The 55,630-nt window shown below is 68.0% G+C and carries 59 protein-coding genes, 5 tRNA genes and 1 pseudogene (1 of these 65 cut by a window edge); 38 read left to right on the top strand and 27 right to left on the bottom strand.

Features of this window, described 5'->3' with window-relative positions:
* Window positions 1-496: 496 nt before the first annotated feature.
* On the bottom strand, window positions 497-1,411 hold the full coding sequence (locus tag ORI60_RS20445) for a hypothetical protein (protein ID WP_266039267.1): 915 nt from the start codon (window positions 1,409-1,411) through the stop codon (window positions 497-499).
* A 39-nt stretch (window positions 1,412-1,450) separates the two neighbouring features.
* Complete coding sequence (locus ORI60_RS20450; RefSeq protein ID WP_266039269.1) at window positions 1,451-1,588, bottom strand: LPXTG cell wall anchor domain-containing protein; 138 nt, start codon at window positions 1,586-1,588, stop codon at window positions 1,451-1,453.
* A 4-nt stretch (window positions 1,589-1,592) separates the two neighbouring features.
* On the opposite strand from ORI60_RS20450, the gene ORI60_RS20455 reads away from it, so the two are divergent.
* Window positions 1,593-2,111: a hypothetical protein gene (locus ORI60_RS20455; protein WP_266039271.1), complete on the top strand. Its 519-nt coding sequence runs from the start codon at window positions 1,593-1,595 to the stop codon at window positions 2,109-2,111.
* A 97-nt stretch (window positions 2,112-2,208) separates the two neighbouring features.
* On the opposite strand, the gene ORI60_RS20460 is transcribed toward ORI60_RS20455, so the two are convergent.
* The gene (locus ORI60_RS20460; protein WP_266039272.1) at window positions 2,209-2,559 is read right to left on the bottom strand and encodes a hypothetical protein; all 351 of its coding nucleotides are present in this window, start codon (window positions 2,557-2,559) and stop codon (window positions 2,209-2,211) included.
* Between the two features lie 9 nt (window positions 2,560-2,568).
* Window positions 2,569-2,796, bottom strand: coding sequence for an SCO4848 family membrane protein (locus ORI60_RS20465; RefSeq protein WP_266039273.1), 228 nt, complete (start codon window positions 2,794-2,796; stop codon window positions 2,569-2,571).
* Window positions 2,797-2,857: 61 nt separating this feature from the next.
* On the opposite strand from ORI60_RS20465, the gene ORI60_RS20470 reads away from it, so the two are divergent.
* Window positions 2,858-4,123 carry a D-alanyl-D-alanine carboxypeptidase family protein gene (locus tag ORI60_RS20470; RefSeq protein ID WP_266039274.1) on the top strand — a complete coding sequence of 422 codons (1,266 nt, stop codon included), beginning with the start codon at window positions 2,858-2,860 and terminating at the stop codon, window positions 4,121-4,123.
* 57 nt (window positions 4,124-4,180) lie between these two features.
* Here ORI60_RS20470 and yhjD read toward each other — a convergent pair whose 3' ends face one another.
* The 10 genes from yhjD to ORI60_RS20520 form a co-directional block, all read right to left on the bottom strand.
* On the bottom strand, window positions 4,181-5,167 hold the full coding sequence (gene yhjD / locus ORI60_RS20475; RefSeq protein WP_266039275.1) for an inner membrane protein YhjD: 987 nt from the start codon (window positions 5,165-5,167) through the stop codon (window positions 4,181-4,183).
* Window positions 5,168-5,191: 24 nt separating this feature from the next.
* Complete coding sequence (gene trpS, locus ORI60_RS20480; RefSeq protein WP_266039276.1) at window positions 5,192-6,217, bottom strand: tryptophan--tRNA ligase; 1,026 nt, start codon at window positions 6,215-6,217, stop codon at window positions 5,192-5,194.
* 27 nt (window positions 6,218-6,244) lie between these two features.
* Window positions 6,245-6,436 (bottom strand): hypothetical protein, encoded by a 192-nt coding sequence (locus tag ORI60_RS20485; protein WP_266039277.1) that lies wholly within the window; start codon window positions 6,434-6,436, stop codon window positions 6,245-6,247.
* Between the two features lie 123 nt (window positions 6,437-6,559).
* Window positions 6,560-9,082 carry a bifunctional FO biosynthesis protein CofGH gene (locus tag ORI60_RS20490; protein ID WP_266039279.1) on the bottom strand — a complete coding sequence of 841 codons (2,523 nt, stop codon included), beginning with the start codon at window positions 9,080-9,082 and terminating at the stop codon, window positions 6,560-6,562.
* A gap of 63 nt (window positions 9,083-9,145) precedes the next feature.
* Entirely contained in the window at window positions 9,146-10,804 is a 1,659-nt protein-coding gene (locus ORI60_RS20495) for a TIGR03767 family metallophosphoesterase (RefSeq protein ID WP_266039280.1), read from the bottom strand.
* Between the two features lie 323 nt (window positions 10,805-11,127).
* Entirely contained in the window at window positions 11,128-11,922 is a 795-nt protein-coding gene (locus ORI60_RS20500; protein ID WP_266039282.1) for an exodeoxyribonuclease III, read from the bottom strand.
* An 11-nt stretch (window positions 11,923-11,933) separates the two neighbouring features.
* A complete protein-coding gene (locus ORI60_RS20505; protein WP_030478452.1) occupies window positions 11,934-12,152 on the bottom strand; it encodes a hypothetical protein in 219 nt (72 codons plus the stop codon).
* 30 nt (window positions 12,153-12,182) lie between these two features.
* Window positions 12,183-12,470: an SH3 domain-containing protein gene (locus ORI60_RS20510; protein ID WP_266039284.1), complete on the bottom strand. Its 288-nt coding sequence runs from the start codon at window positions 12,468-12,470 to the stop codon at window positions 12,183-12,185.
* 199 nt (window positions 12,471-12,669) lie between these two features.
* On the bottom strand, window positions 12,670-13,893 hold the full coding sequence (locus ORI60_RS20515; RefSeq protein WP_266039285.1) for an NADP-dependent isocitrate dehydrogenase: 1,224 nt from the start codon (window positions 13,891-13,893) through the stop codon (window positions 12,670-12,672).
* Between the two features lie 79 nt (window positions 13,894-13,972).
* Complete coding sequence (locus tag ORI60_RS20520) at window positions 13,973-14,815, bottom strand: SDR family NAD(P)-dependent oxidoreductase (protein WP_266039286.1); 843 nt, start codon at window positions 14,813-14,815, stop codon at window positions 13,973-13,975.
* A 113-nt stretch (window positions 14,816-14,928) separates the two neighbouring features.
* On the opposite strand from ORI60_RS20520, the gene ORI60_RS20525 reads away from it, so the two are divergent.
* The 4 genes from ORI60_RS20525 to ORI60_RS20540 all read left to right on the top strand — a co-directional run bounded on the left by ORI60_RS20525 (window position 14,929) and on the right by ORI60_RS20540 (window position 18,770).
* A complete protein-coding gene (locus tag ORI60_RS20525) occupies window positions 14,929-15,735 on the top strand; it encodes a metal-dependent hydrolase (RefSeq protein WP_266039289.1) in 807 nt (268 codons plus the stop codon).
* Window positions 15,736-15,824: 89 nt separating this feature from the next.
* The gene (locus ORI60_RS20530; RefSeq protein ID WP_266039290.1) at window positions 15,825-17,336 is read left to right on the top strand and encodes a PHP domain-containing protein; all 1,512 of its coding nucleotides are present in this window, start codon (window positions 15,825-15,827) and stop codon (window positions 17,334-17,336) included.
* Complete coding sequence (locus ORI60_RS20535; RefSeq protein WP_266039291.1) at window positions 17,333-17,815, top strand: hypothetical protein; 483 nt, start codon at window positions 17,333-17,335, stop codon at window positions 17,813-17,815. Before ORI60_RS20530 ends, ORI60_RS20535 begins: the two co-directional genes overlap by 4 nt.
* A 10-nt stretch (window positions 17,816-17,825) precedes the next feature.
* Entirely contained in the window at window positions 17,826-18,770 is a 945-nt protein-coding gene (locus ORI60_RS20540; RefSeq protein ID WP_266039292.1) for a ribose-phosphate diphosphokinase, read from the top strand.
* Between the two features lies 1 nt (window position 18,771).
* Here ORI60_RS20540 and ORI60_RS20545 read toward each other — a convergent pair whose 3' ends face one another.
* Window positions 18,772-19,398: a TetR/AcrR family transcriptional regulator gene (locus ORI60_RS20545; RefSeq protein WP_266039294.1), complete on the bottom strand. Its 627-nt coding sequence runs from the start codon at window positions 19,396-19,398 to the stop codon at window positions 18,772-18,774.
* A 105-nt stretch (window positions 19,399-19,503) separates the two neighbouring features.
* On the opposite strand from ORI60_RS20545, the gene ORI60_RS20550 reads away from it, so the two are divergent.
* From ORI60_RS20550 to ORI60_RS20560, 3 genes are read left to right on the top strand one after another with little or no spacing between them, the layout of a single operon-like run.
* On the top strand, window positions 19,504-20,553 hold the full coding sequence (locus ORI60_RS20550) for a medium chain dehydrogenase/reductase family protein (protein WP_266039295.1): 1,050 nt from the start codon (window positions 19,504-19,506) through the stop codon (window positions 20,551-20,553).
* On the top strand, window positions 20,550-21,008 hold the full coding sequence (locus tag ORI60_RS20555; protein ID WP_266039296.1) for a TetR/AcrR family transcriptional regulator: 459 nt from the start codon (window positions 20,550-20,552) through the stop codon (window positions 21,006-21,008). Before ORI60_RS20550 ends, ORI60_RS20555 begins: the two co-directional genes overlap by 4 nt.
* A gap of 19 nt (window positions 21,009-21,027) precedes the next feature.
* On the top strand, window positions 21,028-21,603 hold the full coding sequence (locus ORI60_RS20560; RefSeq protein ID WP_266039297.1) for an ABC transporter permease: 576 nt from the start codon (window positions 21,028-21,030) through the stop codon (window positions 21,601-21,603).
* Between the two features lie 5 nt (window positions 21,604-21,608).
* Here ORI60_RS20560 and ORI60_RS20565 read toward each other — a convergent pair whose 3' ends face one another.
* The gene (locus tag ORI60_RS20565; protein ID WP_266039298.1) at window positions 21,609-21,944 is read right to left on the bottom strand and encodes a nitroreductase/quinone reductase family protein; all 336 of its coding nucleotides are present in this window, start codon (window positions 21,942-21,944) and stop codon (window positions 21,609-21,611) included.
* A gap of 81 nt (window positions 21,945-22,025) precedes the next feature.
* On the opposite strand from ORI60_RS20565, the gene ORI60_RS20570 reads away from it, so the two are divergent.
* Window positions 22,026-22,619 carry a TetR/AcrR family transcriptional regulator gene (locus tag ORI60_RS20570; RefSeq protein WP_266039299.1) on the top strand — a complete coding sequence of 198 codons (594 nt, stop codon included), beginning with the start codon at window positions 22,026-22,028 and terminating at the stop codon, window positions 22,617-22,619.
* Here ORI60_RS20570 and ORI60_RS20575 read toward each other — a convergent pair.
* The 3 genes and pseudogenes from ORI60_RS20575 to ORI60_RS20585 all read right to left on the bottom strand — a co-directional run bounded on the left by ORI60_RS20575 (window position 22,616) and on the right by ORI60_RS20585 (window position 23,551).
* Window positions 22,616-22,876 carry a Prokaryotic metallothionein gene (locus tag ORI60_RS20575; protein WP_266039301.1) on the bottom strand — a complete coding sequence of 87 codons (261 nt, stop codon included), beginning with the start codon at window positions 22,874-22,876 and terminating at the stop codon, window positions 22,616-22,618. The genes ORI60_RS20570 and ORI60_RS20575 overlap by 4 nt on opposite strands.
* 20 nt (window positions 22,877-22,896) lie before the next feature.
* The gene (locus ORI60_RS20580; RefSeq protein ID WP_266039303.1) at window positions 22,897-23,268 is read right to left on the bottom strand and encodes an MmcQ/YjbR family DNA-binding protein; all 372 of its coding nucleotides are present in this window, start codon (window positions 23,266-23,268) and stop codon (window positions 22,897-22,899) included.
* Window positions 23,269-23,474: 206 nt separating this feature from the next.
* A pseudogene (locus tag ORI60_RS20585) lies at window positions 23,475-23,551 on the bottom strand.
* Window positions 23,552-23,657: 106 nt separating this feature from the next.
* Here ORI60_RS20585 and ORI60_RS20590 point away from each other — a divergent pair.
* The 5 genes from ORI60_RS20590 to ORI60_RS20610 all read left to right on the top strand — a co-directional run bounded on the left by ORI60_RS20590 (window position 23,658) and on the right by ORI60_RS20610 (window position 28,933).
* A complete protein-coding gene (locus ORI60_RS20590) occupies window positions 23,658-24,773 on the top strand; it encodes a J domain-containing protein (RefSeq protein ID WP_266039304.1) in 1,116 nt (371 codons plus the stop codon).
* Between the two features lie 162 nt (window positions 24,774-24,935).
* Window positions 24,936-25,580: an RICIN domain-containing protein gene (locus ORI60_RS20595; protein ID WP_266039305.1), complete on the top strand. Its 645-nt coding sequence runs from the start codon at window positions 24,936-24,938 to the stop codon at window positions 25,578-25,580.
* 245 nt (window positions 25,581-25,825) lie between these two features.
* Complete coding sequence (locus ORI60_RS20600; protein WP_266039306.1) at window positions 25,826-27,433, top strand: recombinase family protein; 1,608 nt, start codon at window positions 25,826-25,828, stop codon at window positions 27,431-27,433.
* Window positions 27,434-27,581: 148 nt separating this feature from the next.
* Window positions 27,582-28,328, top strand: a complete 747-nt coding sequence (locus ORI60_RS20605; RefSeq protein WP_266039307.1) for a toll/interleukin-1 receptor domain-containing protein — start codon at window positions 27,582-27,584, stop codon at window positions 28,326-28,328.
* Between the two features lie 107 nt (window positions 28,329-28,435).
* Window positions 28,436-28,933: an NUDIX hydrolase gene (locus ORI60_RS20610; RefSeq protein WP_266039309.1), complete on the top strand. Its 498-nt coding sequence runs from the start codon at window positions 28,436-28,438 to the stop codon at window positions 28,931-28,933.
* Here ORI60_RS20610 and ORI60_RS20615 read toward each other — a convergent pair.
* Complete coding sequence (locus ORI60_RS20615; protein ID WP_266039310.1) at window positions 28,907-30,109, bottom strand: XRE family transcriptional regulator; 1,203 nt, start codon at window positions 30,107-30,109, stop codon at window positions 28,907-28,909. The two genes, ORI60_RS20610 and ORI60_RS20615, sit on opposite strands and share 27 nt — an antisense overlap.
* 394 nt (window positions 30,110-30,503) lie before the next feature.
* On the opposite strand from ORI60_RS20615, the gene ORI60_RS20620 reads away from it, so the two are divergent.
* The 5 genes from ORI60_RS20620 to ORI60_RS20640 all read left to right on the top strand — a co-directional run bounded on the left by ORI60_RS20620 (window position 30,504) and on the right by ORI60_RS20640 (window position 33,814).
* The gene (locus ORI60_RS20620; RefSeq protein WP_266039311.1) at window positions 30,504-30,764 is read left to right on the top strand and encodes a hypothetical protein; all 261 of its coding nucleotides are present in this window, start codon (window positions 30,504-30,506) and stop codon (window positions 30,762-30,764) included.
* 11 nt (window positions 30,765-30,775) lie between these two features.
* Window positions 30,776-31,084, top strand: a complete 309-nt coding sequence (locus ORI60_RS20625) for a hypothetical protein (protein WP_266039312.1) — start codon at window positions 30,776-30,778, stop codon at window positions 31,082-31,084.
* Between the two features lie 289 nt (window positions 31,085-31,373).
* Window positions 31,374-31,529, top strand: coding sequence for a hypothetical protein (locus ORI60_RS20630; protein ID WP_167972756.1), 156 nt, complete (start codon window positions 31,374-31,376; stop codon window positions 31,527-31,529).
* Window positions 31,529-32,914 carry a replication initiator gene (locus tag ORI60_RS20635; protein ID WP_266039316.1) on the top strand — a complete coding sequence of 462 codons (1,386 nt, stop codon included), beginning with the start codon at window positions 31,529-31,531 and terminating at the stop codon, window positions 32,912-32,914. Before ORI60_RS20630 ends, ORI60_RS20635 begins: the two co-directional genes overlap by 1 nt.
* Window positions 32,915-33,226: 312 nt before the next feature.
* A complete protein-coding gene (locus ORI60_RS20640; RefSeq protein ID WP_266039318.1) occupies window positions 33,227-33,814 on the top strand; it encodes an HhH-GPD-type base excision DNA repair protein in 588 nt (195 codons plus the stop codon).
* Here the strand turns inward: ORI60_RS20640 and ORI60_RS20645 are convergent.
* Window positions 33,805-35,286: an ATP-dependent nuclease gene (locus ORI60_RS20645; RefSeq protein ID WP_266039320.1), complete on the bottom strand. Its 1,482-nt coding sequence runs from the start codon at window positions 35,284-35,286 to the stop codon at window positions 33,805-33,807. The genes ORI60_RS20640 and ORI60_RS20645 overlap by 10 nt on opposite strands.
* 70 nt (window positions 35,287-35,356) lie before the next feature.
* Here ORI60_RS20645 and ORI60_RS20650 point away from each other — a divergent pair, with 70 nt between their 5' ends.
* The 8 genes from ORI60_RS20650 to ORI60_RS20685 all read left to right on the top strand — a co-directional run bounded on the left by ORI60_RS20650 (window position 35,357) and on the right by ORI60_RS20685 (window position 41,550).
* A complete protein-coding gene (locus ORI60_RS20650) occupies window positions 35,357-35,863 on the top strand; it encodes an HhH-GPD-type base excision DNA repair protein (protein WP_416234482.1) in 507 nt (168 codons plus the stop codon).
* Window positions 35,864-35,882: 19 nt separating this feature from the next.
* On the top strand, window positions 35,883-36,875 hold the full coding sequence (locus tag ORI60_RS20655; RefSeq protein WP_266039322.1) for an esterase-like activity of phytase family protein: 993 nt from the start codon (window positions 35,883-35,885) through the stop codon (window positions 36,873-36,875).
* A gap of 38 nt (window positions 36,876-36,913) precedes the next feature.
* Window positions 36,914-38,287 (top strand): serine/threonine-protein kinase, encoded by a 1,374-nt coding sequence (locus ORI60_RS20660; protein WP_266039324.1) that lies wholly within the window; start codon window positions 36,914-36,916, stop codon window positions 38,285-38,287.
* A gap of 112 nt (window positions 38,288-38,399) precedes the next feature.
* Window positions 38,400-39,110 carry an ABC transporter permease gene (locus tag ORI60_RS20665; protein WP_266039326.1) on the top strand — a complete coding sequence of 237 codons (711 nt, stop codon included), beginning with the start codon at window positions 38,400-38,402 and terminating at the stop codon, window positions 39,108-39,110.
* Window positions 39,103-39,900, top strand: a complete 798-nt coding sequence (locus ORI60_RS20670) for an ABC transporter permease (protein ID WP_266039328.1) — start codon at window positions 39,103-39,105, stop codon at window positions 39,898-39,900. The genes ORI60_RS20665 and ORI60_RS20670 overlap by 8 nt, the downstream gene beginning before the upstream one ends.
* Complete coding sequence (locus tag ORI60_RS20675) at window positions 39,897-40,868, top strand: ABC transporter ATP-binding protein (protein ID WP_266039330.1); 972 nt, start codon at window positions 39,897-39,899, stop codon at window positions 40,866-40,868. The genes ORI60_RS20670 and ORI60_RS20675 overlap by 4 nt, the downstream gene beginning before the upstream one ends.
* A 45-nt stretch (window positions 40,869-40,913) precedes the next feature.
* Window positions 40,914-41,261 carry a hypothetical protein gene (locus ORI60_RS20680; RefSeq protein WP_266039332.1) on the top strand — a complete coding sequence of 116 codons (348 nt, stop codon included), beginning with the start codon at window positions 40,914-40,916 and terminating at the stop codon, window positions 41,259-41,261.
* Between the two features lie 97 nt (window positions 41,262-41,358).
* Window positions 41,359-41,550, top strand: coding sequence for a DUF1918 domain-containing protein (locus ORI60_RS20685; protein WP_266039334.1), 192 nt, complete (start codon window positions 41,359-41,361; stop codon window positions 41,548-41,550).
* Here the strand turns inward: ORI60_RS20685 and ORI60_RS20690 are convergent.
* Both ORI60_RS20690 and ORI60_RS20695 read right to left on the bottom strand, forming a co-directional pair.
* On the bottom strand, window positions 41,547-42,362 hold the full coding sequence (locus tag ORI60_RS20690) for an inositol monophosphatase family protein (RefSeq protein WP_266039336.1): 816 nt from the start codon (window positions 42,360-42,362) through the stop codon (window positions 41,547-41,549). The genes ORI60_RS20685 and ORI60_RS20690 overlap by 4 nt on opposite strands.
* A gap of 24 nt (window positions 42,363-42,386) precedes the next feature.
* Entirely contained in the window at window positions 42,387-43,367 is a 981-nt protein-coding gene (locus ORI60_RS20695; RefSeq protein ID WP_045313228.1) for a malate dehydrogenase, read from the bottom strand.
* 95 nt (window positions 43,368-43,462) lie between these two features.
* Here ORI60_RS20695 and ORI60_RS20700 point away from each other — a divergent pair, with 95 nt between their 5' ends.
* A complete protein-coding gene (locus ORI60_RS20700; protein WP_416234480.1) occupies window positions 43,463-44,062 on the top strand; it encodes a pentapeptide repeat-containing protein in 600 nt (199 codons plus the stop codon).
* Here ORI60_RS20700 and ORI60_RS20705 read toward each other — a convergent pair.
* Window positions 44,048-46,792 (bottom strand): glycohydrolase toxin TNT-related protein, encoded by a 2,745-nt coding sequence (locus ORI60_RS20705; protein WP_266039338.1) that lies wholly within the window; start codon window positions 46,790-46,792, stop codon window positions 44,048-44,050. The two genes, ORI60_RS20700 and ORI60_RS20705, sit on opposite strands and share 15 nt — an antisense overlap.
* A gap of 138 nt (window positions 46,793-46,930) precedes the next feature.
* Here ORI60_RS20705 and ORI60_RS20710 point away from each other — a divergent pair, with 138 nt between their 5' ends.
* The 3 genes from ORI60_RS20710 to ORI60_RS20720 are packed head-to-tail and all read left to right on the top strand — an operon-like array spanning window position 46,931 to window position 49,003.
* Window positions 46,931-47,851, top strand: coding sequence for a DMT family transporter (locus tag ORI60_RS20710; RefSeq protein WP_266039340.1), 921 nt, complete (start codon window positions 46,931-46,933; stop codon window positions 47,849-47,851).
* Window positions 47,848-48,696, top strand: a complete 849-nt coding sequence (locus ORI60_RS20715; RefSeq protein WP_266039342.1) for a bifunctional methylenetetrahydrofolate dehydrogenase/methenyltetrahydrofolate cyclohydrolase — start codon at window positions 47,848-47,850, stop codon at window positions 48,694-48,696. Before ORI60_RS20710 ends, ORI60_RS20715 begins: the two co-directional genes overlap by 4 nt.
* 13 nt (window positions 48,697-48,709) lie before the next feature.
* Complete coding sequence (locus tag ORI60_RS20720; RefSeq protein ID WP_266039385.1) at window positions 48,710-49,003, top strand: DUF3017 domain-containing protein; 294 nt, start codon at window positions 48,710-48,712, stop codon at window positions 49,001-49,003.
* On the opposite strand, the gene ORI60_RS20725 is transcribed toward ORI60_RS20720, so the two are convergent.
* Window positions 48,993-49,562, bottom strand: a complete 570-nt coding sequence (locus ORI60_RS20725) for a TetR/AcrR family transcriptional regulator (protein WP_266039344.1) — start codon at window positions 49,560-49,562, stop codon at window positions 48,993-48,995. The two genes, ORI60_RS20720 and ORI60_RS20725, sit on opposite strands and share 11 nt — an antisense overlap.
* A 65-nt stretch (window positions 49,563-49,627) precedes the next feature.
* Between ORI60_RS20725 and ORI60_RS20730 the strand changes: the two genes are divergently transcribed.
* The 6 genes from ORI60_RS20730 to ORI60_RS20755 all read left to right on the top strand — a co-directional run bounded on the left by ORI60_RS20730 (window position 49,628) and on the right by ORI60_RS20755 (window position 50,998).
* Window positions 49,628-50,200: a dihydrofolate reductase family protein gene (locus ORI60_RS20730; RefSeq protein WP_323055926.1), complete on the top strand. Its 573-nt coding sequence runs from the start codon at window positions 49,628-49,630 to the stop codon at window positions 50,198-50,200.
* Window positions 50,201-50,467: 267 nt separating this feature from the next.
* Window positions 50,468-50,539 (top strand) — tRNA-Arg (locus ORI60_RS20735).
* A 104-nt stretch (window positions 50,540-50,643) separates the two neighbouring features.
* Window positions 50,644-50,715, top strand: a tRNA-Phe gene (locus tag ORI60_RS20740).
* 11 nt (window positions 50,716-50,726) lie between these two features.
* A tRNA-Ser gene (locus ORI60_RS20745) sits at window positions 50,727-50,811 on the top strand.
* A 10-nt stretch (window positions 50,812-50,821) separates the two neighbouring features.
* Window positions 50,822-50,910 (top strand) — tRNA-Ser (locus tag ORI60_RS20750).
* Window positions 50,911-50,926: 16 nt separating this feature from the next.
* Window positions 50,927-50,998, top strand: a tRNA-Asn gene (locus ORI60_RS20755).
* 1 nt (window position 50,999) lies between these two features.
* On the opposite strand, the gene ORI60_RS20760 is transcribed toward ORI60_RS20755, so the two are convergent.
* Together ORI60_RS20760 and ORI60_RS20765 are read right to left on the bottom strand one after the other, a co-directional pair.
* Complete coding sequence (locus ORI60_RS20760) at window positions 51,000-54,287, bottom strand: error-prone DNA polymerase (protein WP_266039346.1); 3,288 nt, start codon at window positions 54,285-54,287, stop codon at window positions 51,000-51,002.
* Window positions 54,288-54,347: 60 nt separating this feature from the next.
* Window positions 54,348-55,630, bottom strand: the 3' portion of a protein-coding gene (locus tag ORI60_RS20765) for a DNA polymerase Y family protein (protein ID WP_266039347.1). The gene runs 220 nt beyond the window's last position; only the last 1,283 of its 1,503 coding nucleotides appear in the window; its start codon lies beyond the right edge, outside the window — the gene reads right to left on this strand; the stop codon is at window positions 54,348-54,350.

Genomic DNA, 55,630 nt, shown 5'->3' on the forward strand with positions numbered 1-55,630 from the left:
GAAAAGCGCCCGGCCGTGCCCATGAGGGGAGCATCCCGCCCCCTCAAGGTAAAGCCCCAATCGCCTTGAAGGGCCCGAACCGCTGCCCGGCGGCACCAGGTTCGGACGGCTCGCTTCGCATCGCCACGCCAGGACTCGTACGCGGTCGCCTTCGCGTTGGCAGGTGCCTGGTGGCACCGCGCGGGTCCGGTCGTGGCGGCTGGTACCTGTTCCAGCCGAGGGGCCGCCCTGCGTGCGAGTCGTCGCCTTACGACGACGGGCGCCGGTCGGCACCACGCGGGCCGCCCTGCGGCGGCTGGTACCTGCTCCAGCGGAGAGGCCGCCCTGCGCGCGAGTCGTTGCCTTACGACGACGGGCGCCGGTCGGCACCGCGCGGGCCGCCCTGCGGCGGCTGGTACCTGCTCCAGCGGAGAGGCCGCCCTGCGCGCGAGTCGTTGCCTTGCGAGGGTGGTCCCTCAGGCAGTGACGAAGTGCGGGTCGCACCGCTGCCAGACCCTCAGGTCACCTCGACGACGTGCACTGGCGGGCGTGGCCTGGCGGCGGCCGCTCGATGTGCCGCCTTCAGCTCCCGCGCCACCGCGTCCGGGGCGTCGCGCAGGCGGGTCGGCAGCGTCTGCACCACGAGGATCCCCGCCGCCGTGTAGCGGCTGTTGCGGGCGAGGGTGCGTTCGTAGTCGCGCGGGCCGTAGTGGAACGCGCGGGAGTCGATCTCCCAGGCCAGGCCCACGTCGTCGTACCAGGCGTCGGGCCTGGCGATGATGACGCCGTCCGGGCCCGCGATCGTGGCGTTCCAGTGGGGTGTGGTGAGGCGGATCTTGCGGGAGAGGCGGCGGGCGTCTCGTTCCGCCACCGACTCCGCACGGCCCAGGTCTTCGAGGACCGCTCGGACGAGCTTCGTGCCGTAGCGGTTGGTGCGGGCCTCTGCCCGGATGTCCGCGGGTGTGCAGCGGCCTCGCTGGATGGCCGCGGCGATCAGGGCGGTGGCCTCGTCCGCGGAGCGCATGAAGCGGCAGGCGTCCACTACGGCTCTGGCCGCGGACACCACCGGGAAGCCGCCCACGTCGGAGCTGGCGGGTACGGGCGAGGCGCGTTCCAGGACGAGTTCGCCGGTGCCGCGTGCCCTGCCCGGCACCAGCAGGTGGATCTCCTGGGCGCGGGCGGGCAGGCCGTGCCGGCGGCAGGCCTCCGCCCCGGTGACCACGGCTCCCGGGCCCGCGCGCAGGAGGGCCGCGGTCAGCTGTTGGTCCCGAGTGGGCGGGCCGTTGTGCAGCAGCACCACACCGGGGTACATGCGCTGCCACGGCCCGCCTGAGGCGCACCTCCGCCACGGGTTCGCGACACCCAGTGACTTCAGGGTGCCGGCACTGATGACGCCGAGATCGCTGCGCTGGCGCAGGTGTTCGATTCGCACGTCATCAGTGTGACGAGGAGCACCGACAGTTTTCGGGGGTCAGCGCCGGGTGAGTCGCCTGGCGCGGTCGAGCAGCATCAGAGCGGTGCCGCCGACCAGGAGCAGGACGCCGAGCAGCAGCATCCACGTGGTCGAGGCGCCGGTGTTGGCCAGGCGGTTGTCCTGGTGGTGGACCACCGGCGTGACCGAGGTGGTGGTCGCCGGGGGCGTCGTCACGGGCGGAGTGGTGATCTTCGACGTGGTGGTCGTCGTCACCGGCGGCGTCGTGGTGGTACCGGACGTCGTCGTGGAGGTCGGCGGCGTGGTGGTGCCGGACGTCGTCGTGGAAGTCGACGGCGTGGTCGTGGAAGACGTCGTCGTGTCCGTGGTCGTCGTGTCCGTGGTCGAGGTGGTGGTCGAGGTCGAGGTCGACGGGGTCGTTGTTGTGGTGGACGACGTCGTCGTGGTGGTGGTCGTCACCGGCGGCGTCGTCGTGGTGGTCGAGGTCGTCGTGCACGGGGTGGTGGTGGTCGTCGGGGTGGTCGTGGACGACGTCGGAGGCTCTTCACCTCTCGGCGACGGCGCACGCCATCCAGGACGTTCCTTCGGGCACCACGCAGCGGCGCACACCTGGCCATCCCCGGAGGCCGAGGCCTCCGGGGCGGCACCGTGCAGTGAGACGAACGTCAACACTGCCCCGGCGGTGAGCACACCGATATAGGCGATACGTGACATGCCAGGGATGGTTGCGCGCAGGTACAACACCTGGTGCGAAAAGCACCCCTACGTCACCCGGCAGTGCGGACGACATCCCCCGATCAGGTCCAGAAGACCGCGACACCCACGTTCAGCACGACCAGCGAAGCGGCCGTCGGCAGCAGCCAGGACGGGGCCTTGGGCTTGTTGACGTTGATCGCCACGACGGCGGCGATGGCCACGACGACCAGCAGCTTGACCCCGATCTTGACGTGGTCGTACTTCACCGCGTCGACCAGCGGGTCGATGCCGACCAGCGCGATACCGGTGAGCAGCTGCAGGGCCGCGCCGTGCAACCAGCCCTTGTTGACCGGCGCGTCCTTGCCGGCCTTGGCCTGCAACAGGATCATCGCGACCAGCATGCCCATGCCGAGCAGGTGCAGGAACACCAGCAGCAGGCGTACGAACTCCACAGCTTTTCCCTATCGACGTCGAGTGGCCAGGAAACCCCGCACGCCCAGCACGCCGATGACGGTGCCGAACGCGAGCGAGGCGATCACGAGCACCAGGTGCACCGTGAAGAAGGCGGTAGGTCCGTCGCTAAACGAACGCGGGTCCTTCCAGATGTTCTTCAGGAACGTGGGCCAGATCACCCACGACCACACTCCGAACGCCACCAGGAAGAGTGACATCGGGCGCGAGAGCTTCACGTTCACCAGTATCAGACGTGGTGCGTGCAGGCGACTGAACGGGGGTGGATAGCCTGAACGTGTGCCCTTCCCAAAACGGCTCATCGTCGCCCTGGTCCTAGCAACGGCCACAGCCGCGTTCGCCGCACCGACCGGCACCGCACAACAGGCCGCCGGCTCGGCGCAGTGTGCGAACCGCGAGACCCCGCCGCCACCGGTGGACACGTCCGAGCAGCCGGCGCCGGGCCAGAAGGCCCCGACGCCGCTCGAGGTGCCGGAGAAGCCCGTCGGCGGTGACCGGCTCGGCGAGTGCGGCCTGATCCTGCCGCCGAACTCGGCGCAGCCGCCCAGCGGCACCACCGCGGCCTCGTGGCTGCTCGCGGACATGGACAGCGGTGCCGTCCTCGCCGCGTACGACCCGCACGGCCGTCAGCGCCCCGCCAGCGTCATCAAGGTGCTGCTCGCGATGGTCGTCGCCAAGGAACTGCGCGGCGACCTCGTCGTCACCGCGAGCGCCGAGGACACCCAGCAGGAGTGCACCTGCGTCGGCCTGAAGGACGGCGGCCAGTACACCGTCCGCCAGCTGCTGCACGGCCTGCTGCTCACCTCGGGCAACGACGTGGCGCACACGCTGGCCCGCCAGCTCGGCGGCGTGCCGAACGCCCTGCGCAAGATGAACGCGATGGCCAAGGAGCTCGGCGCCCTCGACACCCGCGCCGTGACCCCGTCCGGCCTCGACGCCCCCGGCACCAGCACCTCGGCCTACGACGTCGCCCTGATCTTCCGCGGCGCGATGAAGTACGACGAGTTCGCGCAGGCCATCAAGCTGCAGCAGTCGCAGTTCCCCGGCCGCAACGGCGGCACGATCATGCTGCAGAACGACAACCGCCTGCTCCAGAACTACCAGGGCGCGCTCGGCGGCAAGACCGGCTTCACCGACGACTCGCAGCACACCTACGTGGGCGCCGCGGAACGCAACGGCCGCCGCCTCGTCGTCGTGCTGCTGCGCGGCCAGCAGACGCCCACGCGCATCGACGCCCAGGCCGCGAAGCTGCTCGACTACGGCTTCGCCATGGGCCCCGGTGGTGTGGGCAAGCTGGTGGACGGCGCTCCGCAGCCGAAGCAGAACGTGGTTCCCACGCAGAGCACCGACACCGCGGACGAGGCAGCCGCCGTCGACTCGCGCACGGGCCGCCCCACGCCCACCGCGTTCGGCACCGTCGGCCTGCCGATCACGGCCGCGGCGGGCATCGGCCTGCTGGCCGGTCTCGTGCTCTTCATCCGCAGCAAGCGCGCCAAGGCGGCCAGGGCCCGCCGTCAGGCCGCGCAGGCGGCACAGGGCATCTGAGGCACCGAAGACGACGGCCCCAGCGCACACGCGCTGGGGCCGTTCTCGTTCTGAACGCTACTTGCGGCGCCACCGGAGACCGAGCACCGCGCCGAACACCGCTCCCGCGCCGAGCATCAACGACGGCGAGGGCCCGGACCGCATCTGCACCACCGGCGAGATCACCGCGGGCGGCGGCGCCTTCACCACCTCCGGCTCGAGGTTCTCCCTGGCGGTGGCCGTCCAGGCCGTGATGAACAGGATGAACTGCGCCACGAGGTTCGCGAACAGCAGCACACCGATCACCGACCCGAAGGCGGCCGAGGTCGGCGACTTCGTCGTGAACGACAGGAAGATCGTGGCGGCCTGCTTCAGCACCTCGAACCCGATCGCGGCCGCGAACGCCCCGCGGAGCGCCGAGCGCAGGCCCACGGGCTTGCGCGGCAGCCGCGCGAGCACCCAGAGGAACACCATCCAGTTCGCGACCAGCGACAGGACGATCGTGCCGATGCGCAGCAGGACGTGCGCCCAGCCGGCCTTCTCCAGCCCCAGCCACTCCAGGACCTGCTCCGCGAAGCCGGTGCCGAGCGCCGTGATGCCGAACGACAGCACGATCGCGAGGCCCAGGCCGATCAGCGCCAGCAGGTCGCGCCACAGCGTGCCGAAGAACGGCAGGTTCTCCTTGGCGTGGCCCCACTGCGCGGTCAGGGCGTCGCGGAGGTTGCCCATCCAGCCGAGGCCGGAGTACGCGGCGCCGAGCAGACCGATGATGCCGACCGTGCCCTTGGACTCCAGGGCGGTGTTCACGGCCTCGTTGATCTGCTCGCTCAGCTGCTGGTCCGGCACGGCCTCGGCGATGGCCGCACGCAGTTCGGCCAGCAGGTCCGGCTGCGACTGCAGCACGAAACCGGCCACCGCGAACCCGATCATCAAGATCGGCACGAGCGACAGCACGCTGAAGTACGTCACCGCGGCGGCGTAGTGCGTGCCGTAGCTCTCGGTGAAGCGCTCATACGCTCGCATGATGTGGTCGAACCACGCGTACTTCCGCCGCCACTTGTCCACGCGTGGAACGCTAGTGCAAGTGCACTACTCAGGCAGAACAAAGCCGATCTTGTCGTACGTGCGGCGCAACGTGACGGAGGCGACGTCACGCGCGCGCTCGGCACCACGGGCCAGGATCTTGTCCAGCGAAGCCACGTCGTCGAGGTACATGCGGACGCGTTCCTGCACCGGCGCGACCCACTCGGTGAAGACCTCGCCGAGGTCCTTCTTCAGGTCGCCGTAGCCCTTGCCCTCGTAGTCGAGCACGAGCGACTCGACCGTGCGGCCGGTCAGGGCCGAGTAGATCGTCAGCAGGTTCGAGACGCCCGGCTTGTTCTCGACGTCGAAGATGATCTCGCGGCCCGTGTCGGTCACCGCGGAACGGATCTTCTTGGCCGAGCGCTTCGGGTCCTCCAGCAGCTCGACGACGCCACCGGGCACCGACTTGCTCATCTTGGCCGTCGGTTCCTGCAGGTCGAAGATCTTGGCCGTGTCCTTGACGATGTACGCCTCGGGCAGCCGGAACGTCTTGCCGTAGCGCGAGTTGAAGCGCGTCGCGAGGTCGCGCGTCAGCTCCAGGTGCTGGCGCTGGTCCTCGCCGACCGGCACGTAGTGCGCCTGGTACAGCAGGATGTCCGCGGCCTGCAGGATCGGGTAGGTGAACAGGCCCACGCCGACGGACTGCTCCTGGCGTGCGGACTTGTCCTTGAACTGCGTCATCCGCGACGCCTCTCCGAAGCCGGTCATGCACTGCATGACCCAGCCGAGCTGGGCGTGCTCCGGGACGTGCGACTGCACGAACAGCGTCGCCCGGTCCGGGTCGATGCCCAGCGCGAGCAGCTGCGCGGCCGAGACGCGCGTGTTCTGACGCAGTTCCTTGGGGTTCTGCTCCACGGTGATCGCGTGCAGGTCGACGACGCAGTAGAACGCGTCGTGCGCTTCCTGCAGCGCCACCCACTGCCGCACCGCGCCCAGGTAGTTCCCGAGGTGGAACGACCCGGCCGTCGGCTGGATGCCGGACAGGACGCGGGGACGCTTTACGGGCTCTGCAGGCGCGTTCTCCGTGGACACGGACGAAATCTTCTCAGACCAGGTGGATCAGTTGTGCGCGGTGTCCTGCTGGACCAGGTCGATGCGCTGGTTGGCCGCCACGACGGGGGCCGGCTTGCGGCGCCTCACCAGGCCGTAGACCAGACCGCCCACGCCCGCGGTGACCGCGATCAGACCCACGGGACCAGCAGCGGTACCGGTCATGCTGCTCTCGACCGCCGCGCTCAGAACCAGACTCATGCCGTGCACTTGCCGAGCCTCCCCAAGGCACAGGCCCACCCCGGAACGGGTGAACCTCGCTGACTGATTGGCCGCCAAGCTACCGATGACCGGTAGCGTCTATGCGCCGAATCAGACTATCGGTCATGGATGATCGGATCGCACTCGCCCATATGTCGTAGTCCGCTGACGGGCGTTACGCCCTGCTAGTGAAGCCAGCGTCTGAAGCTCACTCACAGTGCGCGCCGACCCGTGTTCGGATCCCGCCATGCGGCTGATGGTCTCCTCCATCAACGTGCCGCCGATGTCGTTCGCGCCGCCGTTGAGGATCTCCGCGGTGCCCTCGTCACCGAGCTTCACCCAGGAGCACTGGATGTTGTCGACGCGGCCGTGCAACGCCAGCCGTGCGAACGCGTGCACGGCCCGGTTGTCGCGGCGGGACGGGCCGGGACGGGCGACTCCGGCCAGGTAGATCGGGGCGTTGCGGTGCACGAACGGCAGCGCGACGAACTCGGTGAGCCCGCCTGTGCGGTCCTGCAGGTCCGCGAGCACCCGGAAGTGCGTGAGCCAGTGGCCGGGGTGGTCGACGTGGCCGTACATCATCGTCGAGGACGAACGGATGCCCAGCTCGTGGGCGGTGCCGACGACCTCGAGCCAGGTCGCGGTCGGCAGCTTGCCCTTGGTCAGCACCCACCGCACGTCGTCGTCGAGGATCTCGGCCGCGGTGCCCGGAATCGTGTCGAGGCCGGCTTCCTTCAGCTCCGTGAGCCACTCGCGGATGCTCACGCCCGCCTTGGCCGCGGCGGAGACGATCTCCATCGGGCTGAACGCGTGGACGTGCATCCCGGGCAGGCGCTTCTTGATCGCGCGCACGACGTCGGCGTAGTACGTCACCGGCAGCTTGGGGTCGATGCCGCCCTGCATGCAGACCTCGGTGGCGCCGTCGTCCCACGCCTCCTGCGCGCGGTCGGCGACCTCCTCGGCCGAGAGCCGGAACGCGTCCGCGTCGCGCTCGCGCTGGGCGAAGGCGCAGAAGCGGCACCCGACGTAGCAGACGTTGGAGAAGTTGATGTTCCGGTTGACCACGTACGTGACGTCGTCGCCGACCACCTCGCGGCGCAGGTCGTCGGCGAGCCGGGTCATCTCCTCCAGCGCGTCGCCGTCCGCGGTCAGCAGCGCCATCGCGGCGTCGGTGTCGCCGAGCAACGCTCCCGGGTCGTTCGCGGCGATCTTCAGTCCACGTTGGACGTCTTCGGAGAGCCGTTGCGGCGCAACGGGAATCTTCAGCTCGTCCCAGTCGCCGTAGACCTCGTCGAAGTCTCCGCGGCGGTCGCTCGTGCGGCCTTCGGTGTCGATGGCGGTGTGGAGGTCCGCGCGGCCGAACGTGTCGAGCCCGCCGTCCGGCTCCTGCCACTCGCGGCCGATCACCGGGGCGTCGGGGTTCGCGAGACCGTTTTCCAGTGCCAGCGCGGAAACGTGCGCCGTGAGGCGGGTGTCGATCCACTGCCCCGCCGCCGCGCGGACGTAGCGCGGGTAGACGTTCAGCCGTTCCTGCAAGGAGAAACCGGCTTCCGCGGTGATCTCCGCGAGCTGGTCGACCTGGGGCCACGGCTTCTCGGGGTTCACGTGGTCCGGCGTGATCGGCGAGACGCCGCCCCAGTCGTCGACGCCCGCGCGCAGCATGAGATCGAACTCGCCACCGACGAGGTTCGGCGGTGCCTGCACGCTCACGGTCGACGGCATCACCAGGCGTGCCACGGCGATCGTCGCCGCGAGCTCCGTCAGGTCGGCGTCGGGCATGCCGCGCATCGCCGTGTCCGGCTTGGCGCGGAAGTTCTGGATGATGACTTCCTGGATGTGCCCGTACTGCTTCGCGATCTGACGCATCGCGAGCAACGACTCGGCGCGCTCGGCGAGCGTCTCGCCGATGCCGATCAGGATCCCGGTGGTGAACGGGACGTTCACGCGGCCGGCGTCGGTGAGGACGCGCAGCCGGACGGCGGGATCCTTGTCGGGGCTGCCGTAGTGCGGGCCGCCCTTCTCGCTCCACAGCCGCTCGGCCGTGGTCTCGAGCATCATGCCCATGCTGGACGCGACGGGCCGCAGCCGCGTCAGCTCCTCCCAGCTCAGCACGCCGGGGTTGAGGTGCGGCAGCAGGCCGGTCTCCTCCAGCACCGCGATGGCGCTGGCCCTGACGTAGTCCAAAGTGGACTCGTAGCCGCGGGCGTCCAGCCACTCCTTCGCGGCGGGCCAGCGGTCCTCCGGCCGGTCGCCGAGCGTGAAAAGGGCTTCCTTGCAGCCCTGCGCGGCGCCGGCGCGGGCGATCGCCAGCACCTCGTCGCGTTCGAGGAACGCGGCGGGCAGCTTGTGCGGCACCGTCGCGAACGTGCAGTAGTGGCACCTGTCCCGGCACAGCCTCGTCAGCGGGATGAACACCGACCGGCTGTACGTGACGATCCCGGCACGCCCCTCGGCGAGCAGGTGCGCGTCCCTCACCTTGCCCGCCGCTGTCAGCAACGCGTCCAGGTCGTCCTCGCGCGCATGCAGCAACACGGCGGCTTCCGTCGCGTCGAGCACGGCACCGTCGGAGGCCCTGCGCAGCGCACGCCGCATGGCCGCCGCGCTCGGGCGGGGCTGCGGTGGGGTTAGCGAGATGTCCACTGCCACGTAACCGACCTTAGGCCGCCAAAATTCCTGACTACCTCGCACAGGGTGTGGGACATCCCACTGTCAGCGCACCGCGACGAGCAGTTCCGCGTTCCGGTCGAGCGGTGTGCCGAGCGGGTTCGTCCGCGAATGGATGTCGTTGTAGGTGAACTCCCGGCAGAGGCTCGCGAGGGCGGTGTCGCTGCGGTCGTCGTAGTCCGCCTGGTAGGGCGCGTCCGCTTCGAGCAACGTCGTGAACAGCGACAACGTGCCGTCGCCGTTGTCCGCCACCTCGATCACGCGGGCGTGCTGCGGGTAGTCGACGTGCGCGGCGGTGTTGATCTCCCAGAAGCTCCTGGACGGTGTGCCGTGCCGATGCGGGGTGATCACGTTGCGGTGCGTGTGGCCGTTGACCCACGCCAGCACGTTCGGGAAGCGGTGCAGGAGGTTGACCAACGCGTCGCCGTTCATCCGCGGGTCCAACGGGCGGCGCTTGTCCGGCAGCACGTTGCCCATCGTCGTGCTCGTGTGGTGGCTGAAGAGCACGAACAGTTCGTCGGTGACGTTCTGCCGTTGCGGCAGACCGAGCCAGTCGTAGTAGAGCGAACTGTTGCGCTTGAGGGTCCTCTCGATCCAGTTGAGCTGGTGCAGCCCGATGGAGCCCGTGGAGAACCCGGCGAGGTTCGTGGTGTCCATGCTGATGCCGGTGACGCCAGGCGCCATCCGGAACGTGTAGAAGACGTCGACGCCGTCCGCGTTGGCGTCCGTGTAGCCGTGCCCGCCCGTCGGCAGATGCTTGCGCACGTACTCACTGGTGTTGAAGAGCCTGCGCCTGCTGTCCGGCGTCACGGTCCGGACGACGCCGCCACTCGCGAGGATGGCCATCGCTTCCGGGATCGCCTTGGGGTCGTTGAACGCTTGCGCGACCTTCGCGTTCTGCACGGGGTCACCGAACCCGACGATCTTCTTGCTGCCGGTGTACCAGCCGTCGAGCAGTCCATCCGGCAACGCGCCGACCACGCTGTCGTCGTGGTTGCCGATCGTGGAGTACCAGGGGATGTCCAGGCCGGGGCTGCTGAACTCCCGCACCGCCGCGTCGAGCAGACCCTGGAGCTGCGGGAATCCCGCCGCCTTGTAGTCGTCGCTGCCGCTCAGGTCCGGCTGCCAGAACGTGCTGATGCCCGCGTTCTGCACGCCCTCGTACCGCGAGTCGCCGGTGTTCGGCATGATGCGGCCGCCGTTGAGGACCGCGAGGTACCAGTCGAGCTCGATGTGCTCGTGGTTGTCGGTGTTGTCGCCGGTCGTCATGAGGAAGTCGAAGGGCCTGCCGGTCAGCGGCCCTCGGCGAACGGCGTTGACGCGGCGGACCAGCGACGTCGAACCCTGGGTCGTCAGCGCCTCCTGCGGCCGGTGCGCGCTGGAACCCATGATCGGGTGCAGGTACTCGAACCGCAGCGGGCTCTGCGCGTCGCAGATGTGCATGTCGCTGAACTGCACGAAGCTGGTGAGCGCCCGGCGCCGGGCTTCCCGGTTCACCTTGGCCGCGACGAGGTCGCTGCGCACGACCGTCGGCCAGCCCGGCCCCGCGGTGAGCCTGCGGTAACCGCTGGTGCCGATCGGCGTGGCCGTCATGTCGAGCGTCGTGCCCGCGGTCGACGCAAACGCTTGGCGGTCCAGGAGCGGCACGCCCGCGGCGCCCACGCCCATCGCCAGGAGGAACGAACGCCGGTTGAACCCTGCCATGAGCCGCCCCCGATTCATCGATGGTGAATCGTGTTCATGTTCAGGGAGCGGGCGGGTTGAATCGAGCCGTCAGCTGGGTGACAAGAGCGATAAAGGCTGGTCGGGCTGGGTCAGTCGGAGTACCGGCGGCGGGCACCTCGCGGTTGACGACCTCGTCGCCCGCTCCGCCACCGGAAAGGCATGCCATGGCCGAGGACGAGTTCAAGTTCACCGACGAGCGGCGGCATGGAAGCGCACGACAAACCGCGAGTCGGCGCTTTGAGGTCCGACCAGGAGCGAGGATGATCGAGCACAAGCCCGAGCAGCAGACCCGCTGCCCCTGATCAGTCGCCGTAGACGACGGTCACCGGGGCGTGGTCCGACCAGCGCTCGGCATACGTCGCCGCCCGCTCCACCACCGCGGTCCGCGCCCGGCCGGCCAGCCCGTCCGTCGCGACCTGGTAGTCGATGCGCCACCCGGAGTCGTTGTCGAACGCCTTGCCCCGGTACGACCACCACGAGTACGGCCCGACCACGTCGGGGTGCAGCGCGCGCATCACGTCGTTGTACCCGGAGGCGAACACGGACGTCATCCACTCCCGCTCGTACGGCAGGAAGCCGGACTCCTTCTGGTTCGTCTTCCAGTTCTTCAGGTCCGCCTGCTGGTGCGCGATGTTCCAGTCGCCGCACACGAGCACCTCACGGCCCGAGACGGCCGCCTTCTCCCGCAGCGACACCAGGTACGGCAGGAAGGCCGCCATGAAGCGGTCCTTCTCGTCCTGCTTCTCGGTGCCGACGTCGCCGGACGGCAGGTACAGCGAGGCGACGACGACGCCGGGCAGTTCGATCTCCAGGTAGCGGCCGCTCGACTCGAACTCGGCGGTGCCGAAGCCCACGCGGACCGAGGTGGGTTCGACGCGCGAGAGCACGCCGACGCCCGCGCGGCCCTTCAGCGACGACGGGGCGTACACGCCGTACCAACCGGGAGGCGAGTGGACCTCCGCAGCCAGTTCGGACGGCTCGGCGCGGACCTCCTGCAGGCACACCACATCGGCCGAGGACGTGGCGAGCCACTCCAGGTAGCCCTTCTTCGCGGCGGCGCGCAGACCGTTGACGTTGACCGTGGAGACCGTGAGCACGACGAGGGAGCCTACTGGGAGGCCAGGCCCCAGGGCTTCGGGTACTCGGCGCCGCAGCCGGCGCAGTGGGCCGTCAGGTCCAGGTAGCCGACGAGGGTGGCCATCTCGTCGCGGGGCAGTGCCAGCTGGCGCTCGCCGTAGACCTCGGTGTAGAGGCCCTGCCACTCGGGCTCACAGGAGCACTGCGTGACGCTCTTGGCCCTGCCCCACCGGAACATGTTCCGCAACATGCCCGCAAGTCTGCCAGAACGCCCTGGTGGCTACCTGCAGGTCGAGTCGCTGGTCAGCGCGACGAACGACTGGCTCACCCAGCGGCGGTCGCTCAGCATCCGGTAGCCGTTCTCGACGCGCGCCTGGGCGTCGGTCACCGCGTCGCGCGGCATGGTCGAGACGATCGGCTGCATGTCGCCCGGGCCGGAGCGGACGTTGAGGATGTCCGCGGTCACCGTGACCTTGCAGATCTCCGCGCTCTTGTCGCTGCCCATCTGCTTGCCGCCGTTCGCGGCGTACATCACGCCCGCGACCCCGAGCACACCGATGACGATCATTCCCCGAACCGGTACACCGAACATGACGCTGCCTTCCGCCCGCACAAAGCCCTGGAACAGCAGATATAGCGGCTGCGAGACCTGTGTGGACGGCTCGGCGCGGCAACCACCCGCAAGAGGAACCGACCGGGTGACGGGCAACGAGAAAGGCCACCCCGGCGTGACCGGGGTGGCCTTCTCACGTGCTCGGATCAGGCGATCAGAACGACGCCATCTTCTTCTTGAGGTTCTCGTCGAGCGCGGCGAGGAAGTCCTCGGTGGTCAGCCACGCCTGGTCCTTGCTGATCAGCAGGGCCAGGTCCTTGGTCATCTGACCGGCCTCGACGGTCTCGATCACGACCTCCTCGAGCGCCTCGGCGAAGCGGATCACCTCGGGGGTGCCGTCCAGCTTGCCGCGGTGCATGAGGCCACGGGTCCACGCGTAGATCGACGCGATGGGGTTCGTGGAGGTCGGCTTGCCGGCCTGGTGCTGGCGGAAGTGACGCGTCACGGTGCCGTGCGCGGCCTCGGCCTCGACCGTCTTGCCGTCCGGGGTCATCAGGACCGACGTCATGAGGCCGAGCGAGCCGAAGCCCTGCGCGACCGTGTCGGACTGGACGTCACCGTCGTAGTTCTTGCACGCCCAGACGTAGCCGCCCTCCCACTTCATGGCCGCTGCGACCATGTCGTCGATGAGGCGGTGCTCGTAGGTGAGGCCCTTGGCGTCGAACTCCGCCTTGAACTCCTCGTTGAACACGCGCTCGAAGATGTCCTTGAAGGCGCCGTCGTAGGCCTTCAGGATCGTGTTCTTCGTCGACATGTAGACGGGGTAGCCCCGCTGCAGGCCGTAGGAGAAGGAGGCGCGGGCGAAGTCCTCGATGGACTTGTTGTAGTTGTACATGCCCATCGCCACACCGCCCTCCGCCGGGAACTCGGTGACGACGTGCTCGATCGGGTCCGAGCCGTCCTCCGGCTGGAACGTGATCGTGAGCTTGCCGGCGCCGGGCACCTTGAAGTTGGTGGCCTTGTACTGGTCACCGTGCGCGTGACGGCCGATGATGATCGGCTTCGTCCAGCCCGGCACCAGCCGCGGGACGTTGGAGATGATGATCGGCTCGCGGAAGACGACACCGCCGAGGATGTTGCGGATCGTGCCGTTCGGCGAGACCCACATCTTCTTGAGGCCGAACTCCTCGACGCGCGCCTCGTCCGGCGTGATCGTGGCGCACTTGACGCCGACGCCGTGCTTCTTGATGGCGTTCGCGGCGTCGATCGTGACCTGGTCGTCGGTCGCGTCCCGGTGCTCGATGCCCAGGTCGTAGTACTCCAGGGTGACGTCCAGGTACGGGTGGATCAGCTTGTCCTTGATGAACTGCCAGATGATCCGGGTCATCTCGTCGCCGTCGAGCTCGACGACGGTGCCCTGAACCTTGATCTTGCCCATAACTCCGGGCGCTCCTCTCGCGACGATGCAAGCAAGACAAGCGTACTGGTAAACCGTCCACCCGTGCCTGCGACCCTGGTTACACCGATTCAGGGTTGCGGTCGGTCGACCGGCTCACGTGTTCCCACTTGTCGATTTCCGCAGTCCGTGCCTGGTCTGCCAGGCGCACCATATCCACCGCGTCGCTGCCCAGCAGCAGACACAGCGGCGGCTCGTCCATGGCTACCACGTCGAGCATGACCTTCGCCGCCTTGGCCGGGTCACCGGGCATGTTGCCGTCGGCGCCACGCAGCAGGCCCAGCATCGCCCCGACAGTCGGAACGTAGTCCTGTCCGTGCTCGGTCACCACCAGGGAGCTGCCGGTCCAGTCCGTCTGCATGCCGCCGAGCTCGATCAACGTCGACCGGACACCGAACGGCGCGCACTCGGCGGCGAGCGTCTCGTTGAACCCGCGCAGCGCGAACTTGGACATCACGTACGGACCGAGCCCGCCGCCCAGCGCCGTGTGCCCCGCGGTCGAACCGGCGTGCAGGAAGTGCCCGGAGCGCTGCTCGCGGAGCACGGGCAGCGCGGCGCGGGTGACGTTGACGGCGCCCCAGAGGTTGACCTCCAGCTGCTCGCGGAAGTCCTCCTCGGAGCACTCCTCGATCGAGGTGACCCGGCCGGCACCGGCGTTGTTCAGGACGACGTCGAGCCGACCGAACTCGCGCACCGCCGTCGCCACGGCCTCGCGCGCCTGAGCGGTGTCACGCACGTCGAGTGCAACAGATCTGACCCGGTCGCCGTGTTGAGAGACGAGGTCGTCGAGATCGCGCGGGTTCCGGGCGGTCGCGACGAGCCGGTGCCCGGCGGCGAGAACCGCTTCGGCGGTCGCGCGGCCGACGCCGCGGGAACTGCCGGTGATGAGCCACACCTGCGCCATGTCCGAACTCCTTTGGATGGAGATGGTTGTCCGGACATATGGAGTTCCGGCTCGGGCGCCTGATACCTGCGACTACTGTTTTCACCATCGGGTGATCACTAGAAGGGACGTAAGTGTCAACTGGGCCAACACATGCGATGAGTGGACTGCTCGCCTGGAGCGCTGTCACCGCACTCGCGCCGAATCACCCGATCGGACAGCTCTCGCCGCAGAGCTGGGCCGTCGGTGCGGTTCTCGCCACCGGCGCGGCACTTCTGCCCGACCTCGACCACCCCGGTTCGACCATCTCGCGCACGTTCGGAGCACTGAGCAGCGGGCTGTCCGCGGGCATCAACGCGCTGAGCAGCTTCGTCTACCGGACGACGCGCCTGAAGAGGGACTCCAAGCGGGACGGCGGACATCGCGGTCTCACCCACACGCTCGTCTTCGCGTTGTTCTCCGCGGTCTTCACCGCCGCGGTCATCCAGAACAGCCAGAAGTGGGCGCTGCCGGTGCTCATGTTCGTGTTCGCCGGTCTCGCGGTGCGCGGCATCATGAACGACTGGTGCCCCAAGCAGGACGCGCTGCTGATCACCGCGGTGTCGGCGGGGATCACCTGGGCGATGATCGCGTGGACCTCGCAGACGGACGCGTCCGCCGCGGCGTGCGGGATCGCGGTCGGCGTCGGCTGTTTCGCGCACTACATCGGTGACGCGATCACCGAGCAGGGGTGCCCGATCCTGTGGCCGATCCCCATCATGGGCAAGACGTGGTACCCGGTCGCGCCGCCGAAGATCATGCGGATGAAGACCGGCGGCGTGGTGGAGATGGCCATCGTGGGGCCGATCGTGACGATCCTGTCGATCTGGCTGGGGCTCGCCGCGTTGCAGGGAACCGGCGCCCTGCCGTTCCTGGACTGGGTGGATCTCCTTCCGGTCTAGTTCCACCGCTGGTCATCCGGCGGCCACCTGCACCACACCCGATCGGCCTAACCTCCACGGACCCCGACCCGTCGCGTGGAGGTTCAGCCATGTCCGAAGTAGCTCGCAGACGCTTCCTGCAGGGGGCGGGCGTGCTGGGTGTGGCGGGAGCGCTGGGCACCGGTACCGCGTTCGCGACCACCAAGCGCTACCAGTGGCTTTCCGGGGACCACCACGCGCACACGCAGTACTCGTACGACGGCATGTACACCGTCGAGCAGCAGATCCGCGGTGCGTTGCGGCACGGCACGGACTGGCTCGTGATCACCGACCACGGCCACGCGTCGCACGAGGCGCATTCGGTCGAGGCGACGGCGGCCGACCTCCGGCGCGCCCAGCGGAAGTTCCCGCAGCTGCTGCTGTGGCACGGCATGGAGTGGAACGTCCCCGGCGCCGAGCACGCGACGTTGTTCTTCGAGGACTGCCTCGACGAGGCCGGCGTGCTGCGCGACTTCGAGCGGCAGTTCGACTGGCGGCTGAACGGCGCCGAGGCGTCCAGCCCCGCCAACGAGAAGAAGGCGCTCGACGCGATCCGGTTCCTGCAGACGAAGATCCGCAACGGCACCATGAAGTCCGCGCTGGTGTTCGTGAACCACCCGATGCGCAACGGCCGGGTGGCGCCCCACGAGCTGCGCGCACTGCGCGACCTGGCACCCGACATCGTTGTCGGCATGGAGGGCGCACCCGGAGCACAGGGCGACGGTGACCCGTTGCGCGGTCCCGGCGGGCATCGCGGCGGATACGCGAACAGCCCCGGCTCGAACTCGTACGCGCCCTACCCGCCCGAGGCCTACCGGACCTACGGCGGCTTCGACTGGATGACGGCGAAGGTCGGCGGCGTCTGGGACTCGCTGCTCGCCGAGGGCCTCGGCTGGTGGATCACGTCGAACTCCGACTCGCACTTCAACTCGCGCGACACGATCGTCCGCGTGCCGGAGCCGGGCAACCAGTTCGACCTCACGGGCAAGCACCTCGACCCCGTCGACTCCGGCCCGCCGCAGGTCGCCCCGCCCTACGTCGACTTCTTCCCCGGCGAGTTCTCCCGGACCGTCGTCGGTGCCACCCGCCGCACGCGCGGCGCCGTGATGGAGGGACTGAGGGCAGGCCGGGCGTGGGTCTCCCACGGCGGCCTCGTCGATGATCTTCGATTCGATGTTTGGGCATCCGGGGGAACGCAGACCATGGGCGGGCGGTTGCGCGTCCGCCGCGGCTCGGACGTGACCGTGCTGGTCAAGGCGCGTCTGGCGACCCGGCCGAACAGCGCCGGATTCATCCCCAGGTTGCGCCGTTTGGACCTCATCAAAGGTGCGGTTACCGGACGATCATCATCTGAAACGTTGGCCACGCCACATGTGAAGGTCGAGCGATCCTACGAGCCGCGCTGGCACTATGCGGTCTTCACGCACACGTTCCGCAACGTCCGGGAGCCATTTTTCCTCCGGTTGCGCGGAACCGACGGCAACCGCGGCGCGTTCGAGCCCCAGGCGGACACACCCGGAGCCGCGAACCCGTGGGAGGACCTGTGGTGCTACACCAACCCGATCTTCGTGGAGGTCAGGTGACCAGCACCTTCGTCGGCATCGACGCCGGCTATGAAAACCGCTGGGAAGCGGAGAAGATCGCGCTGGAGCTGCACGACACGGTGCTGACCACGGCCCGAACGGTCGCGGTGCACGAGGTCGACGCCCACTACGCGATGTCCTTCCTCCTGCCGGTCCCCCCGTCCGACGCGGTGGTGAGCTCACTCGTCGCACAAGGTTTCGGCGTCGCCGTACGCAGTGCGTCCTCGGGACGCCTGGTAGGCCCGGAGGCGCTTCGTGCAGGCGCCTCCACTGCTGCCGAGGCCCATCAGTACCGCCGCGAGGGGCGCGCTCTGCGATACCAGGGCCAACGGTCGTTGCGCGGCCGTCACGGGGTGTCGGACATCCTCGCGTTCACGGCCATAGAAGCCGTTTTCCCGCGAGGCACGCACACGGTCGACACGCGCGGCAACCTGACGCCGTTCTTCCGCGACGGCAAGTTGGTGCTGGTCATCGACTAGTTTTGCGGATGTGCGTGACATCGCTGTCTTCAGTGGTTCTGCCCATCCCTCCCTCGCCGCCGAGATCTGCGGCCACCTCGGCGTCGAGCTCTCCCCCAGCCGGCTGACGCGGTTCGCCAACGACTGCCTGGAAGTGCAGCTGCAGGCGAACTGCCGTGAGCGGGACGTGTTCCTGATCCAGCCGCTGGTCCCGCCGGTGCAGGAACACCTCGTCGAACTCCTGCTGATGCTCGACGCCGCGCGGGGCGCTTCGGCCGCGCGCACGACCGTCGTCCTGCCGCACTACGCCTACGCGCGTTCGGACAAGAAGGACGCACCGCGGATCTCGATCGGCGGCCGCCTGGTCGCCGACCTGATGGTCGCCGCAGGCGCGTCCCGGGTGCTGGCGATGACGTTGCACTCGCCGCAGGTGCACGGGTTCTTCTCGGTGCCCGTCGACCACCTGCACGCCCTGCGCGAACTCGCCGCGCACTTCTCCCGGTACGACCTCTCGAACACCGTCGTGGTGTCACCGGACCTCGGGAACGCCAAGGAGGCCGCGCACTTCGCCCGGATCCTGGGGCTGCCGGTCGCGGCCGGCGCCAAGCAGCGGTTCGCCGACGACAAGGTGCAGATCCAGACAGTCATCGGCGAGGTGGCCGGGCGGGACGTGATCGTGCTGGACGACGAGATCGCCAAGGGCTCGACGGTGATCGAGCTGCTGGACAAGCTGCGGGAGCGCGGCGCCGGGTCGATCCGGGTCGCCTGCACCCACGGGCTGTTCTCCGCCGGTGCACTGGACCGGCTGCAGGCGTTCGACGACGTGCTGGAGATCGTCGCGACGAACACCGTGCCGATCCCGGAGGAGAAGTCCGTGCCGAAGCTGGAGGTGCTGTCGATCGCGCCGGCGATGGCCGAGGCGATGCGGCGGATCAACGTCGGCGAGTCGGTGTCGACCCTCTTCGAGGCACCCTAGGTCACTTGAGGTGCGCGAGTGCCTTGATCAGCCGGTCGCCGACGTCGGCCGGTCCGGGCATCTTGCGCACTACGGCCCGCTGGTGGGCGAGGCCGTGCAGCCCGAGCCACAACGCCACCGCGTCGCCGAACAGGTCGTCGCTGCCGTGCGCGATCCCCTCCTCGACGCACGCGCCCAGCACGTCGACGAGCAGCCCGAACGCCTCCGCGCCGAGTGAGTCGAGGTCGGCGTCGGTGATCGAGGTGTCCTCGACCGACGGCGTCCACAGGCCGCCGAACATGATCCGGTAGCGCTGCGGGTGCAGCTCGGCGAAGTCCAGGTAGGCGTTGCACACCGCGAAGAGCCGTGCGCGCGCGTCCGGCTCCGCGTTGTCGCCGGCCTCGCGCAGGGTGGCCGTGAGCGCGTCCATCTCCCGCCGCACCACGGCCAGCATGATCGACGGCTGGTCCGCGAAGTGCGCGTAGATCGACGGTGCCGCGATCCCCGCCTTGCGGGCGACCGAGCGCAGCGTGACCGCGCGTTCGTCGCCGCCCTCGTCCAGCAGCGCGACGGCCGCGGCGATGATCTCGTCCCGCAGCTTCCCGCCTTCGCCTCTGCGGTTGCGCCTGCGCGGTTCCGTGTTCGTCACGAGCGTAACCATACACCTGAAAGTTTATGGGTGTTAGGCCTTGCGGTCTTAGACTTACGGGCGTTAGCTTATGTCCGTAAGCACAGCCGAGACCGAGGAGCCACGATGAACGCCACGACCGCCACCACCCGCGCCACCGAGATCGTCCTGCCCGGTGTGGTCGAGCCCGACGGCCTGCACGTCCAGGTCCGCGACCTGCCCGCGCCGGGCCAGGGCCAGGTCGTCCTGCGGATGGACGCCACGGGCGTCTCGTTCGCCGAGCAGCAGATGCGCCTGGGCAAGTACTTCGACCAGCCCGCGTTCCCGTTCGTGCCCGGCTACGACGTCGTCGGCACCGTGGTCGGGACGGGGCCCGGCGTCGACCGCGACCTGCGGGGACACCGGTTCGCAGCGGTCACCAAGATCGGCGCGTGGGCGAGCCACCTGATCGTCGAGGCGGCGGACCTGGTGCCCGTGCCGGACGGCGTGGACGCGGCCGCCGCCGAGACCGTCGTCGTCAACGGCGTCACGGCGTGGCAGATGATGTACCGCACGGCGAAGGTCGGGCGCGGAGACACGATCGTCGTGCTGGGCGCGAACGGCGGCGTCGGCTCGACGTTGGTGCAGCTCGCCCGCCACGCCGGCATCAAGGTCATCGGCACGGCCTCCGCCCGCCACCACGACGCCGTGCGCGAACTCGGCGCGATCCCCGTCGACTACCGCGACCCGGACATGTACGCCCGCATCCGCGAACTGGCGCCCGAAGGCGTGGACGCCGTGTTCGACCACGTCGGCGGTCCCGGCCTGCATGAGTCCTGGAAGCTGCTGCGCCGCGGCGGCGCGCTGGTCAACTACGGTACGGCCGCGACCAAGGACGAGCCGGGCAACGCGATGCTGCCGGTGCTCAAGCTCTTCGGACAGCTGCTGGTGTGGAATGCGCTGCTCAACGGCAAGCGCGCGGGCTTCTACAACTTCTGGGCCGGCAAGCGCTTCCGCCCCGCCTCGTTCCGCGCCCGCCTCGCCGAGGACCTCACGCAGGTGCTCGCACTGCTCGGACAGGGCGTGCTGACGCCGCAGATCGCCGCGCGCATCCCGTTGTCGGAGGCAGGTGCCGCACTGGCGCTGGCCGAGTCGCGGACCGTGCTGGGCAAGGTCGTCATCGTCCCGGAGCCGTGAGCAGACCGGGCTGCCGCCAGGCGATCGTGACGGCGGCGACCGCCCTGGTCGACCGGGACCGCGCCGTGACGCTGCGGGCCGTGTCCCGCGAGGCGGACGTGCCCACCTCGTCGATCTACCAGCAGTTCCCCGACGTGCCGTCGATCTTGCTGGCCGTGTGCCACGAGGCCTTCCGCGAACTCGAAGCCGTCGTGCTCGGCGCACCCGACGCCCACGCGGCAGGCCTCGCCTACCTGGACTTCGCCGTCGCTCATCCCCGCCGCTACCGCGTGATGTTCGGTGCGGCCGATCTCTCCTCGCAGGCGCTGCGGCTGTTCACGCGGGTCCTCGCGGACCCCGATCGCGCCATGACGTTCTGGCTGGGCCTGCACGGCCTCGCCGACCAGCACACGGCGATCCGCCGCTCGTCCCAGTTCGCCGTCATCGCACCACGTCTGATCACCTCACTCATCTGACCTCCCGGGAGTCCCCGCCATGAACGCCACCGCTCTTCGCGCCACCACCGTCGCGTCCACCGAGGTCGACAACCGCGCCGCCTACCTGGGTTTCGCGTTCGGTTACGTCTTCGGCCACGGCGCCGCCATGCTCTCCAGGTCCGGCGCGGTCCTGATGCCGGCGTGGCTGCCGATCGGCCTGCTCGCCACCGGTCTCGTCGCCGGCACGATCTTCGCCATGACCGCGTCGCTGCGCGCCCAGAAAGCCGCGTCGGATGCGCGGCGACGAGCCGAGAAGCTGGTCGGCACGGCCTGGATCAGCGGTTTCACCGCGCTGGCGTTGGCGGTCACCGGCCTGAGCACGGTGTTCGACGAGCCGGAGCTGCAGACCGTGCTGTGGCCCGCCGGCGCGACCATCGTCGTCGGCCTGATCTACATCGCCGAGGGCGCGATCCGCGGCAACGCCCTGCACCACAACCTGGGCACCTGGCTCATGCTGGTCGCGGCCGCGACGCTGTTCGTCCCCGGAGCCGGCTTCTTCGGCACGCTGGCCGTGCTGGGTGGCGGCGCCTACCTGGTGGCGGCGTTCCTGGAGCGCCGGCGCCTTGCCGCGTAAGGCTTCTACAGCCGCACTCGCACCGTGACACGACCCTTGTCGTCACGGTGCGAAGTCGCGTGTCCGGTCTTCTTCGTGCCGTCCAGCTCAAGCGTCAGCGGACCGCCCTCGCCCTCGAAGTTCCGCCACCACACCTTCGCGTCCGGCATCATCACGCGGATCTCGACGACCTCGCCTTTGCGCCGGTAGCCGACGGGTGTGCTGATCGTGCGACCGGACCGCCGTCCCGTGTACGTCACGATCGTGAGCCCCTTGCGCACGAGCTTCCCCACGAGCGGAGCGTCCCGCAGTCCGACGACCCACTTGTTGACCCTGCGCACAACCGGTCCCTGAACCCTCATGGATTTGACCGTAGCCTGCTAAGTGGAGACCCCCGTCCACTTGAGGCGAAGTGAGAAGAAGTGACCGCTGAACCGTCTCAGATGCGAGCCGATGCGCGGGAGAACCGGGCGCGCGTGCTCACCGTCGCCCGCGAACTGTTCGCCGAGCGCGGGCTCGACGTGCCGATGGCCGCGATCGCACGCAGGGCAGGCGTGGGCGTCGCCACGCTGTACCGGCGCTTCCCGACCAAGGAATCGCTGGTCATGGAGGCCTTCGCCGAGCAGTTCGCTGTCTGCCAGAGCGTCATCGACGACGCGCTGCAGGACCCGGACGCGTGGCGCGGGCTCCGCACGGTGATCGAGAAGGTCTGCCTGCTGCAGGCCTGCGACCGCGGATTCACCGCCGCGTTCACGGCGTCGTTCCCCGACCTGCACGCCGAGGCGCGCGACCGGACGTGGCGCAACTTCGGCGCACTGGTGCAACGGGCGAAGGACAGCGGGCACCTGCGGGCCGACTTCTCGCCGCACGACCTGACGCTGGTGCTCGTGGCCAACAGCGGGCTGTCCAGCCTGCCGGCGGAGGCCGCGGTGGCCGCGTCCCAGCGCCTCGTCGCGTACCTGCTGGAGTCGTTCCGAGCGGGCACGGACGCCCTGCCGCCGCCCGTGCCGCTCAGCCTGGACCTCGTCCTGCGTTAACCGGGATGAGCGCCGACGGTGTCGCGGATCATCGCACCCAGGTCGGCCGAACCCTGGCGCGCGCAGTGGGCGCAGCAGAAGAACTTGCCCTCCACCTCCACGCCGTGCCCGATCACGCGGCAGTCGCAGTGCTCGCAGCGCGGCGCGAGCCGTTGGATCGCGCACTCGAAGCTGTCGAACGTGTGCACACCCCCGCCGACGGTGCGCACCTCGAAGGCCATCCAGTACTCGTTGCCACAGACGTCACAGGTCGCCATGCGCCGAAGACTGCGACAGGTCAGTCGGGTCGGCAACTCGAAGCGTCGAGTTGCGCGACCAGCGTCTTCGGGGCGATCACCCGATAGGCGTCCTCGACGAGATCGGCGACGACGTCCCAGTCGACGGGGACGTCGAGGTACACGCCGAGCCAGCCGCGATGACCGACGTAGGGCGGGCGGAAGTAGTTCTCGGGGTCCTGCGCGACGAGGGTCTCCTGCACCCCGGGGCCCGCCGCGCACCAGAACGCCCTGCGGTCGTCGTGGTGGTGGTCGGCGGACGTCACGAAGGTCTTCTTGCCGCGGACGAACCAGGTCGGCTCGCCGTGGCTCAGGCGTTCGGTCACCTCTGGCAGCGCGAGACAGAGGCGGCGCAGGCGTTCGAGCGCTTCCACCCGGACATCTTGCGCCACTTCACCCCCGTCGTGCCATCTGCGTTCCGTCGCCGCACAAGCCGAGGCCCGGCACCACAACGCACCCACGTCACCAGGTGTCCGTCACACCGTCCACAGAGGACGCTGCATCGCAGAACCCCGGCCCGCGAAGGTGTCGCCGAGCACGGCGAACGACGCCATCGGCGAACAGGGGATCCCCATGAGAGCGGGACCGGCCGGATTCGAACCGGCGTTCTCCCTCCTCCGTTCAGGAGGGCGCGTCGACCACTGCGCTACAGGCCCCTTCGCCACCGCCCCACCCACACTAGTCGGGGAAGTGCGGGCCGTATGCCCTGCGAAAGTGTTGGACCCAATAAGGTTCACGGACCAACCCCGAACTGGACGGTGTCGTGCCAGGGATCGACTACTACGAGTTGCTCGGTGTCGACCGGGGCGCCAGCGCCTCGGAGATCAAGTCGGCCTACCGCTCTCTCGCCAAGGTCATGCACCCCGACGCGGGTGGGACGTCCGGCGGCTTCCGCCTGCTCCAGGAGGCCTACGAGACGCTGAAGGACCCGGTCCGGCGGGCCGACTACGACCGCCCGGCGTCCCGGCCGCCCACCGCGGCGCGACCGCAGACGCGGCCGCGACCTCGCAGAACAGGCCACACCGGCAGGCTGCGCGACTTCGGCGACGACCCGAACTACACGGCGCCGCGGCCCCGTGTCGACCTCGGTTCGATGGAGTGGTGGCACCGCATCGACCTCGGCGCGCGCGTCCGCTACGTCCCCGCCACCGGCCTCGGCCACGCCCCCGCGGCAGCCGCGATCGGGGGGTGGTTCGTCCTGCTCCTCCCGCTGACGATGACCTTGTCGCCGCTGCTGCTCGCCGTCTGGCTGCCCCTCGTGGCGGCCGCCGGTTACGGGGCGTTCCGGCTGGTGCGCCGCTACATGACGGTCGCGCGGGCCGAACGGGCGTTCGCCGGTGAGTACGACGGGAACACGATTTTCGGCCGTCCGGGTGAAAACCGACGCGAACGGCTGACCGCCGGACTGCTCACGGAGTACATGACCCAGCTACCGGGCGTGCGCATCTTCCACGGCCTCGCGTGGCCCGGATCGGTCTTCACGGACGTCGACCACGCCCTGCTCTGCGGCCGCCGCCTGGTCCTCATCGAGTCGAAGTCATGGCTCCCCGGCCACTACTACTGCGACGAGGACGGCGAACTCTGGCGCAACGGCCACCCGTTCCGCGGCGGAGGCACCCAGCTGCTCGAAGGCGTCGAACGCTTCGCCGAGCTGCTGCCGTGGCTCGAGGTCCGCGGCGCCCTGCTCGTCTACCCGAGCCGCGCCGGCGAGGTCACGTGCGACGACGACCTCGACTTCGAGGTGCCGCCGATGACGCCCGAGCAGTTCGTCCGCGAGATCGGCGACTGGCTGGCCGACGACCCGGCCACCGTCGACCGCGAGGCATTGCGCGTTCTCGTGCGCCAAGTGGTCTCGGAAGTCCGCGTAGCCGGCGCCTAACTCGTTGTGACCTTCACGAACTTCCGGTCCGATTAAGACAAAAAGACCCTTGACTGGCGACTGACGGCCTGAAAGATTGGCATTGTTCCTGGGGGGACAAGTCGGCGTCGGGGGACGCCCTCCCATGGACTTTTTCAGTCACGCACACATGGGGGATTCGAAGTGAAGAACGTCATTCGCAGAGTTTCTGTCGCCATTGCGGCGGGCGCCGCCCTGCTGTCGATCGTGGCCGCGCCGGCCTCGGCCGCACCGAAGTTCGAGCCGTACGACCTGCCCGGCGTGGGCACGCAGGCCCAGGCCAAGATCGCCGCCGCGGGCGAGGCCATCTGGACCGCGATCATCCCGAAGACGACCGACGTCAATTACGGCGCCTCCGTGGACCGCTGCGCGGACATCGCCTGGAACTCGCTGGACAACGGCGCCCGCGCCATCCTGTTCGACTGCTACGGCACGAACAACCAGAAGTGGGCCCCTGTCTGGGTCGCGGGCACCGGCAGCCAGTACGGCACCGCGATGTTCATCAACGCCAACTCCGGCAAGTGCCTCGACCTGTCCGGCAGCGCTCCCACCAACGGCTCGCACGTCATCCAGTGGAACTGCCACAACGGCGCGAACCAGCAGTGGGAGGTCGTGCTGCCCACCGGTGCCGACCCGGCGACCTACGACGGTCCGATCCTGTTCAAGAACCGCGCCACCGGCAAGTGCCTCGACACCGACAACGGCGGCATCGCGAATGGCACCGGATTCCTGCAGTGGGACTGCCACGGCAACCCGAACCAGCTGTTCACGCTCTACAAGTGGATCTGATGATCTGAAGTACACGTGAAATGGCCGCCCGCACATTTCTGCGGGCGGCCACCACTATTTCTCCACAACGGCACCGAGGACCGCCACCGGCGATCTTCCGCCGGTCATGAGATCCTTTCCGCCATGACCCGCACGGTGTGCCTCGCACAGAACCCCGACGCGGACGCACTCCTCGCGTCAGACATGTTCGCCCTGCTCACAGGAATGCTGCTGGACCAGCACACTGCTTGATGTATGACTAGCGTATGGATCCATCCGACCGCGTCCAACGCGCACACTGGGGCGACTTCGAGGGCCTGAACCTGGCCGGTCTCGTCCGCCTGTCGTTCGAGCTGAACCACGACGACCCGCAGGCGAACGTGCGCAGCTTCCCCTTGTCCGGCAGGGACATCAAGGGCCGCGAGGAACAGGAGAAGGACTGCCGCACGTACGTCGAGTCCCGCAAGGGTCAGTACGTGCACACGTACATCGAGCCGGACACCTCTGCCTGGAAGCGCAAGCGCGTGCAGCTCCCTGACGGCTCATACACCTACCGCGTCGTGCGTCCGATCTTCGAAGGCGCTTTGAACGACCTGAAGCGCGGCACTACGCCAGACGGTGAGCGGCTGGACGGCCTGGTCGTCTACGACATCGATCGGCTCACCCGCGACAACCGGCACCTTGAAGACGCCATCGAGGTCGTGGAGCACTTCCGGCGTCCGATCATGGACATCACGGGCACGCTTGACTTGCTGACCGACAACGGCCGGACCGTGGCCCGCATCGTCGTTGCCACCAACAACAAGCAGTCCGCTGATACGGCCCGCCGCGTGCGTCGGAAGCACCGCGCGTTGGAGCTCGCCGGCATTCCGACCGGAGGCCGCCGCCCGTTCGGGTGGAACGAGGACAAGCGCACGCTAAACCTGGCCGAGGCCGAGCTGATCCGCGAGTCCGCACAGCGGATCCTGCGTGGCGCTCCCCTTGGGTCGATCGTCAATGACTGGAACGACCGAGGTGTCACCACGCCGTTGGGGAACAAGTGGACCAACCAGACGGTCAAGACGGTCTTTCGGAACCCTCGGGTCTGCGGATTCCGGTCGAGGAACGTACGTGAGATCAACCAGCAGACCGGCAAGGAGTCGTTCCGCGTCGAGATCGTTCGCGACGACACCGGAGAGCCGGTCATCGGTCAGTTCGAACCGATCTTGACCGTCGATGATTGGGACGCGGTCACGGCAGTGATCGGCAACCACGCGATCGCTGGACGCGGCAAGAACACCCGCACGTACTTGCTCACCGGCACGCTTCGCTGCGGCAAGGATGACTGCGGCGGCAAGCTTCGCTCGCTGAAGGCACACGCATCGCGGGTGAAGGACCCCAACCGCTTCTATTACACCTGCGAGGCCAGGAACAAGGGCGGTTGCGGCGGAGGCGTCAGCATCCCAGGCCAGGAGACCGATGCGTGGGTGACGGCCGCAGTGATCCGCAAGTACGAGCTAGAGGCTGAGCGCCGCGAAGCTCAGAGCACGCCGGAGCCGTGGGCGCAGGAGGCCGAGCTTGCCGAGGTCCGTGAGGACCTGCGGGAACTAAGTACAGCTCGCAAGGAACGGCGGATCTCAGCCAACCGCTACTTCGCCATGTTGCCCGAGCTTGAGCAGCAGGAGCGTGAACTACTCGCTGACCGCGAACGCTGGTTGGCGAAGACAGCGACGGCAGGCACGAGCCTGGCAACGATTCGCGCCGACTGGGATGACTACCCCTTGGCCCAAAAACGCGCATACATAGAAGAAGCGCTAGCTGCCGTCCTGGTCCTCCCAGCCAACGGACGTCGAGGATTCCACCCGGAGCGGATCGAACTCGTTTGGCGATCCTGAAAGATTAGTGAAGCTACCTAACTTTATTGGTTGGACCAATTCCCCCGGCCCGCTCCAGCCGGCACTCTCACGCCTGCGAAAAATTGTCAGTGCCGCGATCTAGACTGGTCGGCAGTTAGATGCAGGCGGAACATCCCAGGAGCCAAAGTTGGTCAAGAAGTTCAACGCGAGCGCGTTCCAGGCGCAGCTTAGAGCCGCACAGCGCAAGGCCGAACAAGACTTCAAGCGCAAGGTCAGCCATGCCCAAAACAAGATCACACAGGAGGCGCGGAGGATCGATCAGCAAAATCAGAAAGTGGTTGACGACTACAACCATAAGGTCGCAGCGCACAACCGCGCCGCCGAACAGCACAACAGGAAGGTGGTCGCAGACATCAATCGAAGCCTGCAAGCGAGCAGCAGTCGCCCCTCAGTGCGCTACACCGTCCACGAACGGCAGCTTGTTGATCGAGTTCACGAAGCAGTCGCAGGACTGGACAACCGGGAATACGACGCGTTCCTCAGCTACGCACGGATTGACGGTGCCCAGGTAGCCACAGAACTTCGCGAAAACCTCGCAGAACTCGGCGCATCAGTCTGGTTTGACGAAATTGCAATCATCCCTGGCAAGAGCCTGGCACTCCAGATGGATTCAGGTCTGCGAAGGGCCAAGTCAGGCATTGCCCTCTTGACACCCGCTTACCTCACTGGCAGGTTCTGGACCCAGCGCGAGCTAGGTGCCTTGCTACACAAGAACACTCTCATTCCAGTGCTGCACAACGTCACCTTCGAGGATGTTGCCGAGTACAGCGGGATTCTGCCGGACCTTGCAGGATTCACTACAGCAAACGATTCCGTGCGCGACATAGCAGTGAAAATTGCTTCGGCAATTTTGCCCAATGCGGACGTCGCCTAACAGACATCAGGCACAAACCATGCCTCTAGCTATGCTGTAGGCTTACAATTGTGCTTCCTGGACCTGACAGCGCAGACACCCGTTGGACAATCCACGAAGAACGACTCGTGGACGACACTCGCAAGCTTCATGTGAGCATCGCCCACGTCGAACTGCCAGACGGTGTCCACTTTGAGCAGTGGGTGTTGCGTATGCCCAAGGCAGTCATGGCCTTGGTGCTCGACGATGCGCACGAGAATGTACTCATGATCTACAGGCATCGGTGGATCATGGACCGCTGGACCTGGGAACTCCCCGGCGGCTACCTCGATCCGAATGAGGACCCTGCCGCTTGCGCGGAACGCGAAGCGATCGAGGAGACCGGCTGGAAGCCGCGCAACGTCAGGCTGTTGACGACCTTCCAGCCTCTCACCGGTACTGCCGACTTCGAAAACCTGATCTACATCGCCGAAGGCGCGGAGGACACAGGCCAGCAGGCCGACATCAACGAAGCTGAACGCGTGGCCTGGATCCCGTTGTCCTCGATCAAAGACATGATCGCCAAGGGCGAGATCATCGGGGCAGCCGCACAGGTCGGTCTACTGCACGTCCTCGCGTTCGGCTAGCCCGATGCCAACAGCCGCCATCTCCGCGTAGAGCACCTGGACCGCAGGCTCTGCGCGGAACGGCTGGAGACGCCGAGCCACGTCCTCCAGGTAGGCCACAGTCCGGACCGAATGCATGTTGCCCGCCATGCGCAGAGCACTGGTGCCCGCCGCGCAAGCCTCTTCCACACGCCGCTGATCGGCCAGGATCGAAGCGAGCAAAGCCGTGTTGAACAGCCGTCCTCGGTCGTACCCCTCGGTCATCTCCAAGGACCGCCGAGCGAACCGCTCAGCCTCATCAGGCCGACCAAGATCCCGGAAGCAGTGCGCGAACTTCGCCGCCATGTACGCGGCATCGAAGTACCGCAGCCACTCAGGCACATCAGAGCCCGCCGACGAGAACGAGTTTTCCGCATCCCCAAGCGCCGCAAGGCATCCCTTGGCATCGCGACGCAACGCGAGCCCATGAGCTTCCATCACCGCGGACTCCGCCATGAGCGGCGAGATGCCGGTCCGGCCGGCGTTGTCCCGCGCAGCTCGGGCCAGGTCGACAGCCACGAGAGGCGAGCGCACGAAGGCCGCGTGATGGCTCATGCCAGCCAGCATCTCGGCAGCAAGCGCGTCGTCACCGACGTCCTGGCAAAGTTGGAGAGCCTGCCGCAGATGCTTGCGCCCAGCGCTGGCGTCGCCCACGTCGTACGCCATCCAGCCAGCGAGCTGGTTGAGTTCGGCGACGGCTCCGAACAGCTCACGCCGCACACCGTCCCGGAATCGACCACCACGCAACAGGGGCACAGCTTCACCAACGAGGTAGTGGCTGACCGTCGCGCGTGCGTGCCCACCGCCGAAGCGGTTGTCGAGCTGCCTGAACGTTCGCGTCATGGCCCGCAGCGTCTCGACATCAGCCGTTCCGACGATCCGCTCAACGGCCTCTGGTGACGGCGCGCTGAACCAGCCAAAGCCGGACTCGGCCGACATCACCGAGGAGGGCGGCATGTCGTCATCTTCGAACTGGAACCACAGCAGGGCCTCAGGGATGCGAAGAGCCCACGCCCACTGCTCAAGCTTGCCCAGATCTCGAAGCGGTTCGACCGTGCGTTCCAGGCGACTGACCTGCCCCTGCGTCAGCCCGAACCAACGCCCGATCTTGGCTTGTGTCAGCGCCGGATCATGTTCCTTCCTGTAGGCCTCGATCACGTGGCCGAAGTGCCTTGACCGCAGGGCAGCACTGAGGCGCGGCCGGTCCCAGAATTCGGCAGGCTTGGCAGGCGCACGAGAAGCCTGAACATCGCGACGGACGCAGGGCGCACACAGGAATGCGCGGTTGTCACTCGCCAACCGCGTTCCGCATCCCCGGCATTGCCGAGGCGTGTCCCGTGCGCTCATCACCGCCCCTGACCTGCGTTCAAGCCCGAGTGTAATCACGCGAGCACCCGCTGACGTGCAGATATGAGCGGATTGGATATCTCAGCCACCTACGTGGTGGGTTCATTGCTTCAGCGCGCCGATCGTCGTGTCAGGACGACTCGACAGGAGGCAAGAGATGGGGTTCTACGTACTCGCTCGACCAGAGGAAGGAGCATTTTCAGCAGTGGTCGAGCACCTGCCGGGCGCACCGACGCTGCTGGCCGCAATCGGTGACTCACAGATTGCCGTGCAGACGCCGGACGGCCCGGACGGGCTGAAACTCGCGGCTCAGTTCGCGTGGGGTCTCGCGAAAGCGGCCACCGAGTTCGCGGCCAGGTGCGAGGAGTTGCACCTGGCAGCCAGCAACGCCGAGTCCGAGACCTTCGCGCCGGTGAGCGAGGACGAGCTGGCACGTTGGAGCACACTCGTCGGGCGTGCTGAGTGAACCGGTGGACGATGGAACTGGTGGCGCTCGGCTATTGCTTAGTGGTCTTGCTGCTGGCGCAGGTGGCGTGTTCGCGAGCGAACAAGTCCGTGCGGCGCCAAGCGCTTTCGCCGAAGCAGCTCAAGTCGTCGCCGTGTGTGTCGTATGGGCTTGCGTCGTTCTGTACGCAGTTGCCTGCGGCCTACAGGCAGCGTGGCGACGGCGAACAGCCCGCCAACAAGCTCGCCGAGTTGCTGACGAGCTCTCCAATTCAGTCGCAGCGATCCAACGCCACCTTGCCGCAGAACACGACGACTGACCGAACACCGGCCGCCGCCTGACGGCCGTCTGATCGACCGCAGCGGAGCCGCGACGCAGTTCGCGAACACGTGCGACAACTCAACACAAGCGCCAGAAACCTATACATACAAACAAACTTGAGGCTACGGCCTGCGGAGTGGCACATCATCCCCTGACGAGAGCAGCACGAGGGCCATGCCCTCTGGGGTGCCGCAGAAGACCGCAACCACCACACAAACACTCCCTTTCACAAACACAAGTAGGGGTAGATCCCCGCGCTGCCTGTGTTGACGCGTCGTGGCTCCACGACCGTGAAGGGGAGTGTTTCTTGTGGGGCCATCGCCCGACGAGATGTGGGAGTGGGCCGAGCAGCAAGCCGCAGCCGTGCCCGCCTGGAGCGAAGAACGCTGGCAGCGTGTCAACGCGATCTTCGGCGTTCGACTCGCCGACGAACGAGCCGCCCAGCATCAGCAGGAGGCCGCGTGATGAGCGGCCACGAGATCGACCTGCCACCCGAGTTCGTGTCGTTGGCGAAGGGTGCCGCCAACAAGCAGGACTTCCACCGCTGGAAAGAGATGGTCGCCAGCACGCGCGGCTGCTCCGCGCCGATCCGTCTGGTCGGATCGTCTGCCACGGTCGACGCCGCGACCGGCGAAGTGCTCAGCACCTACTCGACGTGGGACGAGCCGAACGAGTACCTGCTGACCGCCTGCGGCAACCGACGCGCGAGCCGGTGCGAGGCGTGTTCGCAGGTCTACGCCGATGACACGTTCTACCTGATCAGGTCAGGGCTTGCCGGAGGTCGCGACGTCCCGACCTCCGTTGCGTCGCACCCTCGGGTATTCGCCACGTTCACCGCGCCGTCCTTCGGGCCGGTGCATGCTCGGGTCATTGACTCCTCCGGTGCAGTTCGTCCGTGTCATCCGCGCCGTGAAGGACCCTCTTGCCGCGCCAAGCACGAGGAAGACGACTCAGCACTCGGGCAGGCGATTGATCCGGCCAGCTATGACTACACGGGAGCGGTGCTGTGGAACAACCGTGCTGGCGAGCTGTGGCACACGTTCGCCGTGTACCTACGCCGGCACCTGGCCGAGGCGTTGGGAGTCTCGCGCTCGAAGCTCACCAAGGTCCTGCGGGTCGAGTACGCGAAGGTGGCCGAGTACCAGGTGCGCGGCCTGGTGCACTTCCACGCCGTGATTCGGCTCGACGGGCCGTCCGGTCCGGGCGAACCGCCGCCGTTCGGTATGGATGCGGAGATGCTGTGCGATGCGATCAACAGCGCTGCCCGCGCGGCGAAAGTTGGCGTGCCAGGATTCTCCTCAACGATCCGATGGGGCAAGCAGCTCGACATCAGGCCTATCGGGCACGACGGGGATGGCTGGACGGACGCCAAGGTGGCGCGGTACATCGCGAAGTACGCCACCAAGGGAGCCGAATCCGCAGGGACCGTTGATCGGCAGATCAGGAGCGTTGGTCACCTGCACCGCGTTCGCGGTCTGTCGGACCATGCACGCCGGATGATCGAGACGTGCTGGGAGTTGGGCGGCCACGAGGACCACGCGTATCTGAAGCTTCGGGAGTGGGCGCACATGCTCGGGTACGGCGGGCACTTCTCGACCAAGAGCCGTCGGTACTCCACGACGCTCGGGAGCATGCGCAGTGATCGAGCGAGGTTCCGCGCTGATCTTGCTCGCGAGCTTGCCGGGCTTGATCCGCTTCCGGCTGATCAGCACACCGTTCGTGTCGGTGACTGGGCTGTTGCCGGTGTCGGCTACACCAATTCAGGCGAGGAGTCCTGGGCCGAGCTGATCCGTGAGCAGCACCGATACAAGCCTGTCGCGCGGCCGGCCGACACGGACTCGGCTGCGTGACGGTGGTTCAGAGTTTCTTCTCCCTGTTCAAGGCGCTGGCTGCGCCAGCGCAGGCGCCCTCCTCTTCTGTCCACATCCCCGCCCGCTGCGCGCGGCCTCCGGCCGTGCTCGGGACGGGGCGCGGACAGGGAGGGCGCCTACTGGCGGCAGCGCAATAGCGAAAAGATGACCACCGATGCGCACCAGATCGTGACGATCGCCGACGTGGCTGTTTGATCGAGCTGGGCACGGCGATCGACGCCACGCCACCGCTTCGCGCCGTCGTGCCAACGGGTCAGGCAGCTCTGAGGCGGTCGTGGCATGCTTCCCGCCATGAGTCCCCAGCTGCGCATTGCGCAAGATCCTGAAGCCGACGCGTTGCTATCTAATAGCACACTGGCCTTGCTTTTTGGCATGATGCTCGATCAACAAATTCCAATGGAGAAAGCCTTCAAAGGACCGAAGGAAATTGCCGACCGGATGGGAGCACTAGACGTCAATATCATCGCCGAAGCAAGCCCTGAAGAATTCGCCGCCACCATCGCCAACAAGCCAGCAATCCATCGTTTTCCTGGCGCAATGGCTAAGCGACTTCAGGACTTGGCGAAGTACCTAGTGGAGCACTATGACGGGAACGTTGATGCAATTTGGACACGGAACAACCCAGACGGCCCAGAGGTTCTAAAGCGCCTTAAGGCACTGCCTGGCTTCGGCGATCAAAAAGCACGTATCTTCCTAGCATTGATCGGGAAGCAGCTTGGAATCAAGCCCGAAGGCTGGAGAGAGGCCGCCGGAGCCTACGGCGAACAGAACTCAAGGCGAAGTGTCGCGGATGTCTCCGACCCCGTAAGCCTAATCGAAGTGCGAAACTTCAAAAAGGAGGCAAAGGCTGCCGCTAAGAACCAGAAGGGTCAGTCCTGACCCAATCTCTCCTTAATACTTTCGACAAATTCTTTTCGCCCAGCTTCGTCAACCGCAACGTCAGCCCATACGGCCGCAGATGCTTCCCATACGCGGTCCGTTCGAACTCTGGCCCCAAGTCTTTCAGCTACCTTCCGCGACCACGCGTGATGGTTTTCAATCTGGACCGCATCATCGACCGCCTCGAACAAGTCGCCTGCCCGAACACCAAGCCTTTGCGAAACCGCTTCCCATGCATCTTCTGACATTGACGCGAAGACGGCCCGCTCAGGTGCGGCTTTACCAGGAATAACTACACACCCTGGACTAGCTCCTTGCTCGCCGTCTAGAACACCCATCGCATTTGTTCCAAGCTTGTCATCAGCCGAGAGTGCACCTAGCGTCTTCACGGTCGAAGCAGCACCGACAGGGAGAATCGACAGCCTATTTCGAATCTCTGGAGCTTCATGCGCGATAAGCGCGTCCACCAAAACCGCCGACTCCAGGTCTTCACAGTAGAGCGTCAGCTCCGGATGATAGACATCATCCATCATTGACATCGAGAACTCAGGCGTCACCCCGTAGATGACGTTTCTTTCACCTTTTCGAGTAAGCTGAATGTGAACCCTAGCTTCCGCAGGAAGCTGCTCAAGAATATACGGTGAATGCGTGGACAGGAGGAACTGAACCCGATTGGCGCGAGCAACGGCGAAGAGCTCGGTCATCAGACGTCGCTGCGCCCTGGGATGTAGAGAAGCCTCGACTTCGTCGATCAGAATAAGCGAGTATTTTGGCACAGAACGCAGGAGTGCAACGAGGTCGGCAGTCGCGTCTTCACCAGCACCTTGATGGAAGTTAGAATACTCGCCTTCCGGCGTTGTCAGAACGCCGATCTGCTTGTTCTCATAGGTTGCCATCACGCTCTTCGTGTACGGCTTGTTCATAATCCGAGAAAGAAGAGCTCGATCTTCCTCAAGGAAGGGAATCTCGTCGCCTGGAAAGATTAGCTCTTTGGCGATCTTCCCATACCCGACGAGCGTATTGATCGGCTGCGTTCGACTGACATCCAGGAAGAATACCGATCTAGGGTGGCGATTCGGCATACCGCGCCAACGCGACGTCTTCTTACTCAATGATATTGAGGTCGTAACATCACCACGACGGACTTGGTATCCAAGCTTGACGCCTTCCACCTTCTCCCACGGAGTGCTAGGAAAGAAGTCGTCTGGATAAAAAGCCAGAGTGTCGCGCACACCTTTCGGCGCCCCATATGCAGCTGCGGCTGCCTTCAGTACCGTACTTTTACCCGCCCCGTTCTCGCCAGCGATAGCGACAACCGGAAATCTGAACTCAACAAGAGTACTTTTCCATCCCCTCAGGCCTTCGATGCGCACCGATTCGAGGAACTGTGGCCACCCGGCACCCGAGTGCCGCTCCGTATTCCAGTCCTGCACGACCGGGGACAATGTCACGGGCTTGCGCGGGTCACCCACGTGTTCTCCAAGTCGGGCCACAAAGCGGAACAGGCTAGATGAACCCCTATATCGCGCAAGCGCCGCAAACATTACCAACATACACTCGCGACTGTGTTGCGACCAGCAGATCCCGATGGAGAAGGCGTTCTCCGGCCCCAAGGTCCTCGCCGACCGCATGGGCGGCCTGGACGTGCACCGCATCGCCGAGGCCGACCCCGAGGCCTTCGCCACCATCATGGCCACCCCGCCCGCCGTGCACCGGTTCCCCGGCTCGATGGCCAAGCGGGTGCAGGCGCTGTCCCAGTTCGTCGTCGAGACCTACGACGGCGACGTCACGCGGATCTGGGCCGACGGGGACGGGGCCGCGGTGCTGAAGCGGCTCAAGGCGTTGCCCGGGTTCGGGGAGCAGAAGGCCAAGATCTTCCTTGCACTTCTGGGCAAACAGTTCGGCGTGACGCCCGAGGGGTGGCGTGCGGCGGCTGGGCACTACGGGGACGAAGGAAGCCGACGTAGCGTCGCCGACGTGCGCGACCAGGCGTCGTTGCTGGAGGTTCGCGACTTCAAGAAGGCCGCGAAGGCCGCCGCCAAGAAGTAGCCAGGCCGTCCGTCGTCTGGTGCACTGCACGTACGCCGCCAGTCCGCACGAGGTGTGCCACCTCGTGGGAGAAGGGGCGTTTGCGTTGCGCATCAAGGTGATCGGCGTGTTCATCGTCCTCGTGCTCGGGTTGACGGGGCTTCCGGCGGGGGCGGCGACGTCGTGGCCGGGCGACTCCGCCACGAAGTACGCGGACGGGACGAACATCTTCGGCACGAACCTGAGCGGTGTGTCGTTCGAGGGTCCGGGTGTCGTGTGGGCGGTCAGGAACGGGCCCTCCACGCTGTACCGGCTCGTGCCGAGCGGGAGCACGTGGAAGGTCGACCAGAAGCGGTCGCTCAGGTTCGCGGACGGGCAGGGTGATCCCGATGCCGAAGGGGTCGTGAGCACGCCGGACGGGCTCTTCGTGGCCGTCGAGCGCGACAACGACGACGGTGACGTGAGCGCGCCGAAGATCCTCGAGTACGGCGCCGGCAGCAACGCGGTCGCCGAGTGGGAGCTCGGCGGCATGCCCGAGGTCGACCCCAACGACGGGCCGGAGGCCATCTCGTGGGTGCCGGACTCGTTCCTCACGCGGAACGGCTTCAAGGACGACAGCGGCAGGACCTACGACCCGGCCGAGTACCCCGGCCACGGCAGCGGGTTGTTCTTCGTCGGGCTGGAGGCCACCGGTGAGGTGTACGTGTACGCCCTGCAGCAGTCCGGCGCGAAGTTGCTGAGCAGGTTCGCGAGTGGTCAGAGCCAGGTGATGGACCTGGAGTTCGACGGCGCCAAGCTGTGGAGCATCTGCGACAACCACTGCAGCGGCCGCACGACGACGCTCGCCATCAGCAGCGGCAGGTTCAAGGTCACGGCGACGTACAACCGGCCGTCGACGCTGCCGAACGTGAACCTCGAAGGTTTCGCGATCTCGCCGACCTGCACCAACGGCAAGAAGGTCGTTCTCTGGTCGGACGACGACAACACGAGCAGTCACGCGCTCAGGAGCGGAACGCTGAACTGCACGGGCTAGACCGGGGATTGTCGGGGTGCGGAACTAAGCTGCCGCGCGTGACCGCACCCCACATTCCCGGCCTGACCGACCTGAGACCGTTGGGCGCGGGCGGGTTCGCCACCGTCTACACCGCCCACCAGTCCCAACTCGGTCGCGACGTCGCCGTGAAGATCGACAACCGGGTCCTGGTCGACGAGCGGGACCGGAGGCGGTTCCTCCGCGAGGCGCAGGCGGCGGCCAAGCTGTCGGGTCATCCGCACGTCGTCGGGGTGCACGACGCGAACATCACCGGGCACGGCACGCCGTACATCGTCATGGAGCTGTGCACGGGCGGGTCGCTCGCCGACCAGCTCGACCGGCAGGGCCGGTTGCACCCCGAGCAGGTGCGCGACCTCGGCATCAAGCTCGCCGACGCACTCGCCGCGGCACATCAGGAAGGCGTGCTGCACAGGGACATCAAGCCCGCGAACATCCTCGTCGACCGCTACGGCACGCCGAAGCTCGCCGACTTCGGGCTCGCGGCGCTGCTCGACGCGCAGGGCGGCAGCACGGTCACCAGGGACGCCCTGAGCCCCAGCTACGCGCCGCCCGAGGCGTTCGCGATGGCCGAGCCGTCGCCGCAGGCCGACGTCTACTCGCTCGCGGCGACGCTCTACACGCTGCTCGCTGGCAAGCCGCCGCGTCCGGTGCCGTGGCCGATCACGTCGTTCGACCAGCTCGGCGAGATCCTGCGCCGGCCCGTGCCCGCGGTGCCGGGGGTGCCGCCCGCGTTGCACGAGGCGCTGGCGAGGGCTCTGCACCCGGACGCGAACCTGCGCACGCCGAGCGCCGCGCAGCTGCGGGACGAGCTGCTCGACCCGATGCGCATGCCGACCGTGCCGGTCGCTCCCCCGCCCAAGCGCAGGGCGTGGCCGTTGGTCGCCGGCGCGGCGGGGCTCGTCGTCGCGATCGTGGTGGGCCTGGTCGTGTGGAACCCGTTCGACAAGGAGCGGACGACCGCCCAGGGCGCTGGGCCGTCGACGACCCAGCAGGGCGGCGCCGAGGACATCCCGCCGTACCTCAAGAAGTGCGACGCCGGGTTCTGCATCGACAAGTCGACCTGCTTCCGCGGCGTCACGAACATCGGCGGCATGCCCGCGGTCGCCAGGAAGGTCGGCAGCTGTGCGGACCTGCACTACTGGGAGGCGTTCTCCGGCGGCTGGCTCTCCGGGGAGATCCCGGCGGTCGACTCCGACGAGCTGATGGCCTCGCCCGAGCTGAAGGACGTCTGCACGCCCGCGGTGATGAAGGCGAACTCGCGGCCGACCGTCGACACCTCCGGCTGGGACATGACGGCCCTCGGCTTCAAGGACGGCAGCCGCAACTACTTCCTCTGCCTGGGCTCGCAGCCCGGAGCCGGGGAAGTCGTCACCAGCGCGTTCGGCAGTTGAACAAATCCACTTGCGACGGTCACTAACGTTGACCGACGTGCGTGTTCACGCCGATTTGATCATTGCTGGATTCCGAAGGTATTCGACCTACCGACAAGCGATGCTGGCCGGGATGACCGCGAACGTGGTCTTCGGCCTGCTGCGGGCCGCCGTCCTCGTCGCCGCTCTCCGAGCGGCGAACGGTGAGATCGCGGACTACGGCATCGCTGCCACCAACACGTACGTCTGGATCGGGCAGGGGCTGCTCGGGTTCATCCTGTTGTGGGGGACCAACGAGCTCGCCGAGCGCGTGCGATCCGGTGACGTCGTGGTCGACCTGTACCGGCCGTGGCACCTGCAGAGCGCTCTGCTCGCGCAGGACCTCGGCCGTGGCGGGTACGCGTTCCTGACCAGGCTCGCGCCGCCGATGGCGTTCGGCATGCTGCTGTTCCCGTTCCAGTTCCCGGCCGATGCGGTGCAGTGGCCGCTGTTCCTGGTCAGCGCGGTCATCGCGCTGGTCATCAGCTTCGCGTGCCGGTTCCTGATCGACGTCAGCGCGTTCTGGCTGGTCGACAACCGGGGGCTGTACGGGTTCTGGAACGTCACGTCCGGCCTGCTGTGCGGGCTCACCGTGCCTGTCGCGTTCTTCCCGGGGTGGGCTCGCGAGGTGCTGTGGATGACCCCGTTCCCCGCGTTGATGCAGTCGCCGATCGACGTGTTCCTCGGGCACGGCGATCCGCTGCGAACCCTGCTCCACCAGGTGTTCTGGGCCGTGGCGCTGCTCGCGGCCGGTCACCTCGCGCTCCAGCGCGCGGTGCGCAAGGTGGTGGTCCAGGGTGGCTGACACCATCTACCCCCGGCTCATCGGCGCGCGGCTGCGGAGCCAGATGTCCTACCGCGCGTCGTTCGCGCTCGACCTCCTGACGCAGGTGCTGGCGCAGTGGATCGAGCTGATCGTCATCCTCGTGCTGTTCGGCCACGTCAGCGCTCTCGGCGGGTTCGCCAAGAACGAGGTGCTGCTGATGTACGCGTTCGCGGGCATCGCGTTCGGCATCGCCGACCTCTTCGCCGGGCAGCTCGACAACCTGCCGACGTACATCCGCACCGGCACCTTCGACGTGCTGCTGATGCGGCCGCTCGGCACGCTGCCGCAGATCATGGTTTCGGACGTCCGCCTGCGCAGGGTCGGGCGCATCGTCGGCGCGATCGCGGTGATGGTCTACGCGCTGGCGCACAGCAGCATCGGCTGGACGCCCGCGAAGGTCGCGCTGACCATCCTCACGCCGCTGGCCGGCGCGGTCATCTTCGGCGCGATCTGGGTCGTGACGTGCTCGGTGTGCTTCTGGATCGTGGAGGGCCGCGAGTTCGCCAACGCCTTCACCTACGGCAGCAACGCCTTCACCTCGTACCCGGTCAACGTGTACTCCGCCCCGCTGCGCTGGGTGATGGCGTTCATCGTGCCGGGGGCGTTCGTCGCGTACTACCCGAGCCTCGCGCTGCTCGGGAAGCAGGACCCGCTCGGCCTTCCTGGCTGGGTCGGCTGGACATCACCGCTCGTCGCGGTTCTGGCGGCGGTAGTCGCCGGGTTCGTGTGGCGGTTCGCGGTCAGGCACTACCGGGGAACGGGATCATGATCGAGGTCAGGGAGCTCCGCAGGGAGTTCAAGGTAGCCACGTCCAAAGGCCTGCGCCGCAACTACAAGACCGTCACGGCGGTCGACGGCGTCACGTTCGACGTCGCCGCGGGTGAGGCCGTCGGGTACGTCGGCCCGAACGGTGCCGGCAAGTCCACGACGATCAAGATGCTGACCGGGATCCTGGTGCCGACCAGCGGCCACATCAGGGTGGGCGACGTCGACCCGTCGAAGCAGCGGCGCGATCTCGCGAAGCGCATCGGCGTCGTGTTCGGCCAGCGCAGCCAGCTCTGGTGGGACCTTCCGCTCCAGGACAGCTTCGACCTGCTCAGGTCCATCTACCGGGTGTCGGCGGAGGACTACCGCAGGCGTCTCGACGAGTGCGTCGAACTCCTCGGGCTGCGGGAGTTCCTGACCACGCCCGTGCGGCAGCTCTCGCTGGGGCAGCGGATGCGCGGCGAGATCACCGCCGCGCTGCTGCACGCCCCCGAGCTCCTGGTGCTGGACGAGCCGACGATCGGCCTGGACCTGGAGTCCAAGGAGCGCCTCAGGGAGTTCCTCGCGGACATCAACACCCGCCGAGGCACGACGCTGCTGCTCACCACGCACGACCTGGACGACATCGAACGCCTGTGCCCGCGGCTGATGGTGATCGACCACGGCCGGGTGCTCGCCGACGGGCCGCTGGAGGAACTGCGCGCGGAGGTCACCCCGGACCGCGAGCTCGTCATCGACCTCAGGGAACCGGGACCGGCACCGGACGTCCCAGGAGTGACGGCAGTGCGCAGCGAGGCCAACGGGCTGCGCCACCACCTCACGTTCAGGAGAGCGGAGACGACGGCGGCACAGTTGATCACTCAGGTGGTGCGGCAGGTGGAGGTCCACGACCTCGCCGTCGTGGAGCCGGAAATCGACGACGTCATCCGCAAGCTCTACCAACGGCAACTCGATCAAGACGTACGTCGGTAGAGTCGTAGTCAACACAAACGGACACTTCGGGCACAAGGAGAGCGAATGCGCCTAGTTGGACCGCTGGCCGCGGCTGTCATCGCGATGGGCAGCTTGACGGCTTGCGACGCGATCCAGGGCGTCAGCAACACCGCGGACAAGGTGAAGCTGTGCGCCGACGCAATCTCGCTCGTGGGTTTCACGCCGGACATGAGCGACCCGCAGAAGGCACTGGAGGAGACCCAGGCCAAGGCGAAGGAGCTCGAGACCCTCGCGAACTCCGCGCCGGACGAGCAGGTGAAGAAGGCTCTCGAAGAGGCCGCGAACGGCATGCAGAACGTCGGCTCCGCGGCGGACTGGGTGCAGCAGAAGGCCGATCTCGCGGCGAAGGTCTCCTCGGCCTGCGGCGGATGAGCACTTGAGCCCTGTTGCGCACCTCCGGTGGCGGCTTAGGCTTTGACGCGTTCATCGTGCCAAGCCTCACGCCGCACACCGGAGGTGTTGCAGCACCATGCAAGCAACAGTGGGTGACAGGCTCCACGTCCACAGCCGTTCAGTCGGACTGGAGGAGCGCCTCGGCGAGATCCTCGAAGTGCGCGGGAACGACGGGCATCCGCCGTACCTCGTCCGCTTCAACGACGGCCACGAGGGCCTGGTGTTCCCCGGCCCCGACTGCATCGTCGAGCCCAGGGGCTCCGTCTAGCCGTTGAGAACGGTCGCGATCAACTCCTCGGCGAGCTGAGGAGTCGCTGCAGCCACGCCTGACCACCGGTGGGTCAGGTCGGGCTCGAACGTGAACGGCCGCCCGTGCAGGTCGACCAGCACGCCGCCCGCGGCGGGCACGGTGACCAGTGCCGTCGCGAGGTCCATGATCCGGTGCGTGTCGCTGCCAGGGTCGATGAACGCGTCGACCGTGCCTTCCGCGACCAGCATGGTCTCCAGGCACGTCGTGCACAGCACGCGGATGCGGTCGGCGCTGTTCGCGATGCGCAGCCACGCGTCCTGAGTGCCCGTCTTGGGGCGCATCAGGCACACCGACGCGCCCTTCAACGTCGTTCGTCCGGTGGTGCGGAACGACGTCGGCACTCCTGCGCGCGCGTGCCACGCACGGCCCGTGTCAAACCACGTCGTCAGAGCTTCTTTTGCCGTGCCGTCTTCGACGAGCGCACCGGCGAAGCAGGAGAGAGGGACGCCGAACGCGGCGTTCGCGGACCCGTCGACCGGGTCGATGACGAGGGTGGTCGAGGAGCCGTTGTCGACGAACCCGGCTTCCTCGGAGAGCAGGTTCACGCGACTGCGGTGGATGGACTCCAGGATCGCGTCCTCGACGATGCGGTCGACGCGCATCGTCGGTGTTCCGTCGGCGCCGTCCGCCACTTCTTCGCGGAGTTCGAGGCGCGTGTGCAGAGATCGGGCACGCCCGTACGCCGCTGACGCCGCACGGGCGGCGTCAGCGAGCGCGGGGTGCACGTCGTCGGAGAGCTGTGGCTGGGGAACGTCCCATGGGATCAGCACGTTCCCCACACTGCCACGAAAAACTCAGATCAGGCCGAGGCCCTTGACCGCGTCGCGCTCCTCGACCAGCTCGGCCACGGAGGCGTCGATCCGGCCGCGGGAGAACTCGTCGATCTCCAGGCCCTGGATGATCTCGTAGCTGCCGCCCGAGCACTTGACCGGGAACGACGAGATGATGCCCTCGGGCACGCCGTAGGAGCCGTCCGACGGGATGGCCATCGAGGTCCACTCGGTGCCGTTGACCCAGTCGTAGATGTGGTCGATGGCGGCGTTCGCGGCCGATGCGGCGGAAGACGCGCCACGGGCCTCGATGATCGCCGCGCCGCGCTTGGCGACGGTCGGGATGAAGTCGTTCTCCAGCCACGCCTGGTCGTTCACGGCCTCGGCGGCGGTCTTGTCGCCCACCTTGGCGTGGAACAGGTCCGGGTACTGGGTGGCCGAGTGGTTGCCCCAGATCGTCATGTTCTGGATGTCGGTGACCGCGACGCCCAGCTTCTTGGCGAGCTGCGACAGGGCGCGGTTGTGGTCCAGGCGCGTCATCGCGGTGAAGCGCTCGCGCGGGACGTCCGGCGCGTGCTGCTGGGCGATGAGGGCGTTGGTGTTGGCCGGGTTGCCGACCACGAGGACCTTCACGTCGTCAGCGGCGCCGGCGTTGATCGCCTCGCCCTGCGGCTTGAAGATGCCACCGTTGGCCTCGAGGAGGTCGCCGCGCTCCATGCCCTTGGTGCGGGGGCGGGCGCCGACGAGCAGGGCCACGTTCACGCCGTCGAACGCGGTCTTCGCGTCGTCGGTGATCGTGATTCCCTTGAGCAGCGGGAAGGCGCAGTCGTCCAGCTCCATCGCGGTGCCCTCGGCGGCCTTCAGCGCGGGGGTGATCTCCAGCAGCCGCAGGTTGACCGGGGTGTCCGGGCCGAGCAGGTGGCCGGAAGCGATGCGGAAGAGCAGTGCGTAGCCGATCTGGCCGGCTGCACCGGTGACAGTGACGTTCACGGGCGTGCGGGTCATGAGCCTTCCCGAATGACGGTCGTCCTCGTTGACGTCGGGCAGGTCGCCCGGCGTCCCGCACGTTACCAACACGTGGCCGATGGCAGAGTGTGAGAGTGGACAACCTGGTCGAAGAGGTTGGCGAGGACTACGCCGACGCGAACCTGCACGGACAACACTGGGAGAAGCGGTCTTTCACCGACTGCGACTTCACCGAGGCCGACCTCCGCGAGCTCGTCACGGCGGGGTGCACGTTCACCCGGTGCGACTTCACCCGGACGGATCTCGGCGAGTCGAAGCACACCGCGACGGCGTTCCGGCAGTGCACCTTCGACCGCACGGTCCTGACCCGGTCGAGCTTCACCTCGTGCAGCCTCATGGGGTCGAACTTCGTGGACTGCGTGCTGCGGCCCGTCACCTTCACCGAGGTCGACTTCACGCTGGCGTCGTTCGTGAAGGCACCGCTGCACGACCTGAAGCTGGGCGGTCAGCGGTTCCGCGAGACGAACCTCAGCGAGGCCGACCTGCGCAACACCGACCTGAGCCAGGCGGACCTGATGGGTGCCCGGCTGCTCGACGCCAAGCTGGACGGCGCCGACCTGCGCGGGGCGAAGCTGGACGCGAACGGGCTCCGGCAAGCCAAGCTCGCCGGAGCCCTGATCGACGTCGAGCAGGCGATCGCCTTCGCGGCCGCCTACGGACTAGTTGTCGGTTGATCCCGTGATCTCGACGAGGACGCCGTCGGCGACCATCTCCTCGACGGACTTCGGCAGCAGGTAGGCGGTGCCGCCGCCCGGCTGCTCGAACCACGGCACGGCCACGCCGGTCAGCACCTCGAGCGGGCGGCGCAACCGGTACACGCGGTACGGGCGGTTGATCCACGACGGCACGAGGCTGCGTTCCGGGAACGGCGTGCCCGCCACGTAGACGAGGTTGCCGCTCTGGTCGCCGTAGCGGTCGATCTCGGTGCCCGCCGGCAGTTCGAACATCTGCTTGTGGCGGAACAGCGTGAGCGGCGGCTCGCCCGCGAGCGGCGAGATCGGGAACTTCCGCTTCGACGGTTCCTCCTGCGACACGGCGGCGGCGACCGGCGAGGGCGCCGGAGCCTGCTGCGGTGCGGGTGGCGGCGGAACCGGCTGCACCTTCGTCGGGACGACGGCCGGTGCCGGCATCGGCGCGGGCGGGGCCTGCTGCACCTGCGTCGGGGCCTGCTGCGGTTGCGGTTGCTGCGGGGGCAGCGGCGGGCGCTGCGGCGGCACGGGACGGCGCGGCTCCTCGCGGAAGCCGTTGGTCATCGGCCGCTGCGGTGGCTGGGGCGGCTGGGGTGCACGCGGCGGGATCGTGCGGAAGTTGCCCAGCACCAGCCTGCCGACCAGGTACGCCGAGGCGTCCTCGACCTTGTCGAACCGCACCGGGTTCTTGGGGCCGTGGTCGAACCAGCTGACCTCCCAGCTGTCGCCGTCGAGGCGCAGCGTCCAGGTGCGGTCGGCGGGCTCGCCGCCGATCCGGAACACGCCGTGCGGCACGTTGAGGTCGTCCAGCGCGCGGCGGGTGCCCGCCAGCTCGCGGTCCTCCTCCGGCGTGACCTGCCGCGGCGGCCTGACCGGTTCCGGCTCCGGCTCCGGTTCGGGCTCCGGTTCCGGCTCGGGGTCCTTGAACAGCGCCGCGTCGAACTGGGTGGTCTCCTCGGACCGCGTCGGCTTGGGCGCGGGAGCCAGGGGCAGCACCTCGTGCTCCGCGACCGGCTCCGGCTCGAAGTGCGAGTCGAGCCGCGCGTCGAACCGGTCGTCGAACTCCGGGTCGACCGCCGCCTCGAACGACGTGGTCGACTCGATCTCCTCTTCGGCGAGATCGGGTTCGTCGTCGGCCACGGGGACGACCGGGTGCTCCTCGGTGACCTCGGACGCGCTCTCCAGCGGCTCGTCGAGGACCGGGCTCCACGCCATCGTGTCCTGCATGACGTCGCGCGGACGTTCCTCGGTCTCGGCGTCGAGGTGGTCGGTGAGCTCCGCTTCGTGCTGGTGCGTGAGGAGCACGGGCTCGTCCGGCCCCGCGGTGGGGATCTCGGGTTCCTCGGTGACGTCCACGTCTTCGTGTTCGTCCGCGGCGACCGTTTCGTTCGGCTCGTCGGCGACGAACTCCTCGACCGGCTCGGGAACGACCTCCCGGTCCGGCTCGCGCACGGGCTGCCGGACGATCTCCGGCGCGGACTGCCGCACGGGCTCCGGTGCGGCCTGCCGGACGGGCTCCGGCTCCGGTTCCGCGAGCTCGCTCGGGTGCGGGGCGAAGAGGTCCATGCCCGCGCCGTAGGTGTCGCGCAGGGTCCTCTCGTCGATCGTGTCCGGCACGCCGTCCGAGTCGAAGACGACCCGGTAGGGAGGGCCGTCACCGGCCAGCGGCGGCGTGGCCACCGCGAGCGTCTCGCCCAGGTCCGCCACGGGCGCCGGGGCGACCTGCGGCTGCTCGTTCGTGACCTCGGCCGCGACCGGCTCGGGGTACATCGGCTCGAAGTCGTACTCCTCCGGCTCGTCCCCGGTCTCGAACTTCGGGGCCGCGACGAACTGCGTCGCGTCCGCCGCGGGGGCGGGCTCCGGTTCGGGCTCGGGTTCGACCGGCGCCGGCACGACGGTGCCGGGAGGCGCGGCGGGAGCGCCCAGGTTCGCCGCGGCGCCGAGCCTCGACTCCTCGCTGACCTCGGGCAGGCCGAACCCGGCGGCACGCGCCCGTTCGACCAGCTCGGGCTCGGGCGGGACGCCGTACTTGCGCAGGTAGTAGGAGACCCCGGCGGGCCAGATCCACACACCGTCCGTCTGGAACCCGGACGGCACGACCGGCGGCGCGTCCGGGTGCAGCACGTCGTTGTCGAAGCCGCGCCCGGCCACGGCGACCGGTGCGTTCGACAGGTACGCGAGCAGCGGCGCGACCTCGGGTTCCGGCACCGGCGGGCGGTTGACCGACGGACGACCGTTCGGTCCGGCGCCGTCGAACACGCGGGCCGTGCGGAACACCGGCGTCGGCGGGTTCATCCTCCGGCGCAGCCAGTCCGGGACGTTCTCCTCGGCACGGGGGAAGAACCTCATCTCGTCGACGTACGCCTGCTGGGGCGGAGGGGTCTGCCAGCTCGGCTCCGCACGGTCGAAGTCGAGGTTGTAGCTGGACGGGTGATCGAGCTGGTACCTGGCGTTGGTCCAGCTGCCCCGGCCCTCGCGGTGCATGCCGGCCCGCAGCCGCGCGAACAGCGAGGCCACCTCCTGGGGCACCTGCCACGCACGCTTGGTTCCGTCCTGCAGCCGGAGTTCGGCCTCCAGTTCGAAGTACCGGCCGGTGGCGCGGTACTGCGCGATCACACCGCGCCAGTCCTCTGGTGCGGCCCGCATCAGAGTCAGGCCGATCTGCTTGACCAGGGCGTCCTGCTCGGTAGGGTTCAACGGCTTCGGCTCGGACACGCCAACATCTTCCCCCGCAACTCGCCGGATCGCACACGTCCCCCGCCACTGCGCCGAACGGTGGAGGCCCGACCATAACGCGGTGGACGTGCAAGGTTAAAGCTGATCAAGAACACCTTTGACCTGTCTGGAGGCGATGTGGCGCGGTCCGCGCAGGTGACCGGCGGTCTGCTGGCGGCGGCGGGAGGAGTGGCGATCGCGGTCCAGGCTCGTGTCAACGGGTCGCTCGCCCAGGAGCTCGGCAACGGTCTGCTGGCGGCGTTGATCTCCTTCGGCGGAGGGTGGTTCGTGCTGCTCGCGGCCGTCCTGACGCGACAGTCCGGGCGGGACGGCCTCTCGAGACTGGGCGACGCCCTGCGCCGCCGCCGCATCCGCTGGTGGGAATGCGTCGGTGGCGTCAGCGGCGCGGTGCTCGTGGGCTCCCAGGGGCTGGCGGTCGCGACCATCGGTGTGGCGGTGTTCACGGTCGCGGTGGTGATCGGGCAGGTCGTGAGCAGCATGGTCATGGACAACCTCGGGGTCGGTCCCGGTCAGGCGAAGCCGATTACAACGACACGTGTCGTCGGAGCGGCCGTCGGTGTTATCGCGGTCACCGTCGCGGTGTCGCACCGGTTCACGTCGCCCGGAGGGTTGTGGCTCGCGGTGCTGCCGCTCGTCGCCGGCCTGCTGATGGGCTGGCAGCAGGCGGTGAACGGCCTGGTGCGCGAGGCCGCGGCCAACTCGATGGCGACGATCCTGGTGAACTTCAGCGTCGGCACCGCGGCGTTGGCGCTGGTCAACGCCGTGACGTGGAGCGGTGTGCCCGGCGGGTTCACCTCTGCCTGGTGGCTGTACCTCGGCGGGTTGCTGGGCATCGTCGGCGTGGGCGGGGCGATCACGTCGGTGCGGTTCATCGGCGTGCTGATGGTCGGGCTGTGCGGCGTGTGCGGCCAGCTCATCGGGGCCGTGCTGCTCGACGCGGTGAGCGGGCACCTGGCGTTGCCGACGGTGATCGGCGTGGTGCTGACGCTGGTGTCGGTGGGCGTCGCGGCGCTGCCCAATGGGAAGATGAGGGCGTGACTGCGACGCTGCTCAACGGCAACGAAACCCGGAACGCGCTGTTCGAGGACCTGAAGGCGCGGGTCGCCGCGCTGCCCGGCTCCGTGGGCCTGGCCACCGTGCTGGTCGGCGACGACCCCGGCTCGCACTCGTACGTCAAGGGCAAGCACAAGGCGTGCGAGAAGGTCGGCATCAAGTCGATCCGGCGCGACCTGCCCGAGTCGACCACGCAGCAGGAGCTGGAAGCCGTCATCGACGAGCTGAACGCGAACCCCGAGGTCACCGCGTACATCGTCCAGCTGCCTCTGCCCAAGCACCTCAACGCGAACGCGATCCTGGAGCGCATCGACCCGGCCAAGGACGGCGACGGCCTGCACCCGGTCAACCTCGGCAAGCTGGTGCTCGGCGAGGAGGCCGCGCTGCCCGCCACGCCGCGCGGCATCGTGGAGCTGCTGCGCCGCTACGACGTGCCGATCGCGGGCGCGAACGTCACCGTCGTCGGCCGCGGCGTCACCGTGGGCCGCCCGATCGGCCTGCTGCTGACCCGCCGCTCCGAGAACGCCACCGTGACGCTGTGCCACACCGGCACCAAGGACCTCGCGGCGGAGGTGCGCCGGGCGGACATCGTGATCGCCGGCGCCGGCAGCCCGGGCCTGATCACCGCGGACATGGTCAAGCCGGGCGCGGCCGTGGTCGACGTCGGCATCACCCGCACCGAGTCCGGTCTCGTCGGCGACGTGGCCCCCGAGGTCCGCGAGGTCGCCGGCTGGCTCGCCCCGATCCCCGGCGGAGCCGGCCCGATGACCGTCGCGATGCTGCTGACCAACACCGTCGAAGCCGCCGAGCGCGCCCATGCAGCGGTCTGACGCCGAGGCGCTCATGCCGGAACAGCGCTGGCGCTCGGGCCCCGCGAAGCACCTGCCGTTCGCGCTGGTGCTCGGGGTCGGCGTGCTCGGGCTGGTGCGGATCTTCCAGTACCACTGGCGGCAGGGCGCCGTGCTGCTCGGGGTGTCGCTGCTGGTCGCGGCCGTGCTGCGGATCCTCGTCACCGACGAGCAGGCGGGTCTGATCAAGATCCGCGGCCGGGGCATGGACGCGTTCCTGTACTCGACGCTGGGCATCGTGGTGATCGCCGTCGCACTGACGATCACCGGCGGCCCGCTCAGCCGATAGCGCGGTTCACCATGACCTCGACCAGTTCGTCGAGGTCCATGGCGGCCACCACGTCCGGCAGCGTCAGCCGTTCGTAGATCAGCCCCGTCATCGCGAAGTACAGCGAGACGACGGTCATCCGGTCGCCCGGCAGCTTCGAGTCCTCGTTGAACGCGACGTTGGCCTCGATGTTGTCGGCGATCGTCTTCGTGAGCGCCTCGCGGATCTCCGGCCTCCTCGTGGCCTCCAGCCGCAGCTCCATCATCGCGAGGTAGCAGGCCTTGTCCGCGTCCGCCCGCTTGATGATGTCGTGCATGAACTTCACCGTCAGCGACCTGTCGCGCGGCAGTGCGAGCGACTCCGCGACCGACTCGTCGGACGGCATGAGCCTGTCGTGCACCCGCGTCATCACCGCCGACATCAGCTCGTCGCGGTTCGCGAAGTAGTTCGACGCCGTGCCCGCCGGCACCTCCGCCTTCGCGTCGATCGCGCGGTAGGTCAGCCCCCGCGCGCCTTCCCGCGCCAGGACGTCGATCGCCGCGTCCAGCAGAGCCGTGCGCCTTGCCTCGTTCCGGACCACGTCGCCTCCTTGACAACCACTACAGACATAGTACTACAGTTGTCGTGGTTAGAACGACTGAGGGGATGATCGTTTTGCGAAAGCTCGTTTACTACGTCGCCGTCACGCTCGACGGGTTCATCGCGGCCGAGGACGGGACCTTCGACGGGTTCATCTTCGAGGGCGACCACATGGCCGGCATCAACGCGCACTACCCGGAGACGGTGCCCACCCAGATGCGCGAGCTGGTCGGGCTCGGAGACGCGCCGAACCAGCACTTCGACACGGTGCTGATGGGCCGCCACACCTACCAGGTCCCCGGCGGCCTGGCCTCGCCCTACGCACACCTGCGCCAGTTCGTCGTGTCCACGCAGGTGACCGGCACCCCGTCCGACGTCGAGGTGATCCGCGAGGACGTCGTCGGCCGCGTGCGGGCGCTGAAGGAAGAGGACGGCCTCGACATCTGGCTGTGCGGCGGCGGCAAGCTGGCCGCCGAACTGCTGCCCGAGATCGACCAGCTGATGCTGAAGATCCACCCCGTGGTGTTCGGGCGCGGCATCCCGTTGTTCGACGGGAAAACCGACATCAGGAAGTTCCAGCGCACCGATGCGCGACTGTTCGAGAGCGGAGTTTCGTTCATGACTCACGACCGCGTTTGAGAAAATGATTGACGGCGTGCACCGCGCGCCGCAATACTTGTGCCACACACCAAGCCGAAGGGGATCGTCATGAGCAGCCAGGAGATGCGGGGCGAGAGCTTCAGCAGCTTCGTCGCGTGCGTGCGCTCCTCACGACGTCCCGGCTCCTCGCGACCGTTTTCGCAGGTGAGCTCCTTGTAGTGGCATGAGCACGAAGGCCACTCAGGGAGCCGCCCATCGGGAAACCGATAAGGGCGGCTCTCTTTGTTTGTCATGCATTCAATTCTTGCCCTTGTAGCTCAATGGAGAGAGTGCGGCGCTACGAACGCCGAGATTCAGGTTCGACTCCTGGCAGGGGTACTCGCGGATGCGAGGGAGACGGCAACCCGCCTCATTTGGGATGAGGACACACCGCGTTCGACTCGCGGGCATCCGACGGAAAAGGCGTCCTCCGGGACGCGCAAGGCTCTTTAGCTCAACTGGCAGAGCACCGGGGTGAAGTTCCGGTGGTCAGGGTTCGACTCCCTGGGGAGCCGCGCAGGACGAAGGAGGGCTGGCCGAGTGGCAAGGCACCGGATTGCTGATCCGAGGTCCAGCGATGTCTGGCGCGCGTTCGATCCGCGCGCCCTCCGCGTCCTGGAAGGAGGATTGGCCGAGCCCGGTAAGGCAGCTGTCTCGAAAACAGTGGTCAGCGCGCGAGCGCTGCGCAGGTTCGAATCCTGCATCCTCCGCTCCACCCAGTTCGTGTCCTCTGAAGTGCTGGCGGCGGCACGCCCGACTGTTACGCGGGAGGACCAGGTTCGAATCCTGGCAGGGGAACTCAGCGGAAGTCCCGTGACTTCGACGGGATCCGCAGGTCCAGGTGCTGCAACCGGTCCGCCAGCACGCTGATCACACCGTCAGCCGACTCCACCACACCCCGCACGAGCATCGCGCCGCTGCCGCGCGCCACCCGCCGGTACCGGGCCCACAACCCCGGTGAGCACACGACGTTCACCATCCCCGTCTCGTCCTCGATGTTGAGGAACGTGACGCCGGCCGCCGTCGCCGGCCGTTGCCGATGCGTCACCGCTCCCCCGATCAGCACCCGCGTACCGGGTTCGACCGAGCCGAGTGCGTCCACCGGCAGCGCGCCCATCGAGTCCAAACTGGACCGCACGAACTGGGTGGGGAAGCTGTCCGGGGACAGGCCCGTGGCCCAGACGTCCGCCACCGCCAGTTCGACGTCGTCCATGCCCGGCAACGCGGGTGCGTCGACGCCGACCACGGTGCCCGGCAGGCGGTCGGACCTGATCGCGGCCACCGCGCCGGCCGCCCAGAGCGCCTCCCGGCGTTCCAGGCCGAAGCAGGAGAAGGCGCCCGCCGTGGCGAGGGCCTCCACCTGGGCCGCCGTGAGCTGCACTCGGGTCCCGAAGTCCTCCATGTCGCGGAACGGTTGCGCGGCGACGATCCGCTCGGCGTCCGCGTCACCGATGCCGCGGACTGCGGACAGGCCCATGCGGACGGCGTTCTTGCCCTCGAACGGTTCCAGGCCCGCCCAGGGAAGCGACCGGTTCACGCACGGGCCGTGCACCGTCACACCGTGGCGGCGGGCGTCGATCACCAGCGACTGCGGTGAGTAGAAGCCCATCGGCTGGGCCCTGAGCAGGGCCGCGCAGAACGCCGCCGGGTAGTAGAGCTTGAACCACGCGCTCACGAACACCAGGTGCGCGAACGACAGGGCGTGCGACTCGGGGAAGCCGAAGTTGGCGAACGCCAGCAGTTTCGCGTAGATGCGACCGGCCAGCTCCTCGTTGATGCCCTGGGCGGCGCAGCCCTCGTAGAAGCGGTCGCGCAGGCGTTCCATGCGGGCGGTCGAACGCTTGGCGCCCATCGCGCGGCGCAGTTCGTCGGCCTCGGCGGCGGTGAAGCCGGCCACGTCGACCGCGATCTGCATGAGCTGTTCCTGGAACAACGGCACGCCGTAGGTCTTCTTGAGCGCGTTCTCCAGCAACGGGTGGTCGTAGTCCCACTCCTCCTGCTTGTTGCGGCGCCGGATGTACGGGTGGACCGAGCCTCCCTGGATCGGGCCCGGCCTGATCAGCGCGACCTCGACGACCAGGTCGTAGAACTCGCGCGGCTTCAGGCGCGGCAACGTCGCCATCTGCGCGCGGCTCTCCACCTGGAAGACGCCGACCGAGTCGGCCTTCTGCAACATCTCGTAGACGCGCTGGTCGTTGAGGTCGAGCCGGCCGATGTCGACGCTGACACCCTCGTGGTCGCGGACGAGGTCGATGGCGTAGTGCAGCGCGGAGAGCATGCCGAGGCCGAGCAGGTCGAACTTCACCAGGCCGATGGACGCGCAGTCGTCCTTGTCCCACTGCAGGACCGTGCGCTTGTCCATGCGCGCCTTCTCCACCGGGCACACCTCGCTGACGGCGCGGTCGCAGATCACCATGCCGCCGGAGTGGATGCCGAGGTGGCGCGGGAAGTTCTCCAGCTGCGCGGACAGCTCCAGCACGTCGCGCGGGATGTCGCAGTCGTCGGTGGTGGTGCCCAGCGGCCCCCACCTGTCTATCTGCTTGCTCCACGCGTCCTGCTGCCCCGGCGAGTGGCCGAGCGCGCGGGCCATGTCGCGCACCGCGGAACGGGCGCGGTAGGTGATGACGTTCGCGACCTGCGCCGCGTGCCTGCGGCCGTACTTCGCGTAGACGTGCTGGATGACCTCCTCGCGCCGGTCGGACTCGATGTCGACGTCGATGTCGGGAGGACCGTCGCGGGCGGGGGCGAGGAACCGTTCGAAGAGCAGGTCGAAGCGGACCGCGTCGACGTTGGTGATGCCGAGCGCGAAGCACACGGCGGAGTTCGCCGCGCTCCCCCTGCCCTGGCAGAGGATGTCGTTGCGCTTGCAGAAGTTCACGATGTCGTGCACGACGAGGAAGTAGCCGGGGAAGCCGAGCTGCTCGATGACCTTCAGCTCGTGCTCGATCTGCCGGAACGCCTTCTCGTCGCCGTCGGGGTACCGCCGCCGTGCGCCCTCGTAGGTGAGCTCGCGCAGCCAGGTGATCTCGGTGTGCCCGCGCGGCACGTCGAACGGCGGCAGCTTCGGCGCGACCAGCCGCAGGTCGAACGCCAGCTGCATGCCGAGCAACGCGGCGTTGTGCACGGCGCCGGGAAAACGGCGGAACCGGTGGAACATCTCCTCGCCGCTGCGCAGGAACGCGGCGGGTGACGGCGGCAGCCAGCCTGCCATGTCGTCGAGGCTGCTCCGTGCGCGCACGGCAGCCATCGCGGCGGCGAGCCTGCCACGGCTCGGCGTCGCGTAGTGCACCGCGTTCGTTGCCACGACCGGAAGCTGGAGCTGCTGCGCCATCGCGTTGAGGATGTCGTTGCGGCGGCTGTCCTCGGGCAGGCCGTGATCGGTCAGCTCGACGTAGACGCGTCCCTTGCCGAACAGGTCGGTGAGCCTGACGATCTCCGCGTACGCCGCCTCCGGGCCTTCTCTCACCAGCGCCCGGCGCACGGTTCCCTTGCGACAGCCCGTGAGCACCACGACGTCGCCCTTGGTGTCGGCGACGATCTGGTCGACGTCGTAGACGGGTTTGCCCTTCTCGGCGTTGTCGTCGAGGTGTCCGGTCGTGAGCGTGCGGCACAGCGCGTGATAGCCGTCCTGCTGGCGTGCCAGGAGAAGCAGGTGGTCGCCCTCGGGATCCGGTTCGCCGTTGGCCGGCCTGCTCAGTCCGATGCTCAGCTCGGCACCGAACACCGTGTGCATGCCGAGTTCCTTGGCCGCCTCGGCGAACCGCACGACGCCGTACATGCCGTCGTGGTCGGTGATCGCGATGGCGTCGAGCTTGAGCCGCTGCGCCTCCTCGACCAGCTCCTCGGGGTGGCTCGCACCGTCGAGCCAGCTGAAGTTGGAGTGGCAGTGCAGCTCCGCGTACGGGACGCGCTTGCGGGTGACCGCCATCTCGTCCGCGTGCAGCGAGAAACCCGGCGGGGCGGTGTAGCGGTCGCGGTGTCTCCCCCACCCCGGACCGTCGCCGCCGTCGGGCTTCTGCTCGTAGGGCTTGCCGGACAGCGCCCGTTCCAGCTCCCGCCAGCGGACCGGTGGGTTATTCCAGCCCATCGGCTTCCTTGCGCGGCAACGGGATCAGGGCCTCCAGCAGATCCCAGTACTCGTCCTGCATCAGTCGTACACCCCTTCCAGAAACCACCTCTGGTCCCTGCGGATCAGCAGGAACGCCTGGTCGTTCGTCTGCACCTGGATGCGCGCGGCCCGGTGCGCGTCCGGCGCCCACCACCGCTCGTCGACAGGCCACGGCCCGGCCCACGCGGTGATCTCGCACGCTCTTCCCCTGACGGTCAGGGTCTTCGGTCTCGCGGTGAGTTCGAGCCTGCCGGTCACACCGACCTCCGCGCCCTCGGAGTCCTTCAGCTCCGCGGGGTCGTCGGCGAGCGTCGCGGGCGCCCTGGTCAGCCGGCCCGGCCACGGGTGGTCCGGGTGCGCGAGCGGGGTTCGCTCGTCGCCCCACGGCACGAGCCTGACCTGCTCCCTCGGTCCCCTGCCGCCGTCGATGACCCCGGTGAGCACGCCGTCCGGGCCGAGCAGTCCCTGGACGTGCAGCAACGCCCGAACCGCGCGTTCGTCGTCGTGGCCCCACAACCCGAGCTGGAGCGCGGTGCCGTTGACGACCTCGACCGGTTCGAGGGTGAGCGTGCGGATGCCGGAGGTGAGGCGTTCACGGGTGAGCCAGCCGTCGAGCTGCCAGCGCACCCGGTCCGCGATCCCCCTCGGTGTCAACGGTTCCGCGGCCCGCCACACCCGGCCCAGCTCCTCGTCGTTCTCGGTGCGGGCGTGGATGCCGAGCCGCGTGCACGCGAGACCGCGAGCCGCGAGGTTCTCGTGCAGCCGCTCCGAGAGGATCTTCGCGGCGAACGCGGCCGCGTCGATCCGCTCGACCGGTTCGTCGAAGGTCTCGGTGACCGCCAGCTCCGGCGCGGGCCTGCGCTTGTCGAGCGGGCGTTCGGGCAGCCCGCGCGCCAGCCGGTGCTGCCTCGTCGCCGGTCCGCCGAACCGGGACGCCACCGCGTTCTCCGGCACCGCCGCGAACGCGCCGAGCGTCTTCAGCCCGAGCCTCCTGAGCAGGTCGACCAGCTCCGGGGCGTCGAGCTCGTGCACTCCCAACGGCCCGAGGAACTCCGCTGTCCGCTCCGGCGGCACGATCACGTTGCGGTGCGCGGCTTTCGTGGCCCCGAACAGGCTGTCGGCCACGCCGACCTGGGCCTCCGTCCCGGTGCGGCTCGCGACGTGGTCGACGATCCGCTCCGCCGCCTGCTCCGCGCTCCCGAAGTAGCCGACCGGCCCCTGCGCCGGCACCGCGACCAGTCCGGGCTGCACGACCTCGATGCCGGGCGCGAGCTCCTCGACGGCCTCCGCCACCGGCTCGAAGAACCGGGCGTCGCGCTGCG

This window comes from Lentzea sp. NEAU-D7, from assembly GCF_026242055.1.
Taxonomy (GTDB): domain Bacteria; phylum Actinomycetota; class Actinomycetes; order Mycobacteriales; family Pseudonocardiaceae; genus Lentzea.

What these genes read in the sequence shown, in the direction of transcription:
- ORI60_RS20665 (WP_266039326.1), top strand. Translation starts at nt 38,400, where the DNA reads ATGACCGCGAACGTGGTCTTCGGCCTGCTGCGGGCCGCCGTCCTCGTC.
- ORI60_RS20550 (WP_266039295.1), top strand. Translation starts at nt 19,504, where the DNA reads ATGAACGCCACGACCGCCACCACCCGCGCCACCGAGATCGTCCTGCCC.
- ORI60_RS20680 (WP_266039332.1), top strand. Translation starts at nt 40,914, where the DNA reads ATGCGCCTAGTTGGACCGCTGGCCGCGGCTGTCATCGCGATGGGCAGC.
- ORI60_RS20695 (WP_045313228.1), bottom strand. Translation starts at nt 43,367, where the DNA reads ATGACCCGCACGCCCGTGAACGTCACTGTCACCGGTGCAGCCGGCCAG.
- ORI60_RS20515 (WP_266039285.1), bottom strand. Translation starts at nt 13,893, where the DNA reads ATGGGCAAGATCAAGGTTCAGGGCACCGTCGTCGAGCTCGACGGCGAC.
- ORI60_RS20635 (WP_266039316.1), top strand. Translation starts at nt 31,529, where the DNA reads ATGAGCGGCCACGAGATCGACCTGCCACCCGAGTTCGTGTCGTTGGCG.
- ORI60_RS20600 (WP_266039306.1), top strand. Translation starts at nt 25,826, where the DNA reads ATGGATCCATCCGACCGCGTCCAACGCGCACACTGGGGCGACTTCGAG.
- ORI60_RS20685 (WP_266039334.1), top strand. Translation starts at nt 41,359, where the DNA reads ATGCAAGCAACAGTGGGTGACAGGCTCCACGTCCACAGCCGTTCAGTC.
- ORI60_RS20570 (WP_266039299.1), top strand. Translation starts at nt 22,026, where the DNA reads ATGCGAGCCGATGCGCGGGAGAACCGGGCGCGCGTGCTCACCGTCGCC.
- ORI60_RS20675 (WP_266039330.1), top strand. Translation starts at nt 39,897, where the DNA reads ATGATCGAGGTCAGGGAGCTCCGCAGGGAGTTCAAGGTAGCCACGTCC.
- ORI60_RS20505 (WP_030478452.1), bottom strand. Translation starts at nt 12,152, where the DNA reads ATGTTGCGGAACATGTTCCGGTGGGGCAGGGCCAAGAGCGTCACGCAG.
- ORI60_RS20495 (WP_266039280.1), bottom strand. Translation starts at nt 10,804, where the DNA reads ATGGCAGGGTTCAACCGGCGTTCGTTCCTCCTGGCGATGGGCGTGGGC.
- ORI60_RS20730 (WP_323055926.1), top strand. Translation starts at nt 49,628, where the DNA reads ATGATCGTTTTGCGAAAGCTCGTTTACTACGTCGCCGTCACGCTCGAC.
- ORI60_RS20565 (WP_266039298.1), bottom strand. Translation starts at nt 21,944, where the DNA reads ATGAGGGTTCAGGGACCGGTTGTGCGCAGGGTCAACAAGTGGGTCGTC.
- ORI60_RS20520 (WP_266039286.1), bottom strand. Translation starts at nt 14,815, where the DNA reads ATGGCGCAGGTGTGGCTCATCACCGGCAGTTCCCGCGGCGTCGGCCGC.
- ORI60_RS20575 (WP_266039301.1), bottom strand. Translation starts at nt 22,876, where the DNA reads ATGGCGACCTGTGACGTCTGTGGCAACGAGTACTGGATGGCCTTCGAG.
- ORI60_RS20625 (WP_266039312.1), top strand. Translation starts at nt 30,776, where the DNA reads ATGGAACTGGTGGCGCTCGGCTATTGCTTAGTGGTCTTGCTGCTGGCG.
- ORI60_RS20510 (WP_266039284.1), bottom strand. Translation starts at nt 12,470, where the DNA reads ATGATCGTCATCGGTGTGCTCGGGGTCGCGGGCGTGATGTACGCCGCG.
- ORI60_RS20530 (WP_266039290.1), top strand. Translation starts at nt 15,825, where the DNA reads ATGTCCGAAGTAGCTCGCAGACGCTTCCTGCAGGGGGCGGGCGTGCTG.
- ORI60_RS20560 (WP_266039297.1), top strand. Translation starts at nt 21,028, where the DNA reads ATGAACGCCACCGCTCTTCGCGCCACCACCGTCGCGTCCACCGAGGTC.
- ORI60_RS20720 (WP_266039385.1), top strand. Translation starts at nt 48,710, where the DNA reads ATGCCGGAACAGCGCTGGCGCTCGGGCCCCGCGAAGCACCTGCCGTTC.
- ORI60_RS20640 (WP_266039318.1), top strand. Translation starts at nt 33,227, where the DNA reads ATGAGTCCCCAGCTGCGCATTGCGCAAGATCCTGAAGCCGACGCGTTG.
- ORI60_RS20485 (WP_266039277.1), bottom strand. Translation starts at nt 6,436, where the DNA reads ATGAGTCTGGTTCTGAGCGCGGCGGTCGAGAGCAGCATGACCGGTACC.
- ORI60_RS20760 (WP_266039346.1), bottom strand. Translation starts at nt 54,287, where the DNA reads ATGGGCTGGAATAACCCACCGGTCCGCTGGCGGGAGCTGGAACGGGCG.